Here is a 57671-nt window from a genome sequence, read left to right as displayed (position 1 = left end):
ACGCGTGCATGTCGTCGGTCACGAAGCGCGGGTGATGGCGCAACTGCGCGTGCTCGCCGTTCGGCCCGACCAGTTGCCAGACGTGATGCCGCGCCGGCCCCCAGTCGAGGCTCGGCGCGCCGATCAGCCCGGCCGGGTCCGACGGTGCGGCGCGCCCGTCCAGCCAGTGCGGCGCCGCCACCAGCCGCTGCGGGCTGTCGGCCAGCACACGCATCACGAGATCGCTGTCCTCCAGCGGCGGGAAGCGCACGCGCAGCGCCAGGTCGAAGCCTTCGCTCAACAGGTCGACGCGGCGATTCGTCGCCTCGAGGTGCACGTGCACCTGCGGATGAATCGCCATGAAACGGGCAACGAGTGCGCTCACGCGGTATTCGAGCAAGGCGGTCGGGCAGCTCACGCGCACGATGCCGCGCGGCTCCGCGTGCCGGCGCTCGATCACCTCGCGCGCGGCGTCGGCTTCGACCAGCACGGCGAGACAGCGCTCGTAGAATTCGCGCCCGGTTTCCGTGACCGTGAAATGGCGCGTCGTGCGCTGCAGCAACCGCACGTCGTACTGCGCTTCCAGCGCCGCGATGCGCCGGCTCAGCGTCGATTTCGGCACGTCCAGCGCGCGCCCGGCCTGCGTGAAGCCGCCGTGTTCGACCACCTTCACGAAATAGTAGAGGTCGTTCAGGTCATCCATGATTGTTCCACCCATAGAACACTGACGGCATTTTAAGGGACTGGAACACCCGTTATTGCACGCTTAGCATCGTGTTTCGACGTGGATCGGTGTCGTCGAGGCAAGCGGGATTTTTTCAGCCGGCTGCCTCGCTCGTCCGCACGATTCACTAAGCTTGGAGCAAACGCCTGCCGTGCAACCGGCGTCGGACGTTTGCGACGGCGCGAGCGTGCAGCCGCGGCGAGTGTCCCGACACCGCGGCCGCCGACCCGGACCCTCGGGATTTCCCTCACTTCCTGCTCTGTCTCTGGAGGCAACCATGGCAAGCGAACCGATTCGCGACCCCGCGAACGACCACCTGCTCACCCCGCAGAACGCCGCGTTCATCGTCATCGATTACCAGCCGGTCCAGGTGAACTCGATCGCGTCGATGGATCGCCAACTGCTGATCAACAACATCGTCGGCGCATCGAAGGCGGCGGTTGCGTACGACCTCCCGATCGTCCACTCGACCGTCAACGTGAAGACCGGGCTGAACAAGCCGCCGATCCCGCAACTGCGCGCGGCGCTCGAAGGCTATCCGACCTACGACCGCACGAGCATCAACTCGTGGGAGGACGTCGAGTTCCGTCAGGCCGTCGAGGCGACCGGCCGCAAGAAGCTGATCATGACCGCGCTGTGGACCGAAGCGTGCCTGACGTTCCCGGCGCTCGACGCGCTGAAGGCCGGCTACGAGGTGTACGTGGTCGTCGACGCGGTCGGCGGCACGTCGGTCGCCGCGCACGAAGCCGCGCTGCGCCGCATCGAGCAGGCCGGCGGCCAGATGATCAGCGTCGCGCAGCTGTTCTGCGAATTGCAGCGCGACTGGGCGCGCAGCGCCACCGTGCCCGCGTTCATGAACCTGTTCATCGAAACCGGCGGCACGGCCGGCATCCAGTTCTCGTACGACAAGAGCTGACCGGCCCGGCGCGCACGGCGGCCGGTGCCGTCCGGCCGCCGCGCGCCGGCCCCCGTGCGACCGGCGCGCGAGCCCCGCACCGCGGCCTTCCGGGCCGCGTTGTCGTATCCGTGATTCAATGTCGATCGAACCGGCGCCGCGCCATCCGGCGGCACGGCGATGTGAACCCTCATCGAACGACCTTCACTGGATCACCATGACGAACCCTACCGAAATCAAGGCGCTCGTTTTCGATGTCTTCGGAACGATCGTCGACTGGAGAAGCGGTGTCGCACGCGGTGCCGCCGCCTTCCTGGACCGCCACGCGCCGACGCTCGATCCCTTCGCGTTCGCCGATGCGTGGCGCGCCGAGTATTCGCCGTCGATGGAAGAAATCCGCAGCGGGCGCCGCCGCTACGTGCGGCTCGACGTGCTGCATCGCGAGAACCTCGTGCGCACGCTCGACCGCCTCGGGATCGACGACGTGCCCGATGCCGACATCGACGCGCTCAATCTCGCCTGGCACCGGCTCGATCCGTGGCCCGATGCCGTTGCCGGGCTGCACCGGCTGAAGCAGCGCTACATCATCGCGCCGCTGTCGAACGGCAACATCCGGCTGATGGTCGACGTCGCGAAACACGGCGGGCTGCCGTGGGACGCGATTCTCGGCGCCGAGGTTGCCCGCGCGTACAAGCCGTCGCCGGCGGTCTATACCGAAGCGGTCGAGATTCTCGGCCTCGCGCCGGCCGAGCTGTGCCTGGTGGCCGCGCACAACGGCGATCTTGCGGCCGCGCGCGGGCTCGGGCTGTCGACCGCGTTCGTGCTGCGGCCGACCGAGCACGGGCCCGGCCAGACGACCGACCTGCGAGCCGACGATGCGTGGGATTTCGACGTCAGGGATCTGAACGAGCTCGCGGATCGGCTCGGTTGCCCGGGTTGAAGGCCGGGGTCGGTGCGCGTCGCAGCGCACGACGGGCCGCGAGGCAGCGCCGGCGGAACGGCGAGTCGAGGCGAAACAGCAGCGGCCGCGTGTCGTCCATCCGCGCATGCAGGACATGCGGCCACACGTGCTCGGGCCGGCACTCGAACGTCCACCGCGAACGAATTTCCACGACCGTCTCCTCGCGGCTGTCGGTGCGGACATGACGGCACAGGCGTGCCGCGCCTCCGCTACTTCACCACCGCCCGCCACGCGGTGCGCGCATAGACGAGCAACAAGGGCAGCAGCGCCAGCGCGAACAGCATGCTCAGCGCGAGCACCCACACCGGCCATTGCTGCGGATTCCCGTGCGCCCAGTAGCGGTACGGCACGCTCAGGAATGCCATTTCCATCAGCAGCGCACCGAGCGGCACGAGCCCGTTCAGCACTGCCGCCATGCCGAAGCGGGCCGCGCCGTCGATCTTCTTCCCGGCCCCGTACGCCGCGATCAGGTAGACGAAATAGCCGATGATCGCGACCACCACCGCGCCGCCCGCCAGCAGGCCGATACTGCGCACGCTGCGCTCGTGCAACTGTTGCGCGCCCGGCGGCAACACGACATCGACCTTCTCGCCGAGGTCGGGCACGGCGCCCGAGCGAATGTTGCCCGGTAGCGTGATGCGTTCGCCATCCGGCATCACGGCTTCCAGGATCGACGTGTACTTGATGCACCGGTACGACGAGGTTCGCCCCGAACTGTCGCGGCGCTCGCAGGTGTCCCATTCGGACCGGTAGGACACGACGGTCGCTTCGTATGTCGGCGACACCGTCAGCACGTAGAGCTCGTCGCCGATCCAGTACGCGAACGGGAACAACAGCGACACCAGGCAAAAACACACGAGCCACCAGAACGCGACCGCGCCGCCCGAGCCGCGCTTGCCGCCCGTCTGGCGGCGCACCATGCGCGACGCGAGCCAGTAAGCGACCACGCCGAATACCACCACGCACACCACGAAAACCTTGCCCGCATGCGTCAAAGCCATCTGCCTTTCCCCCGATGGCCGGTCGAGGCGCCGCCGGCCGTTTTGTCATCCAGATCGATCGTCGCGTCGCCGTCGCGACATCCCCGTCGACCGCTATTCCTGCTCGCCGACGAATCGCAGCGTCCCCGATTCCCCCGACAGCAACGCGCGGTTCGCGTCCGCCGCCGCGCGCAGGTAATCCCACAGCGCGGTCACGCGCCGCAGCTTGCGCAGATCCTCGCGGCACGTCAGCCAGAAACACCGCGTGACGACCACGTCGTTCGGCAGCACCGGCACCAGCGCCGGCTGCGTGGCCGCCATGAAACACGGCAGGATCGCCAGGCCGCCGCCCTGCAGCGCCGCGAAAACCTGCGCGATCACGCTGGTCGTGCGCAAGCCGGCCGTCGCGCCGGGCACCGCGCGGTCCAGGTACAGCAGTTCGTTGCTGAACGCGAGATCGTCGACGTAGCTGATGAACGCGTGCTGCGCGAGATCGTCCGTACAGGTGATCGGCGCATGGTTCGCCAGATAGTCGCGGGTCGCATAGAGCCGCAACTGGTAGTCGCACAACTTCGTGACCACGTAAGGCCCGCGTTCGGGCCGCTCGAGCGTGATCGCGAGATCGGCCTCGCGTTTCGGCAGGTTGACGAAATGCGGCACCGGCAGCAAGTCGACCGTCACGTGCGGATGCGCGGCGCGGAACCGCGCGAGCTGCGGCGCGAGGAAAAAGCAGCCGAACCCTTCGGTCGACCCGATCCGCACGTGGCCCGACAGCGCCTCGCCGGTGTTCGCGACCTGGTCGCACGCGGACTGCACGGTCGTCTCCATCGCATCCGCATACGCGACGAGCCGCTGCCCTTCCGCCGTCAGCGTGAAGCCGCCGGAGCGCGACTTGTCGAACAGCAGCGTGCCCATCGCGGCCTCGAGCGCGCGGATGCGCCGTGCGACGGTCGTGTAGTCGACGCCGAGCCGCTTCGCGGCGCCGCTCGCGCGCTGCGTGCGCGCAACCTCGAGGAAAAAGCGCAGGTCGTCCCAGTTCAGGTTGCCGGAAACCGGCTCGGTGGCATGTCGCATCGGCGAAGGAAAAAGGCGGGCGTCTCCGGGCCGGCCGTCGATATGCATAAATGCACATCCAACCGGTTTCTTTATCGGTACATCATGAATCTGCGCATAACTATACTCGACCGTGACCTGCGGACCATGAACCGCGGCACCACCACGGAGACACCATGCAAACGCGATCCACCCTCGATGAGCATGCGACCATCGCGACGCCGGCGCCCGAACGCACCGCGAAGCACTACCTGCTGGCTGGCTGGGCCAGCATGGCCGGCACCACGATCGAGTGGTACGACTTCTTCCTCTACGGCACGGCCGCCGCGCTCGTGTTCAACCGCATCTTCTTCCCGTCGCTGGACCCGGTCGTCGGCACGCTCGCCGCGTTCGGCACGTTCGCGGTCGGCTTCATCGGGCGGCCGATGGGCGGCATCGTGTTCGGCCACTTCGGCGACCGCATCGGCCGCAAGTCGATGCTGATGATCACGCTGCTGCTGATGGGCGTGCCGAGCATGATCATCGGGCTGATCCCGTCGTACGACAGCATCGGCTACTGGGCCGCCGCGCTCTTGATCGCGATGCGTTTCCTGCAGGGCATGGCGGTGGGCGGCGAATGGGGCGGCGCGGTGCTGATGGCCGTCGAGCACGCGCCGAAGGGCCGCAAGGGGCTGTTCGGCAGCCTGCCGCAGACGGGCGTCGGGCTCGGGTTGATCCTGTCGTCGGTGGCGATGGCCGCGGTGGCCGCGCTGCCGGAAGCCGACATGCTGTCGTGGGGCTGGCGCGTGCCGTTCCTCGCGAGCATCGCGCTCGTCGGCCTCGGCTGGTTCATCCGCGCGAAGGTGCCGGAATCGCCCGACTTCGAGAAGGTCCGCAAGCAGGGCAAGGCCGAGAAATCGCCGGTGACGGCCGCGCTACGCCGCCATCCGCGCGAGGTGCTGACGATCGTCGGCGCGCGCGCCGCCGAGAACACCTGGTTCTACATGGTCGTCACGTTCGCGCTCGCTTACGCGACGCAGCAACTGCATCTGCCGAAGGCCGAGATGCTGCACGCGATCACGGCCGGCGCGGCGCTGTCGCTCGTCACGATGCCGCTGTGCGGGCATCTGAGCGACCGCATCGGCCAGCGCCGGATGTTCGCGATCGGCCTCGTGCTGATGTGCGCGTTCGCCGCGCCGTTCTTCATGATGCTCGGCACGCAGCAGACGTCGACCGCATGGTGGGCGATCGTGCTCGGCCTCGGCGTCGTGTTCCCGATCCTCTATGCGCCGGAATCGCTGCTGTTCGCGCAGCAGTTCCCGGCGGAAATCCGCTACAGCGGCATCTCGCTGTCCGTGCAGCTTGCCGGCGTGATCGGCGGCGGCTTCGCGCCGATGATCGCGACGTCGCTGCTCAAGGCCGGCGGCGGCCAGCCGCACTACGTGATCGCGTACCTCGTCGGCTTCGGCGTGTTCGCGCTCATGTGCACCGCGTTGATGCGACCGGCGCGCGCGTAGCGCACCGCCCGCCTTCATTCGATTTCAGTTCGACCTGCCGTCCGCCGTCGCCGCACGCGCGGCGGACGCAGGCCACCCTTTTGCTTCGCACCACCGTTTCCCGGAGAGAGTTCCATGAACGCCGCAGTTCCCCAGACCACCCTCGCCCTGCCCACCGCCAAGCTGCTGATCGACGGCGCGTTCGTCGATTCGCGCAGCGCCGAATGGGGCGACATCGTCAACCCCGCGACGCAGGAAGTCATCGGCCGCGTGCCGTACGCGACGCTCGACGAGGTCGATGCCGCGATCGCCTCCGCGCAGCGCGCGTTCCAGACCTGGAAGACGACGCCGATCGGCGCGCGGCTGCGCATCATGCTGAAGTTCCAGGATCTCGTGCGCCGCAATCTCGAACGCATCGCGCACACGCTGACGGCCGAGCAAGGCAAGACGCTGCCCGACGCGCAGGGCGACATCTTCCGCGGCCTCGAGGTGGTCGAGCACGCGTGCTCGATCGGCACGCTGCAGCAAGGCGAATTCGCGGAGAACGTCGCGGGCGGCGTCGATACCTACACGCTGCGCCAGCCCATCGGCGTCTGCGCGGGCATCACGCCGTTCAATTTCCCCGGGATGATTCCGCTGTGGATGTTCCCGATGGCGATCGTGTGCGGCAACACGTTCGTGCTGAAGCCGTCCGAGCAGGACCCGCTGTCGACGATGCAGCTCGTCGAACTCGCGATCGAGGCCGGCGTGCCGCCAGGCGTGCTGAACGTCGTGCACGGCGGCAAGACGGTGGTCGACCGCCTGTGCACGCACCCGGACATCAAGGCGATCTCGTTCGTCGGCTCGACGCGCGTCGGCACGCACGTGTACAACCTCGGCAGCCAGCACGGCAAGCGCGTGCAGTCGATGATGGGCGCGAAGAACCACGCGGTCGTGCTGCCCGATGCGCATCGCGAGCAGTCGATCAACGCACTCGTCGGCGCGGGCTTCGGCGCGGCCGGCCAGCGCTGCATGGCGACGTCGGTCGTCGTGCTGGTCGGCCAGGCGCGCGACTGGCTGCCCGATCTCGTCGAAAAGGCGAAGGCGTTGAAGGTCAATGCGGGCGCGGAAGCCGGCACCGACGTCGGCCCGGTCGTGTCGAAGGCGGCGAAGGCGCGCATCCTGTCGCTGATCGACGCCGGCGTGAAGGAAGGCGCGACGCTGCTGCTCGACGGCCGCGACGTGAAGGTGCCCGGCTACGAGCACGGCAACTTCGTCGGCCCGACGATCTTCTCCGGCGTGACGACCGACATGTCGATCTACCAGGAAGAAATCTTCGGGCCGGTGGTGGTCGTGATGGAAGCCGACACGCTCGACGACGCGATCGCGCTCGTCAACCGCAACCCGATGGGCAACGGCGTGGGCCTGTTCACGCAGAGCGGCGCGGCCGCGCGCAAGTTCCAGAGCGAGATCGACATCGGCCAGGTCGGCATCAACATCCCGATTCCGGTGCCGGTGCCCTACTTCAGTTTCACCGGTTCGCGCGGCTCGAAGCTCGGCGATCTCGGCCCGTACGGCAAGCAGGTCGTGCAGTTCTACACGCAGACCAAGACGGTCACCGCGCGCTGGTTCGACGACGACGCGACGGCCGGCGGCGTGAACACGACGATCGCGCTGCGTTGATGGCGAGCACGAGGAGCCTGCACATGGAAATCGCATTCATCGGACTCGGCAACATGGGCGGCCCGATGGCCGCCAACCTGCTCAAGGCCGGCCACGCGCTGACGGTGTTCGACCTCGACGCGCACGCGGTCGACGCCGCGGTGCGCGCCGGCGCGACGGCAGCGGCGTCGCCGCGTGAAGCCGCCGCGCGCGGCTCGTTGATCATCACGATGCTGCCGGCCGCGCAGCACGTGCGCGCCGTCTACCTCGGCGACGACGGCGTGCTGGCCGGCGCGCGCGCCGGCGCGACGCTGATCGACTGCAGCACGATCGATCCGGGCACCGTGCGCGCGGTGGCCGACGCCGCCGCGCAGCGCGACTTCCCGCTCGCCGATGCACCCGTGTCGGGCGGCACCGGCGGCGCGCAGGCCGGCACGCTGACCTTCATGGTCGGCGCGGACGCGCCGCTGTTCGAGCGCATCCGCCCGGTGCTGCTCGACATGGGCCGGAACGTCGTGCACTGCGGCGGCACCGGCACCGGCCAGATCGCGAAGATCTGCAACAACCTGCTGCTCGGCATCTCGATGATGGGCGTATCGGAAGCGATGGCGCTCGGCGCCGCGCTCGGCATCGAACCGGCCGTGCTGGCCGGCATCATCAACACGTCGACCGGCCGCTGCTGGAGTTCGGACGCGTACAACCCGTATCCGGGCGTGAGCGACACGGCGCCGGCCGCACGCGGCTATGCGGGCGGCTTCGCGGCGAACCTGATGCTGAAGGATCTCGGGCTCGCGACGGAAGCCGCGCGCAGCGCGCATCAGCCGGTCTGGATGGGCGCGCTCGCGCAGCAGCTGTATCAGTCGATGAGCCAGCAGGGGCTCGGCACGCTCGACTTCTCCGCGTGCGTGAAGCTGTACGAGGCGCAGCCGGCCTGACCTGCCCGGCCGACGCCGGACGTGCGTCGACCCGCGATGGGCCGGTACGGCATCGCGGGTCGGTTTGCCGGCGGGGGAAGAAAAACGCGGGCAGCGGCGTCATGCCGCCGGTCGGTCAACCGGTCGGTCAACCGCGCGGGTTCGACGCCGTCTCGAAGGTCGGATGGCACTCGAACGCGAGTTCGGAGCGGGCGTCGACGCGGCGGCCGCCGGTCAGCGATTCCTGCTTCACGCTTGCGCGCATCCCGCGCTGCGTGCAGTAGTTGGTGGCTTCGTTGACGGCCTTCTCGTGGGCGTCGGCCCACGTCGTCGACACGCCGATCGTGCGCGTCGTCACGGTGAATACGTTCGGGTTCGACGTCGCGGTCACGTCGGAAGCAGTCGAACACGCGGCGAGCAAGCATGCAGCAGCCGCAATGGTCAACCATCGCAGGGTTCGAAAAGAGACTGGAATGGACATGGAGGGCAGGCGCACGCCGGTCGACGTGCATTGAACAACATAGGCGACAGTATGCCTGCTCGATCGCCGGAGATCATGCCCCTTTCGGTGAACACATTGTTTCGAATGGTTAAACGATGGCCAAATCTGGCAAGAATTACAGCCGTCGCCGGCCATCGTTTTCGTTCGTCAGGTCATTTCGCCCGGCATGCCCGCCGGCGCGGCCGCTCACGCCGGCGCGACGGTCAATGTGCACCCGCCTGACGGATTCGAGCGGATGCTTCCGCGAGGTTACGCCACGCCGGCTGCCCCGGCGCGTAGCGCGCGCGGATGTACGCGGCAAGCTCGGCCATCTGCCGATCGTCGAAGGCATCGCCGAAGCCCGGCATGTAGCCGAGCCGGTCGGTGGCCGGCTGGTCGATCCCGTGGTGCAGCACGCGCAGCAGGTTGTCCGGCGTCGCCTGGCTGACGCTCGTGTTGAGCCCCATCAGCGGACGCACGCCGAAATGCCCGACACCGCCCGATTCCGCATGACAGACCGCGCACGCGGCGTCGAATGCGCGGCGGCCGTTCTCGAGACCGAGCGTCGCGACGGCGTCCGCGCCGCGCGCGTGGCCGGCGGCCGCGTCCGCGGCGACCGCCGCATCGACGGGCGGCGACAGCGACGCCAGATAGTACGCGATCGCCTGCACGTCGGACTCGGGCAGCGCCGCGAGCCCCGCGACGACGGGCGCCATCGGCCCGGCCGCGACGCCGTGCTGCGCCGAGAACCCGGTGCGCAGATAGTCGAACAGCGCGCCTTCGGTCCATGGCACCGGCGCGGCCGGCGACGCGACGAGCGGCGGCGCGACCCATCCTTCCGCTTCGCCGCCCGACAGGTAGGCGAGGCCGCCCTTCTCCGCGCCGAGCGCGTTGCGCGGCGTATGGCAGGCGCCGCAGTGTCCGGCGCCGTCGACCAGATACTTGCCGCGATTCCACATCGCCGAACGCGCCGGGTCCGGCGCAAACGGCCGCGCGTCGTGATACAGCCAGTTCCAGCCGGCCACGAGCCGCCGCTGGTCGAGCGGGAACGGCAGCTTCGTCTTCGGCGGCACGTGCTTCACCGGCGGCTGCGACATCAGGTACGCATAGAGCGCGAGCAGATCGGGCTCGCTCAGCTTCGCGAATGCGGTGTACGGAAACGCCGGATACAGGTGCGAACCGTCGCGCGAGATGCCTTCGCGCATCGCGCGGGCGAACGCCGGGTATGACCACGCACCGATGCCGGTGTCCGGATCGGGCGTGAGGTTCGTCGTGTAGATCGTGCCGAACGGCGTATCGAGCGCGAGGCCGCCCGCGTTGGTCGCGCCGCCGGGCGCCGTGTGGCATACCGCGCAATCGCCGGCGAGCGCGACCTGGCGGCCGCGTTCGAGCATCGCCGCGCTCCACGTCGCGCCGTCCGCGCCGCCGGGCGCCATCGACGCAACGGGCGCGATCGGCGCGGGGCCCGGCAGGATCGCGCACGCCAGCCCGATCAGCCCGCCGACCACCCCGCCCGCGCCGCCGCCGGCCAGCCAGCGGCGCCAGCGCGACGCGCGGCGCGGGGCTGCTTGCCGGCCGTCGCCGGCATCGACCGGCACCGGTTGCGCGAGCGCGGCGCGAATGTGCGCGGCATCGAACGGCGGTGCGCGAAACCGCACGCCCGTCGCGTCGTACAGCGCATTCGCGATCGCGGCAGCGGCCGGCGCGGCCGCCTGTTCGATCCGCCGCGCATCGTGTTCGGACAGGTCGCCGTGCGCGCGACGCGCGGCCGCGTCGACTGCAATCAGTTCGTGCGCGATCGCGTCGGCCCGCTCGCCGGCACCGGTCTCGTCGTGCGCGGGCCGCGCGGACAACCGTGCGCCCATCACGCGGGAAATCGCGGCCTCGATCTGCCACGCGGGCAGGCCGGCCAGCGACGCGTCGCCCGGCTCGCCGGTGCCCTGCCCGGCCACCACGCGCCGCACCGAGACGTCGCCCGTCGCGCAGTCCACGTCGAGATCGACGACCCACGCGGACCAGCGCGGATCGCGGTCATGGTCGGCATCGTCGCCAGATGCGGTTGCGTGCGCATCGACACGCTCGCCATCGAACGCGAAACCGCGCCCGCTGACACGCGACGCCGCGTTCGCCCCGGCCGCAGCCGGCACGCCCCAGGCGGCGCGTTCGCTGACCATCCGGATCGTTTCGCGCGGCCCCGCATCGCGCTCGGCATCGAGATGCTGCAACCGCAACGCGACCGGGTCGCGCCGCAACGCGCCCGCGAGTTCGTCGACGAAGGACTCGCGGGCAAACACGTGCGCGTGGCCGGGAATCGCGCCATCTTCATCGGCCAGTTCGATCGACGTCTGCGCGTGCCGGTAGACGAATGGCGATGCGGGGCCGCGACCGGCACGCTCGTCCACACCGCGAGCATCGTCCCCGCCCGCGCCGGCCGCCTGCGCGCGATAGCGCCAGGTCGTCATCCGGCCGTCGGGCGCGGTCCGTGTTTCGATATCGAACGATGCATGCGTGTACGCAGCGCCGATCGGCCACGCGTAGCGCGCGCGATGCGGGCGCGATGCGTCGGCGGCCGCGTCATCGGGCGGCGCCGGTTCCGTCACGCGCGCCGGCGCCACGGGCAAACCTGCGTCATGCTTCATCGCCGCCTCGCAGATAGCGTGCGGCGCGATGCACCGCGCGAATGATCTCCAGATGCGTGCCGCAACGGCACAGGTTGAAGCGCAGCGCATCCCGGATCGCCGCATCGTCGGGCGCGGGGTCGCGATCGAGCAGCGCCTTCGTGCTCATGATCATCCCGTTCAGGCAATAACCGCATTGCGCGGCCTGCTCGTCGATGAACGCGCGCTGGATCGGATGCGGCGCGTCGCACGACCCGAGCCCTTCCAGCGTCGTGACGTCGCGTCCGTGCGCGGCGGCGGCCGGCACGACGCACGAACGCGTGGCCTGCCCGTCGACGAGCACCGTGCACGCACCGCATTGCCCGAGCCCGCAGCCGTATTTCGGGCCGTTGAGCGCGCAGTCGTTGCGCAGGACCAGCAGCAGCGGCGTGTCGGGCATGGCGTCGGCGACGGTGTACGGCGTGCCGTTCACGCGAAACGCCAGCGGCCGCGGCGGAGAAGCGGGATGGGACATTGATCGATCCGGAATGCAGAATGCGGGCCGAGTCGGCCGGCGGCGGGCACGGCCGCCGGCTGGCGCTTGTCGGCGCGCGCCTGACATATAACACGCCGAAATGCGTGCGTTGCGGCGCATCGGCCCCGCACCGGCGAGGCGGCTGCACGGCGCCGGCCGGCGCGGGCGCCGCGCGTCAGGCCGCGGCCGCCACGTTGCTGCGCGACGGCGCTTCGAGCGGCACGTCGAATACGTCGTATCCGAACACCCACGACGGATCCTCGTTGGTGCGCAGCCACGTGTTGTTGTGCGACACGAGCTGCACCTTCGACGCGCGCGCCGCGCGGTTCGCCTCGTACAGCGCGAACGCACCCGCATGGTCGCCGATGCCGACCTCGTCGAGACAGCGCGCGAGCATCGCCGCATCCTCGATCGCCATCGCCGCGCCCTGCGCCATGTGCGGCTTCATCGGATGGCACGCGTCGCCGAGCAGCACGAGACGGCCGCGACTCCACAACGGCAGCGGATCGCGTTCCAGCAGCGGCCATTTGGTGATCGACGGCGAGACGTCGATCAAATGCTGGATGTCGGCGTGGAAACCGGCGAACGCCTCGCGCATCTCGTCGCGGCTGCTGTCGACCATCGACACGCCTTCCGGCCACTCGGCCTGCGGCACGCCGGTCACGTAGTAGTACTCGTCGCGCTTCTCGGTCACGTAGTAGACCATCATGTGGCGATCCTCCGACCACCACTTCACGCACATGTCGTACGGCTTGTTGCCGAGCAGCGCGGCCGGGAACACCGCGCGGTGCGCGACGTAACCGGTGTAGCGCGGCGGTTCCGCACCGAGCAGGTGCTCGCGGATCCGCGAATTCACGCCGTCCGCGCCGATCGCGATGTCGGCCGTCTCGACGCTGCCGTCGGCGAACGTCAGGCGCACGTCGCTGCCGGTGTCCTCCACCGCCGCGAGCTTCTTGCCGAAGCGGATCGTGCCGGGCGTCACCGCCTGCGTCATCAGCGCATGGAAATCGCCGCGATGCACGGTCAGGTAGCGCGCGCCGTAAGTCTTGCGCGCGTATTCGCCGAGCGGAATCTGCGACAGCACGTCGGCCGTGCGCCAGTCGCGGCTGTACCAGAAATCCGGATGCGAACCCATCGTTTCCAGCGCGTCCTCGCAGCCGATGCGCCGCATGATCTTCATCACGTTCGGGCCGAGATGGATCCCCGCGCCGAGGCGCGAGAACGCGGGCGCCTGCTCGTACAGCGCGACGTCGTAGCCGCCGCGCTGCAGCAGCGCAGCCGCGGCCGTGCCGCCGAGACCGGCGCCGATGATTGCGATACGGGGTTTGCTCATGCGGATCTCCTGATCGTGGGTGGCCCGTTGCCGAACACGGTGCGAGGACGGGCGGATTGAATGGCGTTTATGTAGCGTACACACTCAATTTATTCAGGACAAGCGGATTGTTGATCGACATCGACACATTCGGGAAAACACTAATAAATCGACAAAATACCGCGCGCAACAACAATCCAGCCGTGCCGAACGTCATTTTGATCCATTGCCATTTTCAAATGTACACACTAGACTTTGCCCAACATCCGGCGATCCCGCGCCAGCGTGCCGCCCCCTCCTTACCGACACGGAGCCTCCCGTCATGAGCAAGACCTACCGCATCGGCCAGATCGTGCCGAGTTCCAACACGACGATGGAAACGGAAATTCCCGCGATGCTGCGGCTGCGCGAAGCGATCCGCCCCGAGCGCTTTACGTATCACTCGAGCCGGATGCGGATGAAGAAGGTCGTCAAGGAAGAACTCGCGGCGATGGACGCCGAATCGGACCGCTGCGCGGTGGAACTGAGCGATGCGCGCGTCGACGTGCTCGGCTACGCGTGCCTCGTCGCGATCATGGCGATGGGGCACGGCTACCACCGCGTGTCGCAGGCGCGCCTCACGAAGCACACGGCCGACAACGGCGCGCAGGCGCCGGTGCTGACGAGCGCGGGTGCGCTGGTCGACGCGCTGAAGGTGATCGGCGCGAAGCGCATCGTCGTCGTCGCGCCGTACATGCTGCCGCTCACCGAGCTGGTGGTCGACTACATCCGCAACGAAGGCTTCGACGTGCTCGCGTACCGCGCGCTGGAAATCCCCGATAACCTCGACGTCGGCCGCCACGATCCGGCGCGCCTGCCCGACATCGTGAAGACGCTGCCGTACCAGGACGCCGACGCGATCGTGCTGTCCGCGTGCGTGCAGATGCCGTCGCTGGCCGCCGTCGCGAAGGTCGAGGCGATGACGGGCAAGCCGGTGATCACCGCCGCGATCGCGACCACCTACGCGATGCTGCGCGAACTCGATCTCGAACCGGTCGTGCCGGGCGCCGGCGCGCTGCTGTCGGGCGCGTACTGAGCGCCGCCGCTACTTCGGAGCATCTTCATGTCCTCGACTTTCCTGTACGGCGCGAACGTCCGCGCCAACGGCATCCGCCAGCACTATCTGCGCTACGGCGGCGCGACCGGCGCGCGCGCGTCGCGCCCGGCGATCGTGCTGATTCCCGGCATCACGAGCCCCGCGATCACGTGGGGCTTCGTCGGCGAAACCTTCGGCGCGGCGTTCGACACCTACGTGCTCGACGTGCGCGGCCGCGGGCTGTCGGACGCGTCGCCGTCGCTCGACTACAGTCTCGATGCGCAGGCGGACGACGTCGCGGCGCTCGTCGCCGCGCTCGATCTGCCGCGCACGAGCCTCGTCGGCCATTCGATGGGCGCGCGGATCGCCGCGCGCGCGGCCCGGCGCGGCATCCGCGGGCTCGCCTCCGTCGTGCTGGTCGATCCGCCCGTCTCGGGCCCGAACCGCCGCGACTACCCGGGCAAGCTGCCGTGGTACATCGACTCGATGGCGCTCGCGCGTGCCGGCACGGACGCCGAAGGCATGCGCGCGTTCTGCCCGACCTGGACCGATGCCGAGCTGCAGTTGCGCGCCGAATGGCTGCACACCTGCGACGAACGCGCGGTGCGCACGTCGTACGAAGGCTTCCACACCGACGATTTCCACGCGGATGCCGCGCAACTGGCCGTGCCGTCGCTGCTGATCACCGCCGAGCGCGGCGACGTGGTGCGCGACGACGACGTCGCCGAGCTGCAGCGCGCGACGCCGACGATGCGGCACGTGCGCGTGCCCGACGCCGGCCACATGATCCCGTGGGACAACGCGGCGGGCTTCTACGCGGCGTTCGGCGACTTCCTCGGCGCGCCGCTCGCGCCCTGAGCGCGGCGTCCGCCGCTTTCCTTCACGCCTTTACCGGAGCCGACGATGCCAGTCAGCGATACCCAACTGATCGACGCGTGGAAGCAGGTCCTCACGCTGTCGCGCCTCGAACCGGGCCAGACCGTCACGATCCTGACGAGCGCGGCCACCCATCCGCAGACGCTGTCGTGCGCGCTGATCGCGACGCAGTCGCTCGGCGCGATCGTCAACCGGCTCGACCTGCCGCCCGTCAACGGCGACAAGGCATTCAGCCGCGACCCGCTCGCCTACCTCGGCACGACGCCGCTGACCGGCAACCGCGCCGCGATCGCCGCGCTGCGCGAGAGCGACCTCGTGCTCGACCTGATGACGCTGCTGTTCTCGCCCGAGCAGCACGACATCCTGAAATCGGGCACGAAGATCCTGCTCGCGGTCGAGCCGCCCGAAGTGCTGGTGCGGATGGTGCCGACCCTGGCCGACCGCACGCGCGTGCTCGCCGCATCGAAGAAAATCGCCGCCGCGCGCGAGATGCGCGTGAGCTCGGCGGCCGGCACCGCGCTCGTGTGCCCGCTCGGCGAGTTCCCGCCGACCGCCGAATACGGCTTCGTCGACGCGCCGGGCCGCTGGGACCACTGGCCGAGCGGCTTCGCGCTGACCTATCCGAACGATCGCACCGCGCGCGGCACGATCGTGATCGATCGCGGCGACATCCTGCTGCCGCAGAAGCACTACGTGCGCGAGCCGATCGCGCTGACCGTCGAAGGCGGTTACGCGACGCGCATCGAAGGCGGCGTCGACGCCGACCTGCTGCGCGACTACATGGACACGTTCGCCGACCCCGAAGGCTATGCGATCTCGCATATCGGCTGGGGGCTGCAGCCGCGCGCGCGCTGGTCGACGCTCGGGCTGTACGACCGCGAGGCGACGATCGGGATGGACGCGCGCGCGTTCGAGGGCAACTTCCTGTTCTCGCTCGGCCCGAACAACGAAGGCGGCGGCAGCCGCACGACCACCTGCCATATCGACATCCCGCTGCGCCGCTGCACGGTCGAACTCGACGGCGAGACCGTCGTGCGCGAAGGCCGCGTGACCGACCAACCCGCCTGATACCGACGAGCCCGACACCATGAACGATCTTTCCCGTCACGCCGAAGCGAACGTGTATCGCCAGCAGGGTTTCGGCACGCCGCTGCCGCCGCACGGCAACCTCGGCCTGCTGATCGTCGACTTCGTGGTCGGCTTCGCCGATCCCGCGACCTTCGGCGGCGGCAACATCGCGCCGGCGATCGCGCGCACCACGCATGCGCTGGCGCTCGCGCGCGAACGCGGCTGGCCGGTCGCGCACAGCCGCATCGTGTATGCGGACGACGGCAGCGACGACAACGTGTTCTCGCTGAAGGTGCCCGGCATGGCGACGCTGACCGAGCATCATCCGAACAGCGCGATCGTGCCCGAACTCACGCCCGCGCCGGGCGAACTGGTCGTGCGCAAGACCGTGCCGTCCGCGTTCTTCGGCACGCAGCTCGCGCCGTGGCTCGCGCAGCGCGCGGTGCAGACGCTGCTCGTCGCGGGCGCCGTGACGAGCGGCTGCGTGCGCGCGAGCGTCGTCGACGCGATGTCGCACGGGTTCCGCCCGCTCGTGCTCGCCGATTGCGTCGGCGATCGCGCGATCGCGCCGCACGACGCGAACCTGTTCGACATGCAGCAGAAATATGCGGCCGTGATGCCGCTCGACGATGCGATCGCGGCGATCGACGCCGTGCAGGCCCGCGCACGCTGAGTCGCGACGCATCGCGGGCGGCGCGGGTGTGCCGCCCGCGATTGACGCTGCGCTTTTGGCGGCCTAGATTGACTTCACGCGCGCCGCCGCCCCGCACGCTGCCCGACGCCATCACCCGCCGGCCACGCCGCCCTCGACAGGACCTCTCCCCGTGAACCGCTCCGAACTGCTCGCGCGCACCGGCTGCCTGACCGTGATCCGGCCGCCCGCGCCGCCCGTGAAGCCGGCGCCCGGCCAGCCGGGCAGCCTGTCGTCCTACGTGCCGGCGCTGCCCGAAGTCTTCGTCGCGATTCTCGACGACGGCCGCATCCTCGCATTCAACGGACACGTCGATCTCGGCACCGGCATCCGCACGTCGCTCGCGCAGATCGTCGCCGAGGAACTCGACGTGCCGGCCGCGCGCGTGACGATGGTGCTCGGCGACACGGCCGCGACGCCGAACCAGGGCCCGACCATCGCGAGCGCGACGATCCAGATTGCCGCGACGCCGCTGCGCTGCGCGGCCGCGCAGGCCCGTCACGCGCTGCTCGCGCTCGCCGCCGAGCGGTTCGGCGTCGACACGGCGCGGCTGGACATCGACGACGGCACGATTTCCGCCGAGGGACACACGATCACGTTCGCCGCGCTCGTCGCCGCGCGGCGGATCGCGCTGACGCTCGACCTGAACGCCCGCACGAAGGACCCTGCTCGATACCGGATCGTCGGCCGCGCGTCGCCACGCGTCGACCTGCCCGCGAAGGCGACCGGCCAGCTCACGTTCGTGCACGACATGCGCGTGCCGGGCATGCTGCACGGCCGCGTCGTACGGCCGCCGTACGCGGGCCACGACAGCGGCCCGTTCGTCGGCACGTCGCTGCTGGACGTCGATCGCGCGTCGGTGGCCGACGTGCCGGGGCTCGTGGCCGTCGTCGTGCTCGGCGATTTCGTCGGCGTGGTCGCCGAGCGCGAGGAGCAGGCGATCCGCGCCGCGCGCCAGTTGCGCGTGACGTGGCGGCCGCTGCCGGCGCTGCCGCCGCTCGACGAACCGGCCGCCGCGATCGCCGCCGCGCCGGCCAGACGGCGCGTGCTGCTCGACGAAGGCGACGTCGGCGCCGCGCGAACGGAACCGGACACGCTCACGCTGTCGCGTACTTACGCGTGGCCGTTCCAGATGCACGGCTCGATCGGCCCGTCCTGTGCGCTCGCCGACTACCGCGCGCCCGGCGACGGGCGCATCACCGTGTGGTCCGGCACGCAGAATCCCGTGTCGCTGCGCTACGACCTCGCGACGCTCGTCGCGCGCGACGAAGCCGATGTCGACATCGTGCGGATGGAAGCGGCCGGCTGCTACGGCCGCAACGGCGCGGACGACGTGTGCGGCGACGCGCTGCTGCTGTCGCGCGCGGTCGGCCGCCCGGTGCGTGTGCAGTTGTCGCGCGCGGACGAACATCTGTGGGAACCGAAAGGCGCGGGCCAGTCGATGCAGGTGACGGGCACCGTCACGCGCGACGGCCGCCTGCTCGGCTATGACTTCACGACACGCTACCCGTCGAACGACGCGCCGCTGCTCGCGGCGCTGCTGACCGGCGCGATCGCGCCCGAACCGCGCGTGTTCGAGATGGGCGACCGCACGGCCGTGTCGCCGTATGCGAGCCCGCATCGGCGCTTCGTCTGCGAGGATCTCGCGCCGCTCGTGCGCGCATCGTGGCTGCGCGGCGTATCGGCCTTGCCGAATTCGTTCGCGCACGATGCATTCGTCGACGAATGCGCGGCGCTGACCGGCGTCGATCCGCTCGCGTTCCGGCTGCGCCATCTGCAGGATCTGCGCGCAACCGAACTGCTGCAGGCAGTGGCCGACCGCGCGGGCTGGACGCCGCGCGCGCCGCGCCCGACGAACGAACGCGACGCATCGCGGCTCGTGCATGGCCGCGGGATCGCGTATGCGCGCTACGTGCACAGCCGCTTCCCCGGTTTCGGCGCGGCATGGTCGGCGTGGATCGTCGACCTGAGCGTCGATCGCGTGTCGGGCGAGATTCGTATCGAGCGCGTGACGGTCGGTCAGGACACGGGCACGATGATCAACCCCGATGGCGTGCGCCACCAGATCCACGGCAACGTGATCCAGGTATTGAGTCGCACGCTGAAGGAACGCGTGCGGTTCGCGGACGGCAAGGTCGCGTCGCGCGAATGGGCGAGCTACCCGATCCTGACGTTCGCGGAAGTGCCGGACGTCGACGTCGTGCTGATGCCGCGGCAAGGCGAACCGCCGCTGGGTGCGGGCGAATCGGCATCGGTGCCGGGGCCGGCGGCGGTCGCGAACGCGCTGTTCGATGCCACCGGCGTACGGTTCTACGCCCCGCCGTTCACGCCGGAAACGGTGCGGGCCGCGCTGCGCGAAGCGGGCCGGCTGATGAGCGCGGAGGCGGCCCGCGCACCGGTCACCGCGGGCGCGACGTAGGGCGGCCCGCGCCGCGCGTCACCCGTCACGCGTCGCCGTCTTCTTCCATCATCTTGCGCAGCAGGAACTGCAGCGCGACCCGCTCGCCGGGATTGAGCGCGCCATACGTGCGTTCCGTCACCTGCCGCGCGAACGGCACCGTGCGGTCGATCAGCGCGAGGCCGGCCGCGGTTGCGCGCACGATCAGCTTGCGGCCGTCGTTCGGGTCGGGCAACACCTCGATCAGCGCGCGTGTCTTGAGCCGCTCGACGACGCCGCGAATCGTCGCCTGGTCGATCGCGGTCGCCTTGACGATGTCGTTCAGCGAACACGCCTGCCGCTCCTTGACCGCGCACAGCGTCACGAACTGCGCGGCCGTGAGATCCGAATCGGGAATCGCTTCCTGGAAAATCGAAACGTGCCGCTGATACGCGCGGCGCAGCAGATGCCCGACCTGGTCGTGAAAATCGTACGAATCCTTGGAAGACGCCATGAGAGTGCCGGCCCACGCCTGCATGCAAATGAAAGACAAGCAGTGTACACCCTCAAATCGGTGCGACCGGCGACCGGCCGGGCGCGTCATTGCGGTGCATCATGATTCGCGGCATCGCGTGCAAGTCGCGCGTGACGACCGCCCGATCGCGGCGATGCGTCCGACCATCGCATCGGTGCGCCGGCCGGGTCGAGCACCATCGCAGCGCCTGCCGGACATGCGCTCGCGTGCTGCGGCAGATCTTCGTGCACACACTTCAATTTTGAGTGCATACGCACGAATTTCGTGCATGCCTCCCGCGATGAACCGACCTTTTCAGCGCACGCTCCATATCGAGCAAAACCCCTTTTCAAACACGGCCTTTTCTCATGCAAACGCTTGCTTTCCGGCGGCCATATCCATGCCTGTGCGCTTCGGTATTTTCTAGTGTGTACGCTACGTATTTGACGTGATATACAGACTCCAGTGCGCAGCGGAACGTCCGCTCGCGTCGATCGAGCCACCCATTCATCCGTCACACTCGAACAGGGGCAGTCCCATGTCTACCGCACACCCGAGCGCCGCCGTTTCCCCCGACGACGCGCTGCACGGCACTCTCTATCGCAAGGTCACGCTGCGCCTCATCACCCTCTTCTGCCTGTGTTACTTCGCGGCCTATCTCGACCGCATCAACATCGGGCTCGCGAAGCTCCAGATGCTCGACGCGCTGAAGTTCAGCGACACCGTGTACGGCCTCGGCGCCGGCCTGTTCTTCGCCGGCTACATCCTGTTCGAAGTCCCGAGCAATCTGGTGCTGCAACGCGTCGGCGCGAAGCTGTGGATCGCGCGGATCATGATCACGTGGGGTCTGCTGTCGGGTGCGACGATGTTCGTGCACACGCCGATGCAGTTCTATATCGTGCGCTTCCTGCTCGGCGCCGCCGAAGCCGGCTTCCTGCCGGGCGTGCTGCTGTACCTGACGCAGTGGTATCCCGATGCGCGCCGCGCGCGGATCGTCGCGCTGTTCATGGTCGGCCTGCCGCTGTCGAGCATGATCGGCAGTCCGATCTCCGGCTGGATCATGCGGGCGTTCGACGGCGCGCACGGGCTCGGCGGCTGGCAGTGGCTGTTCCTGCTCGAGGCGCTGCCGTCGGTGCTGCTCGGCTTCGCGGTGCTGCGCTGGCTGCCCAACGGCATCGAATCCGCGCAATGGCTGAACGCCGACGAGAAGCGGGTGCTGCGCGCGAATCTCGACGCCGATCCGTCCGGCAACAAGAGCCACGCGCTCGGCAAGGCGTTCTCCGATCCGAAGGTGTGGGCGCTCGGCCTGATCGACCTGTGCGTGCTGCTCGGCCTGTATGCGGTGAGTTTCTGGCTGCCGACGATCCTGCGCGACACCGGCGTGAAGGACGCGTATCACATCGGCTGGCTGATGGTGATCCCGAACGCCGCCGCCGTGCTCGCCACGCTGTACTGCGGCGCGAGCTCCGACCGCGCGCGAGAGCGCCGCTGGCATATCGTCGTACCGTTCATGGTGTCGGCCGTCGCGCTGGCGATCGCGGCTTCGTCGTCGCACGGCACGCTCGGCACGGTGCTGCTGTTCTCGCTGATCAACGCCGGCGCGGCCGCCGCGATGCCGGTCGTGTGGGCGCTGCCGTCGACGTTCCTGAAGGGCTCGGCCGCCGCCGGCGGCATCGCGTTCGCATGCTCGATCGCGAACCTCGGCGGCTTCGGCAGCACCTATTTCATCGGCTGGCTGCGCGATACGTTCCATTCGCAAAGCGCGGGCTTGTATGGTTTTGCCGCATGCATGCTGGTCGGCTGCGCACTCGCGCTCGCCTACCCGGCCCGGCTCGTGAACCGCTGACGCCTCGCGCCGCGCGCGCGACGCTCCCTTTTTACAACCGCGCCGCTCGCGCGGTCCGCCCGCACGCTCCCCACGTCCTCCCGCGCACGCCGCCATCCCGGCGCGTGCGCGCTGCCTGCCCCACGCCACCGTCGTTCGCCGGTTTTTGCGCCGCACAGGCACGTCGATTGCGTCATCCCCGCGCCCGCCATCCGGCGGACAGCATCTTCCTTCCAACCGGCGCTGCGCTCCGCGCGGTTCTCTGCGCGGCGGTCCCGCATCGCAATGCAGGTTTCCTGAACGAGAGGACGACATGAAATCAATACGAACGATAGTGGCCCTGTGCTCGGTCATTTCCATGCTCACGGCATGCGGCGGCGGCGACGACGCCGGGACCGTACTCGGCATCTCGAAGCCGCAGGCGCGCTTCATCAACGCGGTGCCGGCCGGCCCGAACCTCGATTACTACCTGAATGCGAAGGTCGATCAGTCAGGTGTCGCCTACAAGGGCGTGACGCGCTATCACGACATCGATTCGGGCACGCAGACCGCGAGCTACGACGTGTCGGGCACGACCTCGACCGTCGCGTCTCAATCGTTCAGCGCGGCGAACGGTCACCATTACACGACGATCGCGCTGCCGAGCACGACGTCGCTGATCTCCGTCATCGACGACCCGTACGACAAGGGGCTGCTGTCGGACAAGGCGCGCGTGCGCAGCTTCAACGCATCGCCGAACGCGCAGAACGTCGACGTGTACGTCGTCGCGCCGGGCACCGACATCACGACCGTCAGCCCGACGATGGCGGGCGCGGCCTACCAGAACGCCGTCCCGGCCACGACACAGGATTCGGTCTACCTGAACGGCGGCACCTACCAGGTGGTCGTCACGACGGCCGGCAGCAAGTCGCCGATCCTCAAGACCGCACCGGTCAACATCGGCAACAACGCCGACTGGCTGCTGCTGACGATCCCGTCGGGCGGGGTCGGCGACGTGACGCCGAACGACATTCACGTGCTCGTCGCCCAGGGCAACGACGCCGATACGTCCGCGCAGGAACTCGGGCCGCAGTAAGGGCCGAAAACGATCGCGGCGGCCGGTGCGCTCGCATCGGCCGCCGCGTGTCGGTCAGCGGTATCAGTCGTCGGACCGTTCGAGACAGATCACGTGCTCGGCGCGTGTGCCGTCGCCGTGCTCGATATCGACGTCGCCGACATGGCGCACACGCCAGCCCGGCCGCGTCGCGATCTGCGGCATGTTGCCGGACGGCCGGCTCTCGATCCCGCCGAGCCCTTCGTCGGGCGTGTCGATCGCCTCGTCGAGCGACGCGTTCGAATAGATCACGTTGTCCTGCAACTCCGACGCGCCGGTGCGCGCCTCCATGCCCTTGCCGTCGACGTCGACCGTGTTGTCGGTCATCGCCATGTTCGCGTTGTCGAGCGTGACGATCCGGCCGGCGGCCCGGCGCACCGGATCGCCGCTGTCGACCGCATGCGCGTCGACGTCGATCGCCGGCAGGCCGGTCGGCATCTTCCCGGCGACCGCTTCCGGCGTCAGCGGACGCCGCGCCACCTGCGCGGCCTGGGTCGCCGCGTCGGGCATGTCGCCGGCCGCCGGTGTCTTCACCGGGCTTTTCTCGATCTGTTCCCGCTGCTTTTCCGGGGTAGGGTTCGATTCCGCGTTCTGCATCGCACCTCCTTGCCCGGCCGGCGGACGCCGGCGTCACGCCGTCGCCGCCGGGCCGGAAATCGCTACAACGGTCCTTGCAAATCTTTCATGCGCACGGCCGCGCACGCACGCCGTCCGGCGCGCGTGCGCGCCGGCACCGCACCCGCGCGGCGGACGACGCGCCGCCGCGCCGCCCGCCCGACTACCGGCGCGCGTCAGCCGCCGCTCGCGCCGGCCGGCGCGGAGGCCGCGCCCGGCATGCTCGCGCCGGCGTCGCCGGGGGTGCCGGCCGCCCCGCTGCTCGGCGTGCCCGATGGCGCCGTGGACGGCGCGACCGACATGCCGCTGGCTGCGCCCGAGTCGGAACTGGTCGCGCCGTTGTCGCCCTTCTTCTGGCAGCCTGCGCCTGCCGCGAGGCCCGCGATCAGGATGCCGGCGAAGACGGCTCGCGATACGTGACGAAGTGAATATCGCTGCATGACACCTCCGCTGATGTCGATGTGGATGGAACCCGCTGACTCGCAATTTGCGTGCCGTTCCCCGCCGCCGCGGCCGCCCGCGTTCCATTCGTTTTCCAAATGACCCCCAGCCGAATATTTAATTTCCCATCGTCCGGCCCGCCGCCCATACTCGCGAACAAATCCGAGACATAACGTCCACGGCGGCCGACCGCGCTGCGTACCCACGCAGCCGGTGTCGCGCCCCGCACATGGAAGGAGACAACGGCGTGCAACTGGAAGCCATCCACCGCACGGGCCTCGGGCTCGGCGCGGACGACGCATCGCATCGAACCGACACGGCCGCGCGCGATCCCGCGCTGAGCCCGCGGCTGCACAACCCCGATCTCGCGCCGACCCGGGCCGAGGGCCGGACATGGGGCCGCTACAGCATCTTTGCGCTGTGGACCAACGACGTGCACAACATCGCGAACTACTCGTTCGCGATCGGGCTGTTCGCGCTCGGCCTGTCGGGCTGGCAGATGCTCGCGTCGCTCGCGATCGGCGCGGTGCTCGTGTACTGCTTCATGAACCTGACCGGCTACATGGGCCAGAAGACCGGCGTGCCGTTCCCGGTGATCAGCCGGATGAGCTTCGGCATCTACGGCGCGCTGCTGCCCGCGATGATCCGCGCGGTGATCGCGATCGCATGGTTCGGCATCCAGACCTATCTCGCATCCGTCGTGCTGCGCGTGCTGCTCACCGCGATCTGGCCGGGCCTCGCCGCGTTCGACCAGAATGCGATCTTCGGGCTGTCGACGCTCGGCTGGATCACGTTCGTCGCGATCTGGCTGGTGCAGATCGGTATCCTCACGTACGGGATGGAAATGGTCCGCAAGTACGAGGGGCTCGCCGGCCCGGTGATCCTCGTCACGACGCTGTCGCTCGCCGCGTGGATGTTCAGCCGCACCGGCGGCCAGCTCGCGATGTCGATCGGCAAGCCGATGACCGGCCTGAAAATGTGGACGGAAATCTTCGCGGGCGGCTCGCTGTGGCTCGCGATCTACGGCACGCTGGTGCTCAACTTCTGCGACTTCGCCCGTTCGTCGCCGAGCGCGAAGACGGTGCGCGTCGGCAACTTCTGGGGCCTGCCGGTCAACATCCTCGTGTTCGCGACGATCAGCTTCGTGCTCGCCGGCGCGCAGTTCAAGCTGAACGGCCACATCATTCACAGCCCGACGGAAATCATCGCGACGGTGCCGAACAAGCTGTTCCTCGTGCTCGGCTGCCTCGCCTTCCTGATCGTGACGGTGGCCGTGAACATCATGGCGAACTTCGTCGCGCCGGCCTTCGTGCTGACGAGCCTCGCGCCGCACCGCCTGTCGTTCCGCCGTGCGGGCATGATCAGCGCGACGATCGCCGTGCTGATCCTGCCGTGGAACCTGTACAACAGCCCGATCGTGATCGTCTATTTCCTGTCCGGCCTCGGTGCGCTGCTCGGCCCGCTGTACGGAATCATCACGGTCGACTACTGGCTGGTGCGCAAGCAGCGCGTGAACGTGCCCGATCTCTACACCGAAGCGCCGACCGGCACCTACTTCTACACGCGCGGCGTGAACCGCAAGGCGCTCGCGGCGCTCGTGCCGTCCGCGCTGATCTCGATCACGCTCGCCGTCGTACCGGCCTTCAGCGCGATGACGCCGTTCTCGTGGCTGCTCGGCGCCGCGATCGCGGGCAGCGTGTACTGGCTGCTGGCCGATCGCACACGGCACTACGAAGAACGTTCGGGCGAGCACATCGCGGTCGCCTGCGCGCAACACTGATACACACGCATACGGAGTCAGCAATGAGGATCCTGGTAGTCAACGTCAACACGACCGAGTCGATCACCGATGCGATCGCCGCGCAGGCGCAGGCCGCCGCGTCGCCCGGCACGGAGATCGTCGGGCTGACGCCGCGCTTCGGCGCGGAGTCGATCGAAGGCAACTTCGAGAGCTACCTCGCGGCGATCGCCGTGATGGATCGCGTGTTGAGCTACGACGAGCCGTACGACGCGGTGATCCAGGCCGGCTACGGCGAGCACGGCCGCGAAGGGCTGCAGGAACTGCTGACGGTGCCCGTCGTCGACATCACCGAAGCGGCCGCGAGCGTCGCGATGCTGCTCGGCCATCGCTACTCGGTCGTCACGACGCTCGACCGCACGGTGCCGCTGATCGAGGATCGCCTGAAGCTCGCCGGGCTCGATGCGCGCTGCGCGTCGGTGCGCGCGAGCGGCCTCGCGGTGCTCGAACTCGAGGCGCACCCGGCTCGCGCGATCGAATCGATCGTCGGCCAGGCGCAACGCGCGGTGAAGGACGATCACGCGGAAGTGATCTGCCTCGGCTGCGGCGGGATGGCCGGCCTCGACCGGCAGATCGAGGAATGCACGGGCGTGCCGGTGGTCGATGGCGTGTCGGCCGCGGTCGCGCTCGCCGAGTCGCTGGTGCGCCTGAAGCTGAAGACGTCGAAGGTCCGCACGTATGCGCCGCCGCGCCCGAAGCGGATTGTCGGCTGGCCCGGAACCTTCGCAAAATGACGGGCCCCCGGCCGGTGGCCGCATCGTGCGGCCGCCTCGTATCGCCGGGAGGCGGATCGGCATGCCGGACCCGCTAGACCCGACCGCGCTGCGCCGTAGCGCGTCCGACGCCACGGGCGCGCTCGACGTGCTCGATGCACGGCTGATGCGCATCCTGCTCGTGCTGCTGACCGAGCGCACCGTGTCGCGCGCGGCCGTGCGCCTGAACATGTCGCAGCCGGCGACGAGCGCCGCGCTCAAGCGCCTGCGCACGCTGCTCGGCGATCCGCTGCTGGTGCGCAGCCGCTACGGGATGGTGCCGACCGAGTTCGGCGCGCGCTTGATCGAGCCGCTGCGCAACGCGCTGCGCGTGATCGACTTCATCCGCATCCAGCAGCCGACGTTCGACGCGCGCACGTCGGTGCGCACCTACCGGATCGGCTGCCCCGACTACCTGAACGTGCTGTTCGTGCCGAAACTCGTCGCGCTGTTTCGCGAGCGCGCGCCGAACGCGCAACTGGTGTTTCATCCGCTCGGCGACGGGTTCGACGACGAACGCGCGCTGGCGGACGGCGAACTCGACGTCGTGATCGACAACCGGCCCGCACGCCAGTCGCGCTTCCGGCAGGACGACCTGTTCGACGACCGCGTCGTGTGCCTGATGCGCGCGACGCATCCGCTCGCGCGATGCGGCGCGATGACGGCCGCCGGGTTCGCGGCGGCGCCGCAGCTGTGCCCGACGCCGTCGTGGCTCGAAGCGTCGGGCGCGATCGACCGGCAGCTCGAACGCGTGGGCCTGCAGCGGCGCATCGTCGTCACGCTGCCGCACTTCGAACTGGCCGCGCACGCACTGGTGCGCGCCGACCTGATCCTCACCACCACGTACCGGCTCGCGCGGCACTACGCGAAGCTGCTGCCGCTCGCCGCGGTCGCGCTGCCGGCCGAGCCGCCGGATATCGTGTACCGGATGACGTGGAACGAATCGGGGCCGTGCGCGGAAGGCGTTCGCTGGCTGCGCGGGCTGATCGCCGAGGCGACGCGCGCATGGCTCGACGCCGAGGCGAGGCTGCCGGCGGTCGCGGCGGTCGCCGCCGTATCCGCTTCCGGGCCCGATGCGGACACCGCGAAAACCGCGCCGGCCGCCGCCGAGCCGCCCGAACCCACCCGGCGCACGCGCCGCAGACCGGCCCCGCATTGTCATGCGTCGCATCCGGCGCGCGTCGCGCACGCGGCACGCATCCACCGCACCGCGACGAAGTCGCACTGACCGGCACCGCACCCGGGCCGGAATGATCCGCTCGGCCGCCGCATGTCAGACCGGTCCTGTTTACCCGCGCCGTGCCGAATCGTCGGGATGACGCGTCGAACCCGTGTCGGTGGACGTCGCATCGCGAACGCCGGTGGCCGCTCGATCGAATCACCGGCAGCGACACGATCGCCCCGAACGTCGACAAACAGCAGGATCGTGCGCAATGTTGCGCATGCTTCACATCGTTTCACATCACGCGTCTTCGCGCATCGGTTGCGTCAGCAACTTGTATGCAACGACGGCCGCAACCAGCGCCAGCACGCCGCTCACCGTGAGCGCATCGGCGAACCCGCTCGCGAACGCGACGGGCGCCGCCCGCGCGAAGGTGCCGGCAGCGGCCGGCGGCACGCGGCCGAGCGCCTGCGCCAGATCGCCGGCCAGCAGGCTCGACATGAACGACTCATCGGCGAATACGCGCAGGCCAGGCGTCGCGGACAGCAGGCGGTCGAGCCGCGCATGCGTGCTCGCCGCCAGCACCGCGCCGAGCACGCCGACGGCCGTGACGATCGCCGAGAAGCGCGTCGTCGTGCTGATGCCCGACGCCATGCCGGTGCGATGCGGCGGCACGCACGCCATGATCGCCTTCTGCGTGTCGCCGTTCATGATGCCCGCGCCGCACCCCGTCACGAACATGCCGAGCGCGACGAGCCGGTAGTCGCCACTCGCCGTCAGCGCCGCGGTCGCGAGGTTGCCGGCGCCGATCAGCGCGAGCCCGCCCGCCAGCACGCCGCCGGACGACACGCGCGCGGCCAGCGCCGCGCCGAGCGACGGACCGGCGATCATCGCGAACGCGAACGGCAGCATCCCGAGCCCCGCGTCGATCGCCGACATCCCGAACGCGTTTTGCAGGTACAGCGGCAGGAACGTCATCATCACCTGCGCGCACGCCGCGTAACCGAACATCGCGAGCACGGCGCCGACGAAGCGCGGCTGGCCAAACAGCGCGAGATCGATCATCGGCCGCGCTTGCCAGCGCTCCGCGCCGACGAACGCCGCCAGCAGCGCGGCCGCGAGCGCGAGCCGGCCAAGCGTCGCGCCCGACAGCCAGCCGTGCGACGGCGCACCGATCAGCGCCGCGATCGCGCAGGCGAGCGCCGCGCCGAACAGCAGGCTGCCGGCCGCATCCACGCGCTTCGCATGCGGATCGTTCGATTCGTCGATCGCGACGCGCGCACCGGCCGCCAGCAGCAGGCAGACGGGCAGGTTCAGCAGGAACACCCAGCGCCACCCGATCCATTGCGTGATCGCGCCGCCGACGAGCGGCGCGATGGCCGTCGCGATTCCCATGCACATGCCCCAGATCGCCCACGCACGGGCCCGTTCGCGGCCGTCCGGGAAACGGTTCGCGATCACCGCGAGCGCCGCGGTCAGCAGCAGCGCGGCGCCGCCGCCCTTCACCGCACGCGCGGCGATCAGCCAGCCGGCCGACGGCGCGATGCCGCAGCCGAGCGACGCGACAAGGAACAGCGCGAGCCCCGTGAAGAGCATCCGCTTGCGTCCGAAGCGGTCGGCGAGCCCGCCGGCCGGCAGCAGACACGCGGCGAACGCGGTCATGTACGCGCTCACGACCCATTCGATATCGGCGAAGCTCGCGTGAAAGCTGCGCGCGATGCTCGGCAGCGAGACGGCCACCACGTTGGTGTCGAGCACGATCAGCGAGCAGGTCGCGGATGCGACGGCGAGCGTCGCGGCGGCAGGCAGGCGGGTGCCCGTGCGCGGGACGGCAGCCGCGCTCGTGCGCGACGCCGGTGAAGACTGGGACATCCGGCACTCCGGAACAGGATGAGCGAGCCGTATGCTAGGCTTGTCCCGTATTGCCTGTCATTGACATTTCAATGCTGTTTTATTGACGAAAATTGCAACCATGGACCGGCTCGAATTCCGTCACGTGCGGGCGTTCCTGAGCGTCGCGCAACATCTGCATTTCGCGCGCGCGGCGGAGGCGCTCGACATGGCGCCGCCCGCGCTCACGCGGCAGATCCAGGAAGCCGAGCGGGTGCTCGGCGTGCGGCTGTTTCACCGGTCGCGCCGGGCGGTCACGCTGAGCGCCGCCGGCGAGGCCTATCTCGCGGAAGCGCGCGCCGCGGTCGAGCATCTGCAACGCGGCCGCGAACTCGCCGCGCTGGCCGAACGCGGCGAACTCGGCCGGATCGAGATCGGCTATGTGTCGTCGGCCGTGTATTCGGGCACGCTGCAGCGCACCGTCGGCGCATTTCGCACCGCTCACCCGCGCATCGAGCTGAACCTGCGCGAAGTGCCGATGGACGACGTCGCGAACCAGCTCGACGCCGGCCGGCTCGACCTCGCGTACGTGCGCCCGCCGCTCGCGCTGCCCGGCGGCCTGCGGATCGTCACGCTGCAGCGCGACGTGTTCGTCGCGGCCGTGCCCGCCGATTCGCGCTACGCGGCGATGGCCGCCGTGCGCGCGGCGGACCTCGCCGACGCGCGCTTCGCGGTGCCCGAACAGGCGCTCGGCACGCTCGAAGTCGCGCGCCGCGGCCGCTTCGCGCCGGTCGTCGCCGCGCGGCCGGGCGGCCTGCTCGCGGTGCTCGCGTGCGTGTCGGTGAACGGCTGGGTCGCGGTGATTCCCGACGCGCTCGCCGGTTGCGTGTCGCTGCCGGGCGTCGTGTACCTGCCGATCGCCGGCAAGCCGATCATGTCGGAACTCGCGCTCGCGCACCGGCGGTTCGAAAAGGCGCCTGCGGTGCGGGCATTCCTGCGCACGATGCCGCCGGCCGCGTAAAGCGCCCGCGCAAGCGTCCCGGGCGTCCGGGTCGACGCCGGCCGCACCGGCGCCCGCCGCGCGAATATGCATTTCACGATTCGATGTTTGTCGGCCGGAAACCGATTCCGTAACCTGCCCGGCAGCCGCGCGGCCCGCGCGCGGATCACCGAGGACACACCGCCGATGCCCCACGCTTCCGCCCCAGCGCGCCGCCGCGCGCTGCAGCGCCTTGCCGCCCTCGCCGCCGCGCCGCTCGCGGGCGGCCTTGCCCTGCCCGCCCGCGCGGCCGGCGCCGATCTGTCGGGCGTCACGCTCGTCCTCGGCGACCAGGCCGGCGGCCTGCGCGCGCTCGCCGAAGCGGCGCGTGTGCTCGACGGCACGCCGTACCGGTTCCGCTGGGCCAACTTCCAGGGCGCCGCGCCGCTGTTCGAAGCGCAGCGCGCGGGCGCGATCGATCTCGCGCCGGCCGGCGACCTGCCGGTCCTGACGGCCGCGCTCGGCGATCCGTCGTTGCGGATCGTCGCGACGCGCGTCGGTTCGCCGGCGTCGCTCGGCATCGTCGTGCAGCCCGACTCGCCGGTTCGCGCCGTGGCCGACCTGAAAGGGCAAACCGTGGTCGTATCGTCGGCGCGCGGCAGCATCTCGCAATACCAGCTGTATGGCGCGCTGCGCGAACACGGGCTCGCGCCACGCGACGTCGACGTGCGCTTCGTGCTGCCGGTCGACGCGTTCGCCGCGTTCGAGGCGAAGCGGATCGGCATCTGGGCCACGTTCGATCCGTACTACGGGCATGCGGTGCGCCGCGGCGCGCGCATCGTCCGCGACGGCAGCGGCATCAATTCGGGGCTCGCGTTCCTGACGTCGCCGGTCGAGACACTCGACGATCGCGGCAAGCGCGCGGCGCTTGCGGACGTGCTCGCGCGGCTCGCCCGCGCGGGCCAGTGGGCGCTCGCGCACCCGGCCGACTACGCGAGCGTCTATGCGTCGCTCACGCGCCTGCCGCCCGATGCGGCCACCGACATCGCGCGCCGGGCCGCGCTCGCGCAGCGCAGCCTCAGCGGCGCCGACATCGACGTGTTGCAGCGCGTCGCCGATCGCGCGGCGGCGGACGCGATCCTGCCGCGCCGTGTCGACGTTGCATCGATCGCCATCCGGCAGGTGTCCGCGTGAGCGATGCGGCGCGAGGATGCGCTCAGCGCGGCCGCGCCATATCGAGATCCGGCACGTCGTCGCCGAACGTCGACGCGACGAGCGTGCGCATTGCGGCGATCAGCAGTGTCGGCCCCGACTGGTTGAACGTGCAGCGCTCGCCCGCGGCCGGCACCGCGCGGTGCAGCACGGCACGCCACGCACCTCGCCCGCCGTCGCGCTCGAACCCGGCAAACGGCAGCCGCTCGACGATCGGACCGCCGTCCGCCCAGGACGATGACGGCGCGAACGGTGTCGGGACGCCGCCCGGTTCGCGGATCACCGTGCAATGCGACGTGTCGACGCGGGGGGCGACGAGGTCTTCCGCCGTCGCTACCCAGTAATCGAGCGGCGCGCCTGTCAGGTCCTGCACTTGCATGACCGCCTCCGTATGACGTTGTGTTGAACGACATCGTAGCCGTTGTCCGCACAGCCGCAAGGACTGCTCCCATGCGCGACAGGGTTTCGTCCGCTGTCGCGCCGCGATAAGCATAGTTCAAATCGTTTCTTGTCGGCCCCAGGCACGTCATCGAGAATGCTTCGACGGACCGCCCCCGGCACCTCCGCCCAAAACGTACTCCTGACCGATCGATTCCATGCTTCCACTGCGCCTGCTGCGATCGCTGCTGATCGCGTCCCTCGTTGCATTGCCGGCCGCCGCCGCGCACGCCGACAAGCCCACCACCCTGCGTATCGGCGTCGCCCAGCAAGGCGCCGGCGATCCCCCCACCTTCGGCGGATCGAGCGCCGCCACCGTGCAGTTGCAACAGCTCGTCGAGAAGGAATTCGCCGCCGACGGCATCAAGGTGCAATGGCTGTTCTTCAAGGGCGCGGGCCCGGCCGTCAACGAGGCGATCGCCAACAAGGCGCTCGACTTCGCGTACCAGGGCGACCTGCCCGCCGTGCTCGCGCGCTCGAACGGGATCAAGACGCGCCTGCTGCTCGCCGCGAGCGTGCGCTCGAGCATCAAGATCGCGGTGCCGCCCGACTCGACGATCCGCTCGATCAAGGACCTGAAGGACCGCCGCGTGTCGATCTTCCGCGGCACCAACCTGCAGCTCGTCGCCGACAACGCGCTCGCGAAGAACGGCCTCGGCGAACGTGACCTGCGCGTGATCAACCTCGACGCCGCCAGTTCGCTCGCCGCGCTCGCGTCGAAAGGCATCGACGCGTCGGTGGGCGACTACGCGCTATACAAGTTGCGCGATGCGGGCCTCGCGAAGATCATCTACGAATCGCAGAACGACGGCCCGCAGCTGACGCGCCAGACCCACCTGCTCGTGCTCGACGATTTCGACCGCGCGCATCCGGACATCGTGCAGCGCGTCGTCACCGTGTTCGTGAAGGGTGCGCAATGGTCGTCCGACGAGGCGCACCGCGATGCGCTGTTCAAGCTGTGGGCAAAAAGCGGCGTGCCGTATTCGTCGTGGCAGGACGACTACGCGAACCAGCGCCTGAAGGACCGCCTGTCCCCGCTGATCGACCCGTTCGTCATCGCGCGCTACAAGGCCGTCGCGCAGGATGCGCTGAACCTGAAGCTGATCCGCCAGCCGGTCGACGTCGACGGCTGGTTCGAGCCGAAATATCTCGACAATGCCTTGCGCACGCTGAAGCTCGAACACTACTGGCAACGTTACGACGCGGCCGGCAAGCCCCTCTCCTGACCCGGACCGCCCCGATGAGCGACACCGCGTTTCCCGTCCCGTCGTCCGAATCGCCCGCGCTCGCCGTGCCGCCGCGCCGCGCGGCGGCGCTGCGACGACTCGCGTGGCAGCTCGCACCGTGGGCGCTGCCCGCGCTGCTGTTCGCGCTATGGAGCGTCGGCAGCGCGCGCGGCTGGATCGCGCCGCAGATCCTGCCGCCGCCCGAACGCGTGGTCGACACGCTGGCCGACCTCGCATCGAGCGGCGATCTCGCGCGCCACACGCTGATCAGCCTGCAGCGCGTGCTCGTCGGCTTCGCGGCCGGCACGCTGCTCGGCGTGTCGATCGGCGTCGCGCTCGGACTGTCGCGCACGCTGGAAGCCTACGTGCTGCCGAGCTTCAACGCGCTCGTGCAGATTCCGGTGCTCGGCTGGCTGCCGTTCCTGCTGCTGCTCGTCGGCGTCGGCGAACCGCTGAAATACCTGCTGATCGCGCATGCGGCGCTCGTCCCCGTCACGCTGAGCACGTTGCAGGGGTTTCGCCAGACGCCGCCCGCGCTCGACGAAGTCGCGCGCGGGTTCGGCTACACGCGCCGGCAACGCATCCTCCACGTCGTGCTGCCGGCCGCGATTCCGACGCTCGCGACCGGCGTGCGGCTCGCGTTCACGAAATCGTGGCTCGCGCTCGTCGTGGTCGAACTCGTCGCGTCGTCCGAAGGGCTCGGCTACCTGATCGTGTACGGGCGGCAACTGTTCCAGCTCGATCTCGTGATGGCGGCCGTGGTCGTGGTCGGCGCGGTCGGCCTGCTGATCAACCGGGCGCTCGACGCACTCGAAGCGCGCCTGCGCCGCGGCGTGCCGTCCGCGTTTCGCGGTTGAACCGGTCCGCCCGCCCAATCGAAGGAGAGTCGCCCGTGCCCCACGCCGCCACGCCGTCAACGACACCGCCCGCCACGCCCGCCCGCCGCCTGCATGCACCCGACTGGCGCGGCTTCGTCCTGCCGCTCGCCGCATTGGCGTGCTGGTGGGCCGTCGCTTCCGCCCATCTCGTGAAAAGCGGCCTGCTCGTCGGTCCCGCCGACGTGCTGCACACCGCGTGGGCGCAGGCCGCGAGCGGCGCGCTCGGCCGTGCATTGTCGGCATCGCTCGCGCGCGAGGCGTGCGGGTTCGCGATCGGCGCGACGGGCGGGCTGTTGCTCGGCGCCGCGCTCGGGCTGTCGCGCATCGCCGCGCGAATGGTCGGCCCGAGCTTCGACACGTTCAAGCAGATCTCGCTGTTCGCGTGGATTCCGCTGATTTCGGTGTGGTTCGGGCTCGGCGACGTCGCGAAGGTCGTGTTCCTGTCGCTCGCCGCGCTGCTGCCCGTCGCCGCCCATACCTGCGACGGCATTCACGCAGTGCCGCGCGCGTATGTCGATGTCGCTCGCGCACTGCGCTACTCGCGGCTCCAGCTGATCCGCCACGTGATCCTGCCGGCCGCGCTGCCGTCGATCTTCACCGGCCTGTATCTCGGCCTGATCTATTCGTGGCTCGCGACGCTCGGCGCCGAGTACCTGCTCGTCGCCGGCAGCGGGATCGGCAACACGCTGATCGACGGCAGCGAGCAGTTCCGGATGGATCTCGTGCTGTTCGGGATCATCGTCGTCGGCGTGACCGGCTGGGCGCTGAACGCGACCGCCCGCGCAATCGAACGCAAGGTGCTGGCCCGGCGCGACGACCTGCCCCGTTGAGCGTCCTTTTTCTTCCTGTCGCCCTCTTCCCCGGACCGCCATGACGACCCTCGCCTCCGATTCGCTCGACATCCTCCATGTCAGCAAGCACTACACGCAGCGCGGCACGACGCTCGCCGTGCTCGACGACGTCTCGCTGCACGTGCGCGCCGGCGAATTCGTCACGATCGTCGGCGCCAGCGGCTGCGGCAAGTCGACGCTGCTGCGGCTCGTCGCCGGACTCGATACCGATTACACGGGCGAAATCCGTGCCGGCGACGAACGCGTGCGCGACACGTCGCTGCAGCGCGGCATCGTGTTCCAGGATCACCGGCTGTTCCCGTGGCTGACCGTCGAACAGAACATCGGCGCCGCACTGCGCAACGCACCGCTGGACCCGGCCGCGAAACGGCGCGCGGTCGCGGAACACATCGCGCTCGTCGGGCTGAACGGCTTCGAGCACGCGTTTCCGAACCAGTTGTCGGGCGGGATGGCGCAGCGCGTCGCGATCGCGCGCGGCCTCGTGAACCGGCCGCGCGTGCTGCTGCTCGACGAGCCGTTCGGCGCGCTCGACGCGCAGACGCGCGCGAAGATGCAGAACGAACTGCTGCGCATCTGGGAACAGGAACGCATCACGATGATGCTGGTCACGCACGACGTCGACGAAGCGGTCTATCTCGGCGACCGCGTCGTCACGATGGCGCCGCGTCCGGGCCGCATCGCGCGCATCGTCAACGTCGCGCTGCCGCGCCCGCGCCGGCGCGATTCATTGGAATTCGCGCGCTTGCGCGACACCGTGCTCGCCGATTTCGACGACGGCGAGCCGCCGGGCGACGACGCGTCGGGCGGCACCCGCATCGACGCGGCGCGCCCGCACCGGATCGGCGAATGGAGGCTCGCGTGGTAGCGACGCGACGCGCGCGCCTTGTTCAGCAGGACGACACATATCGTTCATCGCAGCGCGCACGCTAAGGTTGTGACGATTCATCGGTTCCGGTTCCGCGCGGTCCCTGCTTGAATGGAGATTCGACCGACCCCGACTCCAGGAGACTCCCGATGTCCGAAGTCCAGCACGCCGCTCCGTCGTTTTCGCCCGCTTCGCATGCCGCACCGCGCCCGGCCGCCGTCCCGCTCCAGCTTCGCCAGGTCGCCGGCCGGATCGGCGCCGAAATCGCCGACGTGCGGCTGTCGGCCACGCTCGACGATGCGACGTTCGACGCGATCCAGGCCGCGCTGCTGCGCCACAAGGTGCTGTTCTTCCGTGGCCAGCACCATCTCGACGACACCGCACAGGAAGCATTCGCCCGCCGCTTCGGCGACACGGTCGCGCACCCGACCGTGCCGTCCGTCGACGGCAGCGCGGCCCTGCTCGAACTCGATTCCGCGCACGGCGCACGCGCCAATTCGTGGCACACCGACGTGACCTTCGTCGACGCGTACCCGAAGATCTCGATCCTGCGCGCGGTCGTGATTCCGCCATTCGGCGGCGATACCGTCTGGGCCAACACGGCCGCCGCGTACGCGCATCTGCCCGACCCGCTGCGTGCGCTCGCCGACACGCTGTGGGCGCTGCATACGAACGCGTACGACTATGCGTCGACGCACGTGCATGCCGACGATGCGCAACTGAAGCGCTACCGCGAAGTGTTCACGTCGACCGTCTACGAAACCGAGCACCCGGTCGTGCGCGTGCATCCGGAAACCGGCGAGCGCACGCTCGTGCTCGGCCACTTCGTGCAGCGGCTCAAGGGGCTGTCGGCGCAGGATTCCGCGCATCTGCTGCAGGTGTTCCACGAGCACGTGACGCGCCTCGAAAACACCGTGCGCTGGAACTGGCGGGAAGGCGACGTCGCGATCTGGGACAACCGCGCGACCCAGCACTACGCGATCAACGACTACGGCGATGCGCGCCGCGTCGTGCGCCGCGCGACCGTTCACGGCGACGTGCCGGTCGGCATCGACGGACGCCGGAGCGTCCTGCTGAAGGGGCCGGGCGCCACGCTGCAATAACGTCCACGTCCCGCGGCGGCGCCCTTTCCCGCGCCGCCGCGCCATTTCCCTGGAGGACACCCGCGATGAACCGCACGCCACCTGACCGACGCCTGCACGCGCAACGATGTCGTCCGTCTCTCCCGTTCACAACCGCCAGGAGCGTCGCATGAGCGCCCTACTCGAACCCGCCGCCCAGCCGGTCGACGTGATCCCGCTGTCCGCCCATATCGGCGCGGAAATCCGCGGCGTCGACCTCACGCAACCGTTGACCACGCCGCAGATCGCGGCGATCCGCGCCGCGCTGCTGAAGTGGCGCGTCATCTTCTTCCGCGAACAATTCCTCACGCACGAGCAGCATGTCGCGTTCTCCGCGCAATTTGGCGAGCCGACGGTCGGCCACCCGGTGTTCGGGCACGTCGACGGCCATCCGGCCGTCTATTCGATCGCGAAGCATCGCAAGGCGACGCGTTTCGAAGGCGAACCGGTGCGCCGGCCCTGGACCGGCTGGCACACCGACGTGACGGCCGCCGTGAACCCGCCGTGGGCGTCGATCCTGCGCGGCGTGACGATCCCGCCGTACGGCGGCGACACGCACTGGACCAACCTCGTGCGCGCGTACGAAACGCTGTCCGCGCCGCTGCGCGGCTTCGTCGATACCCTGCGCGGCATCCATCGCTTCACGCCGCCGCCCGGCGCGCGCGCGACCGGCGCATTCGACGACGCCGTCGAGCGCCGCCCGCTCGTGACCGAGCATCCGCTCGTGCGCGTGCATCCGGAAACCGGCGAACGCGCGCTGTACGTGAGCCCGAGCTTCCTGAAATCGATCGTCGGGCTGACGCCGCGCGAGAGCCAGGCGCTGCTCGAACTGCTGTGGGAGCACGTGACGCGGCCGGAATTCACGATCCGCTTCAAATGGGAGCCGCGCAGCATCGCGTTCTGGGACAACCGTGCGACCGCCCATCTCGCGCCCGTCGACATCTTCGATCTCGACTTCGATCGCCAGCTGTATCGCACGACACTGATCGGCGACGTGCCGGTCGGCCCCGACGGCCGGCCGTCGGTCGCACTCGAAGGCACGCCGGTCGAGGCCGCGGCCGCCGTCGCACTCAACTGACGCGGCGAACGCCGGCGCGTACGAACGCGCCGGCCCCCACTTCCGTCAATCGAGCCACACGCCGTCGAACCGGTGCCCGCCGAGCGGCGAGAACGTCAGCCCGTGTACGCGCTTGGAGATCGGCAGCGACACGATCGACGTCGCGATCGGCGTGAACGGCACCTGGTCCTTGAACACCACCTGCGCCTGCTCGTACAGCGCCGTGCGTTTCGCGACATCCGCGTTCGAACGCGCCGCCGTCACGAGCTGCTCGAAGTCCTTGTTGCACCACTTCGCGAGATTGCTGCCGTGCACCGCGTCGCAGCCGAGCAGCGTGCCGAGCCAGTTGTCGGGGTCGCCGTTGTCGCCCGACCAGCCGTACAGGATCGCGTCGTGCTGACCGTCGTGCTTCGCGCGGCGGTTGTACTCGCCCCATTCGTAGCTGACGATCTTCGCGCGCACGCCGATCTTCGCCCAGTCCTGCTGGATCAGTTGCGCCATCAGTTGCGCATTCGGGTTGTACGGGCGCTGCACGGGCATCGCCCACAGCGTCAGGTCGAAGCCGTTCGGAAAGCCGGCCTGCGCGAGCAGCGCCTTCGCGGCGCCCGGATCGCGCGGCGCGTCCTTCAGGCGCGGGTTGTACGACCATTGCGCGGGCGGCATCGGGTTCGTCGCGACCGTCGCGTCGCCGTTGAACACGGTCTTGATGATCGCCGTCTTGTCGATCGCGATGTCGAGCGCGCGCCGCACGTCGACGCGATCGAGCGGCGGATGCTGCGTGTTGTACGCGACGAACCCGACGTTGAAGCCCGTCCCCGAAAACAGCGTCAGCCTCGGGTCGCGCCGCACCGTCTCGAGATCGGCCGGCCGTGGAAACACCGACACCTGGCATTCGCCGGCCACGAGCTTCTGCAAGCGCGCGGCGGGATCGGGCGTGATCGCGAACACGAGGCGCGCGAGCTTCACGTCGTCCGGTTTCCAGTAGTCGGGATTCGCGTCGTAGCGGATCAGCGCATCCTTCTGGTACGTGCGCAGCAGGAACGGCCCCGTGCCGACCGGGAACTGGTTGATGTCGGACTCGCGATGGCGCGCGGCGAGCTGCCCCGCATATTCGGCCGACAGCACCGACGCGAACGCCATCGCGAGATTGCGCACGAACACGACGTCGGGCGACTTCAGCACGAAGCGCACCGTATAGTCGTCGACCTTCTCGATGCGCTCGATGTTGCGGTCGAAGCCGAGATCGCTGAAATACGGGAAGCTGACCGGATAGGCCTTGCGGAACGGATCGTCCGGGTCGAGCATCCGGCGGAACGTGAACACGACGTCGTCGGCCTGGAACGGTCGCGTCGGCGTGAACCACGCGGTGGTCTGGAACTTCACGCCGCGCCGCAGATGAAACGTGATCGTGCGCTGGTCGGGCGACACGTCCCAGCTCGTCGCCAGCGACGGCACGAGGTCGAGCGTGCCGCGCTTGAACTGCACGAGCCCGTTGTAGATCGTGTACGTGCTCGCATCGAAATCGGTGCTCGTCGTGTGCTGGCCGGGATCGAAGCCGGCCGGGCTGCCTTCGGAGCAGTACACGAGCGTCTTGCCGGCGGGTGCGGCGAGCGCGTGCGTCGCGGCGCCGGCCAGCAGCAACGACGCGGCGACGCCGCGAAGCACGGCGCCGGCATGCGGTACGCCGCGCGTACGGCGCGCGGCTGACGAAACGAAAGGATTCTTCATGGTGGCGGATGGAAGCAAGGGCTGTCATGCGAATGACGACCGCCGATCTTCGCGCGCCTCCCGCCGATCGCTTACCAATTAATTCCGCGTTGCTTATCGTCGCCGATGCATCCCGCTGCCGCTGCATCGAAAAGTCCATGCGAGCGGCGCATCCGTGCCGAACACCGCGGGCCGCCCGGGCACGCGCGACGAAACCGTCGAAACCGTCGCGACCGTTCGCGCGCCACCGCATGGCCTTCCGGCCCCCTGCAGGTTCTCCGGAATGGGTGCATCGTATCGGTTGGCCGACGCCGACACCCGCGCGCGGGAATCCGCCCCGTGCGCACGTGCCGGCACGGCGCGTCCGTGCGCGCCGCCCTTTCTGGAGGAACCACGATGCCGCTCAGCCCCGATACGCCCTCTCGTCCGGTGAAATCGCCGGGCCCCGATCATCCGATCCTGATCGAACCGCACTCGTCCCGCGTGATCGTGAAGGTGGCCGACAAGGTCGTCGCCGATACGCGCCACGCGCTGGTGCTGCGCGAGGCCAGCTATCCGGCGGTGCTGTACATTCCGCGCGAGGATGCCGACATGTCGCTGCTGCAACGTACCGACCACGCGACGTACTGCCCGTACAAGGGCGATTGCGCGTACTACTCGATCCCCGCCGGCGGCGAACGCTCGATCAATGCCGTGTGGACGTACGAGCATCCGAATCCGGCCGTCGAATCGATTCGCGGGCACCTCGCGTTCTACCCGGATCGCGTCGATTCGATCGAGGAACGCCTGCTCGTCAGCGAGTGAAAACGGTCGCGCCCGGCTCCACCGCGGGCCGGTATCGTGCGCCCGCTGATTTGCATATCAGCATTCGTTGGTTGGCCGCGGGCCCGCGCGGCCGTATCGTCCTGAATCCGGCGCGGGCCGGCCCGTTGCGTGCGTCGCCCGCATCCGGCCCGGTCCTGCGCCGGCCGCGCCGCCCCCGCGCGCGGTCCGTGAACCCGCACGCAGGACATTCCGATGAACGACACCCCGCACGCAGACCTTGAAACGAACCCGGCGAACCCGCGCCGCCGCCAGTGGCTGCACGGCGCGGCCGCCGGGCTGGCCGGGCTCGCGCTCGGCCCGCTCGCGGCCGTGCCCGTGCGGGCCGAGGCCAGCGGCACGCGGCTGCGCATCGGCTTCCAGAAATACGGCAACTTCGTCGTGCTCAAGGCACGCGGCACGCTCGAGAAGCGTCTCGCGAACCAGGGCGTCACCGTGCAATGGCTCGAATTCCCGGCCGGCCCGCAACTGCTCGAAGGGCTGAACGCCGGCGCGATCGACGTCGGCACGGTCGGCGAAACCCCGCCGATCTTCGCGCAGGCCGCCGGCGTCGATTTCGTCTACATCGGCAACGAGCCGCCCGCGCCGCAGGGCGAGGCGATCGTCGTGCTGCCCGATTCGCCGATCCGCACCGTCGCGCAACTGCGCGGCAAGAAGGTCGCGTTCAACAAGGGCTCGAACGTCCACTACCTGCTGGTGAAGGCGCTCGAGCATGCGGGCCTCGCGTACGCCGACATCCAGCCGATCTACCTGACGCCGGCCGACGCGCGCGCCGCGTTCGTGCAGCGCAGCGTCGATGCGTGGGTGATCTGGGATCCGTATCTGGCCGCCGCCGAACGGCAGCTCGGCGCGCGCGTGGTCGCGAACGGCGACGCTCTCGTGCGCAACACGCAGTACTACCTCGCGGCGCGCAAGTACGCGGCCGCGCATCCGCAGGTGCTGCGCGCGCTGCTCGACGAAGTCGACGCGGTCGATCGCTGGGCACGCGATCACGTGCCCGAGGTGGCCGCGCAACTGTCGCCGCTCGTCGGCCTCGACGCACCGACGCTCGAAGTCGCGCTCAAGCGCGCCGGCTACGGCGTGCAGCCGATCACGGACGCGACGGTCGCGTACCAGCAGAACATTGCCGACGCGTTCAGCACGCTGAAGCTGATCCCGGGCAAGCTGTCGGTGGCAAGCGCACGCTGACGCGTCACGATGCAGGCGTCGCGCCGATGCGCCGCCATTCGTCGTAGTCGGTGACGAGGCCCGCGTCGTCGGTTCCGATATCGGCCGCATACGTGCCGCTCTCGTAGCGATACACGTGCGGCGCCGTGCGCGCATAGCGCTGCTCGCCGCGTACGATGTCGAAACCGGGGAAACGCAGCCACGCGGTGCGAATCTCGGCCGACTCGCCGACGGCGAGCGCCAGCCGCCGGATCGGCAGCGTATTGGTCGACGGACTGAAGCCGAGATCGATGTCGGTTGCGCCCGCAAGCATCGGCGCCTCGACGCCGTCGATCGTCCACTGCCCGGCATCGCAAGCGATGTCCCATTGCCGTGGCGGCGCCGTGCCGGTCCACCGCGTCACGCGCGCCGAACGGGTGAGCCAGTCGGCGCCGCATGCGATCGCGTAGTCGATCCGGAACGGCGTGCCGTCGAGCGCGCCCGTCACCGCCCCCGACAGCGCGATGCCCGTTTTCGACTCGTCGAGCCGGCACCATTCGGCCGCCTGCCACGTCTGCACGATCTGCCATGCGACGCAGTGCGTGCGTCGGGCGTCATTCAGTTGCGTCATGTCGGGCCTCCTGTCGTGTCGCGCGGAAGAAGGCCGATTTTCGCTCACCGTGCGGATGAACGCACGCGGCTTCGGCGGTGCCACGGGCGCACCGGCCGATAGTCAGTATCGGCCCGACACACTCCGTCGCCCCTTCGCCGCTTTGGTACCATCCGTCGATCGGTAAAAATCGAACCGGAAGACACGAGGCGCGACTTCATGGATTTGTTGGCGACGATGCGCATCTACGTGAGGGTCGTGGAGCGCGGCACGATGTCCGGCGCGGCGCGGGATCTCGACATGGGCCAACCGGCCGTCAGCGAGCGCATCGAGAAGCTCGAAAAGCACCTCGGCACGCGACTGCTGATGCGCAGTGCCCGCACCCTCGCGTGCACGGAGGAAGGCCGAATTTTCTACGAACGCAGCAAGGCGCTGCTCGAAGCGGCCGAACTGGCCGTTGCGTCGGTATCGAAGACGGAGCATGCGCTCGACGGCACGATCCGGCTCGCGGCGCCGCAATGTTTCGGCGAGGTCGTGCTGCCGGGCGTGCTGATGCAGATCCGCACCGCGTACCCGAAGCTGCACATCGACCTCGTGCTGAACGACGATATCGTCGATCCGGTCACCGAGGGCGTCGACATTTCGATCCGGGTCGGCCAGCTCGGCGACGGCGGGTTCGTCGCGTACGCGCTCGGCGCGGTGGGCCGCGTGCTCGTCGCCGCGCCGTCGTATCTCCGCCAGCACGGCCCGATCGACACGAAGGCCGATCTCGCGAACCATCCGTTCATCCGCGTGAAAGGCGTGTTCGCGAACGAACAGGTACCGCTGCAGCGCGACGGCGGCGCAGTCGAATACGCGCGCATCCGCACCGTCATGACCGCCAGCCACTGGCGCCCGATGTTCGATACGATCACGGCGGGCGGCGGCATCGGCGTGGTCCAGCACCCGGCTTGCACCGATGCGCTCGCGCATGGCCGGCTCGTCCGCCTCCTGCCGTATTACGACGTTCCCGACTTCGCGCTCAATGCGCTGGTGCACGCGCAGCGCCCGCTGCCGCCACGCGTGCGCGCCGTCGTCGACCTGCTGAAGAAGGAAGTTCCGCTGCTGCTGACGAAGCATCGCCGGTAGTCGCCGCCCTGCGCCGCCATCACGCCTGCAGCGACTTCCCCGGCTCCTTCACGTGCGCATCGACTTCCATCTGGTAAAAGCGCGCGCTGACGAAGCCGAACAGCGTCCAGCCGAGGAACACGCACAGGCCGCCGAGCATCAGCGCCTGCTCGCCCGAACTGAACAGCGCATAGAAGCTGTACGCGGTCGCGACCATCGCGACCACGTTCGTCACGAGCGCCTTGCCCGGCGGTACCTTCGCGACCTTCTGGATCGTGATCAGCGCGGCCATCGACATCACGTAAGGTACGAGGTTCGTGACGACCGCGAGATCGACGATCTTCTGGAACTGGCTGCTCAGCTCCGGGCTGATCGTCATCAGCGCGAGCGCGACCTGTGCGACCAGCAGGATCACCATGCCCACGATCGGCGTGCCCGTGCGCGTGGCACGTGCGAACACCGGCAGGAAGTAGCCGACGTCCGCCGAGCTCTTGAACACCTGCGCGACCGTAAACTGCCAGCCGAGCAGCGAGCCGATGCACGCGATCACCATCAGCGCGGTGACGATCGTGCCGACGGTCGGCGTGAACATCGTCGCGAATGCGATGCCGAACGGCGCGTTCGACTTCGCGAGGATCGCGTTGGGCACGATCCCCGCGATCACGTTGGTCGACACGATGTAGAAGATCGCCGACGCGATCGTGCCGCCGAGCACGGCGATCGGCACGTTGCGCTCCGGATTCTCCACGGCGTCCGAGTTCGCGCACGCCGATTCGAGCCCGAGGAACGCCCACAGCGTCACCGCGATCGAGCTGCCGACGGCCGCCCCGAACGGCATGTCGTGCGGATTCCACGCGGCGCCCCAGGTCGCGCCGCTGAACCAGAACCAGCCGATCAGCGACACGACGACCACCGGAATGATCACGCCCCACACGGTCACCGCGCCGATCCGGCCGGTGATGCGCGAGCCGCCGAAATTCGCGACCGTCGTCAGCACGAGCAGGAAGATCGTCCACAGGCCCGTCTGCAGCGGCGACAGCGTCGCGTCGAACAGCACGGTGCCGTAGCCGACCGCCGTGACGCCGATCGCGACGTTGGCGATCACGAGCGACAGCCCGTACGTATAGTTCGCCATGTAGTTGCCGGCCTTGCCGAACGCGTACTCCGCGTAGCCGCCCATCCCGCCCGGCTTGCGGCTCAGCATCCCGCAGCGCGCGAACGCATAGGCCAGCGCGAGCGAGCCGCCGGCCGTGACGATCCACGACAGCAGCGAGATCGTGCCGACCTGCGCGAGCTTCGACGGCAGCAGGATGATGCCGGAGCCCATCATGTTGACCGCCGTGAGAATGGTGAGCTGCCAGACGTTCATCCGGTGTTTCTGCGCGGCCGCCGGGGCCGCGCCGGACACGCGTGCTGCATTTTCCATGGTGTCGATCCTTCGATGTGAGGCCGCCGCGCGGCCGGTCGCTCGTTCGCCCGGTCGGGCGTCAGGCCGTCAGGCAGTACACGCGGTACGTACCGTCCTCGACCTCCACGCCATGCGTGTCGTGCGCGAACCCCGGGAACCGCCGGTCGTACGCTTCGAGCGCCTTCAGGTAGCCGAGCACCGGACCGCCAGCCGGCCCCGCGTTCTCGCCCGGCATCAGGAGCGGAATGCCCGGCGGATACGGCACGACGCCGGTGGCCACGGTACGCCCGGCCAGCTCGTCGAGCGTCACCTGCTCGATGCGACCCTGCACGAGATGCTCGTACGCGCGCACCGGGCTCATCTCCGGCTTCGGCAGGATCGAGAACGCCTCCGACATCAGCCGCGTCGTGCCGAGCTGCTCCATCGCCGCGAACATCGTGTCGGCCAGGTCCTTCAGCCCCATGCCCGCATAGCGCGAGCCATGCTCCTTCGCGAGCGACGGAATCGCCAGGTCGAGCGGCAGGTTCGCGTCGTAGTCGCGCTTGAAATCGCACAGCGCGCTGACGAGCGAACCCCACTTGCCCTTCGTGATGCCGATCGAGAACAGGAACAGGATCGTGAAATCGGTCGTCTTCTCGACCACGATGCCGCGCGCATCGAGATACGCGGTGACGACGCTCGCCGGGATGCCGACCGGCATCAGGCCGCCGGCCGGCGCGACGCCCGGCGTGACGATCGACACCTTGATCGGGTCGAGCATGCAATAGCCGTCCTCGATGTTGCCGAAGCCATGCCATTGCGCGCCCGGGCGCAGCACCCAGCACGCCGGATCGCTCGCGAGCAGTTCGGGCGGCGCATCGTGGAACGGCAGCGTGCGGCCCGTGCGCGCCTCGAGCACGGTGTCGGGCTGCCAGCATTCGAAGAACCAGTCGCCCTTCGCGCCGAATTCGCCGTTCATCCGCGCGATCATCTGCCGGAACGCGACGGCCTCTTCGATCGACTCGCGCGTCAGCGCGGCGCCGCCGGGGCCGTCCATCATCGCGGCCGCGACGTCGTTCGACGCGATGATCGCGTAGTTCGGCGACGTCGACGCATGCATCATGAACGTTTCGTTGAACTGGCCATGCGGAATCGGGCTGCGGCCGTCGCGCACGTGGATGTAGGACGCCTGCGACAGCGCGGTCAGCAGCTTGTGCGTCGACTGCGTCGCGAACACCGTCGGCCGGTCCGCATGATGGTCGCGCGGGTCGCCGTGCATCGCATGGCGGTCGCGATAGATCGGGTTGAAACGCGCGTAGCCGTACCACGCCTCGTCGAAGTGCAGCCGGTCGACGCTCGCGCCGAGCAGCTCCTCGACGCGCGTCACGTTGTAGCAGAGGCCGTCGTACGTCGAGTTCGTGACGATCGCGTGCTTCGGCTGGCGATCGGCCAGCCCGGCCGCGAGCGGGTTCGATGCGATCGCCTCGCGGATCGCCGTCTGCGTGAGGCGCTCCGAGGCGATCGGTCCGATGATCCCGTAGCGGTTGCGCGTCGGCACGAGGTACGTCGGGATCGCGCCCGACATCGTCATCGCGTGTTCGGCCGACTTGTGGCAATTGCGGTCGCACAGCGCGATCTGGTCGCGGCTCACGCTCGCCATCAGGATGATGCGGTTCGACGTCGACGAGCCGTTCGTCACGTGATACGTGCGATGCGCGCCGAACACGCGCGCCGCGTAGCGTTCGCTTTCGCCGATCGGGCCCGAGTGGTCGAGCAGCGAGCCGAGCTCGCCCACCGAGATCGACAGGTCCGAGCGGAACAGCGATTCGCCGAAATATTCGAAGAACGCGCGGCCGACCGGCGATTTCAGGAAGCCGGTGCCGCCCGTGTGGCCGGGCGTATGCCACGAGTATTCGTACACGCGCGAGAACTTCGCGAGCGCGCCGAACATCGGCGGCAGAACGGTCGAGCGATAGCGTTCGATCGCCGCGTGAATGCGCCCGCCGATGAAGTCGGCCGTATCCTCGAGCAGCCACACGAAATCGTCGACCTTGCCCATCACCGCGGCCGGTACCGACGACGCGACGCTGCGGTCGGCCAGCAGGAAGATCGGCACGCTGCCGTTGCGATGCCGGATCGCGTCGACCACGGCCTCGGACGGCCCGTGGCCGTCCACGCCGAGATCCCAGTCGAGCAGCACGCACTGGATCGACGGATCGGAGCGGAGCAGCACGATGGCATCGTCGGCGGACGTCGCCGTCAGCACGTCGATACCGCGTTGCGCGAGCTCCGCGCTCAGCGTGCGGACCGCACGCCCGGTCGCGGTTTCCTGCGCGATCTCGTCGTCGACCAGTAGCGCACGCATGCCGAGACGGCGGATGCCGCCGACAGAAGTATTCATGATGTTGCCCTCGCTGTTGCGTTGCTTCGATTGGTATTGTTCGTCTCACGAGCACGCGGACAGCAGGCCACGGGCAGCGGCATGAGACGCTCGCCATTCCGGCTTGATTCGCCGTCCAATTCGGAGCCGACTATGCCATGGATGCCTTTCGATGAAAAGCTGACGATTCGGTGAAGCCATCGACGCGTTTCAAATCGGATTTCATCATTGGATCATTTTTATGTGCGCCGCAGCACGCCAATTTCCGATTATTTGATCATGCTCATGCCGCAATGGCATTTCGATCCGGTCCGATTGAGTTCGTATGTTTTTGTTGCTACGATCGGCTGCGCCGGGCACGGCCCGATCGCGGCTGTGCCGCGCCGCACAAGGGTCCTGATGCAGTGCGCAATCGGCAATCGGCATTCGCGGGACCGTTTTCAATCGGCTGTAGCGCGTATCGGTTCGCGATTGCGTCCTGGCGCGAATACGGCTCCCGTTTCAGGTCATTTACCGGAGAGTTCGCGTGAGCCTGTTGAAAATCGCAGTCGAGCCGGCGCTGATCGGCGCCTTCCTCACCACGCACGAACAGGTCGACGTATTCCAGACCGATTTCACGAATATCGCGGCAATCGTCGTCGGAATCGATTCCGCGGAAAAGGTACTGAAAACCGTCGAAAGAACCGGTTTCGCGATTCCGTTCTTCGTCGCGGTCGAGCCCGACCAGGAAGTGCCGCCGTCGGTCCTGCCGAGCGCGAGCGGCGTGATCCAGCTTCGGCACGGCGGCCGCCATTACTACGGCCGGCAGATTTCCGCCGCCGCCGACATCTACAGCGAGAACCTGCTGCCGCCGTTCTTCAAGGTCATGCGCGAATACGTGCAGCGCGGCTACGTCGAATTCGACTGCCCGGGCCACCAGGGCGGCCAGTTCTTCTCGAATCATCCGCTCGGCCGGATGTTCTTCGATTTCTTCGGCGAAACGCTGTTTCGCGCGGACCTCTGCAACGCGGACGTGCGGCTCGGCGACCTGCTGATCCACGAAGGGCCCGCGCTGGAAGCGCAGCGCAACGCCGCGCGCATCTACAACGCGGACAAGACATACTTCGTGCTGAACGGCACGTCGACGTCGAACAAGGTCGTCACGAGCGCGCTGCTCGCGCCCGACGATCTCGTGCTGTTCGATCGCAACAACCACAAGTCGGTGCACCTCGGCGCGCTCGTGCTGTCCGGCGCGCGGCCGGTCTACCTCGAGACCGCGCGCAACGCGTGGGGCCTCATCGGCGGCGTCGACAGCGCGGCGCTCGGCGAGGCGCGCATTCGCGACGCGATCCGCGACGTCGCGCCCGAGCGCGCCGACCTGCCGCGCCCGTTCCGGCTCGCGGTGATCCAGCTGGGCACCTACGACGGCACGATCTACAACGCGCGCGAAATCGTCGACCGGATCGGCCATCTGTGCGACTACATCCTGTTCGATTCGGCGTGGGTCGGCTACGAACAGTTCATCCCGATGATGCAGGACTGCTCGCCGCTGATGCTGACGCTCGGCCCCGACGATCCCGGCATCTTCGTCACGCAATCGGTGCACAAGCAGCAGGCCGGCTTCTCGCAGACGTCGCAGATCCACAAGAAGGACAGCCACATCGAGGGCCAGAAGCGCTTCTGCGATCACCGGCGCTTCAACAACGCGTACATGATCCACGCGTCGACGAGCCCGTTCTACCCGATGTTCGCGGCGCTCGACGTCAACGCGCAGATGCACGCGGGCCCGGCCGGCAAGCGCCTGTGGCGCGACTGCGTCGCGCACGGCGTCGACGCGCGCAAGCTGCTGCTGAAAACCTGCCGCCAGATCCGCCCGTTCGTCCCGCAGCAGGTCGACGGCCGCCCGTGGGCCGACCATCCGACCGAGCAGATCGTCGACGACCTGCGCTTCTTCCGCTTCCATCCGGCCGACACGTGGCACGGCTTCGATGGCTATGCGGACAACCAGTATTTCGTCGATCCGTGCAAGCTGCTGCTGACGACGCCCGGCATCGATCGCGACACGCACGAATACGCGGCGTTCGGCGCGCCGGCGCCGATTCTCGCGCGCTACCTGCGCGAGCACGGCGTCGTGCCCGAGAAGGCCGACCTGTACACGATCCTGTTCCTGCTCACGCCATCGGAGAGTTTCGGCAAGCTGCAGCATCTGGTCGCGCACCTCGCGCAGTTCGAGCGCCATCTCGACCAGGACACGCCGCTGCGCGAAGCGATTCCGTCGCTGTGCGAAGCGTATCCGGAGCTGTACGGCACGATGCGCCTGCGGCAGCTGTGCCAGCGCATGCACGACTTCTACCGCAGCCACGACATGAAGCATCTGCAGAAACAGATGTTCCGGCGCGCGCAGTTCCCGAAGCAGGCGATGCTGCCGCAGGCCGCGAATGCCGAGCTGATCCGCAACAACGTCGAACTCGTGACGCTCGACCGCATCGAAGGCCGGATCGCGACCGAAGGCGCGCTGCCCTACCCGCCGGGCATCTTCTGCGTGGTGCCGGGCGAAGTGTGGGGCGGCCCGGCGCTCGACTACTTCCGCGCGCTCGAAGCCGGGATCAACGCGCTGCCGGGCTTCGAGCCGGAAATCCAGGGCGTGTACCTGCAGACGAAGCCGGACGGCACCAAGCAGGCATCGGCGTACGTGGTCGCGGCCGGCGCGGACGCGTCGCGCATGTAGGTCCGGTGGGCGGCTGCACGCCGCCCGCCGTCTGTTCCGGAGACGACCGCCCGGCGCCGCGACGGCCGCGCACCGGCACTTGCGCATGGTCCGACCGTGCGGTACCGCCCTCCTTTCCGGGATAACCGAAGCCTCGCCTCGAAACCCATCCGTCGATTCGATCCGATGCGGCCCCGCCCCTGCCCGGCGCCGTCGCATCGCGCGTACAGGAGGGGTTTGCGTTGGACGTTCGCGTGTATCTGCTGGCCGCCGCCGTGTTCCTGGCCGGCGTTGCCGAAAACATCTGCGTCGGTATCCTGCCGGCGATCTCCGCCGGCCTTCACGTGTCGATCGCCGCTGCCGGACAGCTCACCACGATATTCTCCGCCGTGTTCGCGCTCGCCGCGCTCGTGGCCGCCTCGTTCGTCGCACGGGTCGAACGGCGCACCGTGCTGCTCGCGGCGCTCGGCGCGTTCGCGGCCGCGAACCTGGGCGCCGCCGCGAGCCCCCGCTATGCGAGCCTGTTTGCCGCGCGCGTGCTGATGGCCGCGAGCTGCGCGACGCTGATCCTCGTCGCGACGCGCTTCGCGGCCGAACTCGCGCCGGCGTCGCAACGCGGCCGCGCGATCGGCATCGTGTTCATGGGGATCAGCGCGTCGCTCGTGCTCGGCGTGCCGATCGGGATGCGCATCACCGAATGGGCCGGCTGGCGCGCGATGTTCGTGTCGATCGCGATGCCGGCGCTGCCGCTCGGAATCTGGCTCGCCCGCCGGCTGCCGCGCATGGCGCCTGCCGCGGCCCGCGCCTCCGGCGTGCCGTCGTATCGCGCCGTGCTGGCGCGGCCGCGGCTGCTCGCCGCGCAATGCGTATCGATCGCGATGATCGGCGGGCATTTCACGCTGTTCGCGTATCTCACGCCATATCTGCAGGCCGTGCTGTCGCCCGGCGCGGCCGCGCTCGAAGGGCTGTACGTCGCGTTCGGGATGGCCGGCGTGACCGGCGCGTGGCTCGGCGGGCTCTTCTCGGATCGGCTCGGCGCTTCGCGCGCGCTGTGCGCATGCCCGGCCGTGTTTCTCGTCGCGATGGCCGTGCTACCGGCGGCCGGTGCGTCGCCGCTCGCATTCGTGCCGGCAATGATGCTGTGGGGCGGCATCAGCTGGTCGATCTCGCCGATCGTGCAGAACTATCTGATCCACACCGCGCCGTCGCTGGCCGACGCGAGCGTCGGCATCAACGTGTCGGCGATGCATGCGGGCGTCGCGCTCGGGTCGGCGTTCGGCGGCGTACTGGTCGGACGCAATGCACTGCTCGTTACACCGTGGGCCGGCTGCGTGCTGGTGGCCGTCGCGCTGGCATGCGCATGGGTCGCGGCACGGCCCGCGCGGCAAACCGTGCGCGCGTCGTGAATCGTGCCGGGCGATGTGCTGCACCGCCCACCGTCTCACCACGCCTGCCGGTAAATCTCCAGCGCGTCTGCTTCAGTCACCTCGCGCGGATTGTTCACGAGCAGGCGCGTCTGCAACATCGCGTCCGACGCCATCCTCGGCAGATCGGCCTCGCCGATGCCGACTTCGCGCAGCGTGCGCGGAATGCCCGTCGCGACGATCAGCCGGTCGATCTCGGCGATCAGCGCATGCGTTTTCGCCTCGTCACTGCCGGTGGCCGACGGCGCGACGATGGCTGCCAGTTCCGCATACAGCGGCGCGGCGGCCGGCGCATTGAAGCGCAGCACGTGCGGCAGCACCAGCGCGTTCGACAGCCCGTGCGGCACGTGGAAGATCCCGCCGACCGGATAGGCCAGCGCGTGCACGGCCGCGACCGGCGCATTCGCGAACGCCTGCCCCGCGAACATCGCGCCGACCAGCATCGCTTCGCGCGCGTGCCGGTTCCGGCCGTCGTCGCACGCGGCAAGCAGGTTGCGCGACAGCAGCGTCAGCGCGTGCGTGGCCAGCATGTCGGAGACCGGATTCTTCAGCCGTGCGGACGTATACGCCTCGATCGCATGCACCATCGCGTCGATGCCGGTGGCGGCCGTCGCCGCGCGCGGCAGGCCGAGCGTGAGTTCCGCGTCGAGGATCGCGACGTCCGCGAACAGATGCGGCGACACGACGCCCATCTTGCGCGCCTCGCCGACCGTGACGATCGACACCGCCGTGACCTCGGAACCGGTGCCGGCCGTGGTCGGCATCTGCACGAGCGGCAGCCGCGCGCTCGCGACCTTGTCGACGCCGTACATGTCGGCCAGCGCCTGCTGACCCGGCGCGAGCACCGCGATCAGCTTCGCGACGTCCATCGACGAGCCGCCGCCCAGGCCGAGCACGATCTCGGCATCGGCCGCGACGGCCCGCTCGGTCGCGTCCAGCACCACGTGCTCGGGCGGATCGGCGATCACGTCGTCGATCACGGTGACCTGCCAGCCGTGCGCGGCGAGGCTCTCCAGCGCGGGCGCGAGCACGCCGCTGCGATGCAGGAACGCATCGGTGACGACGCACAGCCGCGCGAGCGCCGGAAAGCGTTCGCGCAACAGCGCGCCGAGCCGGCGCGCGGCGCCGAATTCGACGATCTGCGTCGGCACGGTACGGAATTGAAACGGATTCATCGGGTACCTCCCGGTGGCGTCGCCGTGCCGGTGTCCGGCTGCACCATGTAGCGCGACACGTCGCGGCGATCGAGCAACGGCATGATCGCCCCGATTCCGATCCGCTGAAAATGCGGCGTTTCCCGATGTGCGTCGAGGCCGTCCGCATCGCGGTAGCGCTCGAGGATCACGATGTGGTCGGGGTGCTCCGGCGACCGGAAATACGCGTAGTCGAGGTTCTTGGGCTCGGCGCGCGTGGCCGGCGCGAGTTCCGCGAGCAGTTCGACCACGCGGTCGCCGTTGCCGGGTTTTGCGAAGTAATGCGCGATCACCTGCAGATAGGGTTCGTTCATGCTGGGCTCCAGGTTCGACACAAGCCCGTCACGCCGACGGGTCGAAATTCCACCACGCGCTGTCGCTCGTCGATACCGCGACCGCGCCGTGCCGCCGCGCGCTGCGCACGTCGTCCGCGTTGCCGACGAATCCGGACGCGACGATCGGCGGCAGCGCCTGCCGGTCGGCTTCGCTCAGGTGCGCGAGCATCGGCGCCGGCATCAGCTGCACCAGGTTCGGATCGCTCTGCTCGATCGCCTTCACGCTGCGCGGCCACGTCGAACGGTCGGTCACGAACACCTTCTGCATCGTGATCAGCCCCGCGCGGTTCGCGCGCTGGATCGTCGCGACGCGCGTCGACACGACGCTCGCGACACCGATATCGGCCAGATACTCGACGCCGCCCTTGTCCTGGGACAGCCCGTCGCAACTGTCGATGTTGACGATCACGAACTTGCCGGCCCGGGCGAGCGCCGCGACCACCGCCTGCAAGCGCCGCAGGTCGACGTTCGCGACGATGCCGACCTCGGCCGCGCTGTCGACGAAGCTGTCGGCCTGCTCGACACCGTACAGCGTGGCGATGACGGGATGACGGGCGAGACGCGCGCCCAGCGACTTGTCCATGACGTTTACCGGTCGACGTGCGGGCCGGTCTCGTCGCCGAGACCGAGCTTGCCGGGGTTGAGGATATGCTTCGGGTCGAGCGCGCGCTTCACCGCCCGCAGCACCGGAAACGCGGTGCCCAGCGAATCGCGCATGTACGGCGCACGCAACAGCCCGACACCGTGGTGATGGCTCAACGCCGCATTGTATTGGATCAGCACCGCGTTCGCCGCGTCCCACGCCGCGCGATACCACGCGGCCCGCTCGGCCACCGCGACGTCGCCGCGCAGCGAGAAATACAGGCACGCGCCGTCCGCGTACGCATGCGACTGGTGCGCGGACCCGGCCAGCGTGCCCGGCACCGCCTGCAACGCGGCCACCACGTCGCGATAGATCGCCGCGAGGTCGCGCCAGCGGCCGCACATTTCCAGCGTGTCGGCGACGAAGCCCGGGCTGCGCTTGAAGCCTTCCGCGCTCTTGCCGGTCAGGTAGCGGGTGTCGAGCCACTTCTCGAAGATCGCGTCGCCATCGAGCTTGTGCCCGCTCGCGTCGCCGACGCGCGCGCCGATCGCCATCGCCGCATCGACCATCTCCGGCGCGCCCTCGTCGGCGATCAGCAACACGTTCGTATCGGGCAGGCCGAACTGCACGCCGCTCTCGAGCGCGTCGTAGAGCCGAAGCGCCGCCGGATTCGCGCCGCGCTGCAGGATCTCGCGGCACGCGTCGAGGCCGGCCGCGAACGTGTCGAAACCGTACGCGAGCGCACGGCCGTAGTCCGGCAGCCGATGCAGTTTCAGGCGCGCACGCACGATGATGCCGAGCGTGCCTTCGCTGCCGATGAACAACTGCTGCAGATCCGGGCCGACCGCCGCGCGCGAATACCCGCCCAGCGTGACGAGGCTGCCGTCCGCGAGCACCACGTCCATGCCGAACACCATGTCCTCGATCTTGCCGTAGCGCGTCGACAGTTGCCCCGCGCCGCGGCACGCGATCCAGCCGCCCACCGTGCTGATCCCGAACGACGACGGCCAGTGCCCCATCGTCAGCCCGTGCTCGCGCTGCAGCGTGGCCTCGAATACGTCGCCGAACATGCCGGCTTCGACGTCGACGATCTGGCTCTCGGCGTCGACGCCGACCAGCCGGTTCAACCCGCACACGTCGAGCACGATGCCGCCGCGCACCGGCAGCGCCGCACCCGTCACGTTGCTGCGGCCGGCCGACGCCGTGACCGGCAGCGTCGCCGCGTGTGCGATGCGCATCACGGCCTGCACCTGCTCGACCGTCGACACGCGCACGACGACCGCGTGCGGCGTCGCGGGCCGGCCGCCCGTCTCCGCGACCATCGACGCGGCCCACCAGTCGCGCGTCCACGCGACGACGTCGGCCGGCTGCACGAGCACCTCGTCGGCCACCGCGCGCAGCGCGTCGACCTGCTGCGGCGATACCGTGACCGGCGCCCGCTGCATGCCGGCCTCGACAGGCGCGCCGCCTGTCGCGGGCAGGTTCAGTGCGTAGGGCGGCGGCGTATGCGCGCCGACGACGTAGTTGCCGCGGTTGTAGCCGCGCTTGATGGCTTCCTTGCTGATCATCCGTTTTCTCCGATGAGGATGGCTTTTTCGAGTGCGACGGCGGCGACGTAGTCGCGCACCTGGCTGGCGACGGCCGCGTCGGACAAGCCGAGCTCCGCCTGAAGGATGGCGCCGACGCGCGGCGCGGCGCGTGCCGACGCGTCGCGCGCCATCAGCCGCGCGCGGGTGCGGCGCGACAGCACGTCGTCGACGCTGCGCGCGAATTCGTGGCGTACCGCATAGAGCACTTCCGCTTCGCTGTACGGCAGCCCTTCGACGATCGGCGCGAGCAGCGACGGCGTCGCATCGGCGAGGTCGCCGACGAAGCGCGCCTCGGTGCCGTAGCGTTCGCCGAGATGCGCGGCGAGCCCGCCCGATGCGACGATCGCCTGCGGGTCGTAGCCGGCCGCCCCGAGCAGGTACGCCGATTTCGTGCGGCAGCGCGTGCGGCGGCCGAGCAGCTTGCCGACCGTATCGATGGTCTGCTCGGCCATGTGCCGCGACGTCGTCAGCTTGCCGCCGACGATCGTCACGAGGCCGTCCGGCGCGACATGGATCTCGTGATTGCGTTTCATCTCGATCGTCTTGCCGCCGGGCGGCCCGACGAGCGGCCGGCATCCGGCGATGCTGCCGACCACGTCGTCCGCGCTCAGGTCGACTTTCAACGCGGAGCGCGCGCCTTCCAGCAGGAAATCGAGTTCCTGCCGCGTGCAGTGCACGTCGTCGAGATCGCCGTCGTAGTCCTCGTCGGTCGTGCCGAGATACGACACGTTGCCCCAGCGCGTGATCGTCGCGCGGCGGTTGCGGCCCGGCACGGGGATCGTCACCGTGCAGTCGTTGCGGATCTTCAGCCACGGAATCGCGACGTGCACGCCCTTCGCAGGCCGCACTTGCAATCCAGATGCGTCGCCCTTGCGTGCCCCGGTCCAGTCGCGCAGCCACACGCCGGTCGCCATCACCACCACGCGTGCCCGCACGCGCCGCTCGCGGCCGTCGGCGTGCACGATCGCGCCGTCGACCTTGCCGTGGCCGTCGCGCGTCAGTTCCACCACGCGTGCATGATTCGCCACCGCCGCGCCATGGAAGGCGGCCGTGCGCACGAGGTTCAGCGTCAGGCGCGCATCGTCGACGCGCGCGTCGAAGTACAGGAAGCCGCCCGTCAGGTAGGTTTCGTTGAAGGTCGGGCAATGCGACAACACCTCGGCCTTGGTCAGCTTCTGGTGCAGGATGCCCTCGCGCCAGCCGCCGGCGATGTCGTAGGTCCACAGCAGGCTTTCGAAGGCTTTCGCGAGACGCCGGTCGAACACGCCTTCGCGCTCCATCACCGGGAACAGGAACGGCAGCCGCTGCACGAGATGGCGCGCGTTGCGCCGCAACCGCTGCCGCTCGAGCAGCGAATGGCGCACGAGCCCGAGATTGCCCTGCTCGATGTAGCGCAGTCCGCCGTGCACCATCTTCGACGATTTCGACGACGTGCCCGACGCGAAATCGCTCTTCTCGACGAGCGCGACGCGCAGCCCGCGCAGGCTCGCGTCGAACGCCGCGTAAGCGCCCGTCACGCCGCCGCCGACGATCAGTACGTCGAACGTATCCGTCTCGAGTCGCGCCAGATGCTCGTCGCGGTTCACGCGTAGCGGCTCCGTGGCCGTCATGCCGGCCCGGTCCGTGCGGGGTTTTCTGGATGGCAAAAACATCATGCTGGTCGTTCTCCGTGCTTACGCATGAGCAAAATCGGCCGCGTGCGCGAGCTCGGACGCGATCCGCGCATGCCAGGCCGCGCGCCGCCGCTGCCGGCTGTCCGCATCGATCGACGGTTCGAAGACGGCGTCGGTGACGAGCGTCGCACGGGCCGCCTCGAGCGATTCCCACAGCAACCCCGACGCGCCCGCGAGAAACGCCGCGCCGCGCAGGCTCGCGCGATCGCCGTCGCGCATCCGGCGCACCGGCACGCCGCTCACGTCGGCCTGGATCTGCAGCAGCGTGTCGCTGCCCGCGAGGCCGCCGCCGACGATCAGCTCGGACACGCCGGCCCGCGCGACCGCCTCGTTCGCCTCCATGCACGACGCGACCGAATGCGCGATGCCTTCGAGTACCGCATGCGCGACCTCGGCCTGGGTCGTCGCGATCGAGATGCCGGACAGCAGCGCACGCGCGTTCGGCTCCATCCTCGGCACGCGCAGGCCGGTGAGCGCCGGCACGAAGGTCACGCCGCGCGCCGACCCCACGGTGCCAGCCAGCGCGCTGATCTGCGCGGGGTCGTCGAACCAGCGCAACTTTTCGCAGACCCAGCGCAACGCCGAGCCGGTCGTCGCGACGAAGGTTTCGAGCGAGTAATGCGACACGCCGCCGTGCCGCCGCGCGGTCATCGCCAGCGTGCCGTCGTGCGCGTGGCCGGGTTGCGCATGCGATCCGGCGTCGGGGCGCGCCGTCCCCGTCAGCAGGTCGACGAAGCT

Annotated in this window: 50 protein-coding genes (2 of these 50 cut by a window edge); 28 read left to right on the top strand and 22 right to left on the bottom strand. The window is 69.2% G+C overall.

From position 1 onward, the window contains the following. Positions 1-682: the 5' portion of a LysR substrate-binding domain-containing protein gene (locus KU887_RS17290; RefSeq protein WP_006483763.1), read on the bottom strand. The gene continues 212 nt to the left of window position 1, outside the view; the window shows 682 of its 894 coding nt (coding positions 1-682); its start codon is at positions 680-682; the stop codon falls past the left edge of the window. A gap of 298 nt (positions 683-980) precedes the next feature. Between KU887_RS17290 and KU887_RS17285 the strand changes: the two genes are divergently transcribed. Together KU887_RS17285 and KU887_RS17280 are read left to right on the top strand one after the other, a co-directional pair. Continuing rightward, positions 981-1619, top strand: a complete 639-nt coding sequence (locus tag KU887_RS17285) for a hydrolase (RefSeq protein WP_006483761.1) — start codon at positions 981-983, stop codon at positions 1617-1619. A 196-nt stretch (positions 1620-1815) separates the two neighbouring features. Beyond that, a complete protein-coding gene (locus KU887_RS17280) occupies positions 1816-2538 on the top strand; it encodes a haloacid dehalogenase type II (RefSeq protein ID WP_080323732.1) in 723 nt (240 codons plus the stop codon). A 230-nt stretch (positions 2539-2768) separates the two neighbouring features. Here the strand turns inward: KU887_RS17280 and KU887_RS17275 are convergent, their stop codons facing one another. Together KU887_RS17275 and KU887_RS17270 are read right to left on the bottom strand one after the other, a co-directional pair. Next, positions 2769-3560 carry a hypothetical protein gene (locus KU887_RS17275; RefSeq protein ID WP_012493252.1) on the bottom strand — a complete coding sequence of 264 codons (792 nt, stop codon included), beginning with the start codon at positions 3558-3560 and terminating at the stop codon, positions 2769-2771. Between the two features lie 93 nt (positions 3561-3653). Beyond that, on the bottom strand, positions 3654-4613 hold the full coding sequence (locus KU887_RS17270) for a LysR family transcriptional regulator (protein ID WP_012493251.1): 960 nt from the start codon (positions 4611-4613) through the stop codon (positions 3654-3656). A 155-nt stretch (positions 4614-4768) separates the two neighbouring features. Between KU887_RS17270 and KU887_RS17265 the strand changes: the two genes are divergently transcribed. The 3 genes from KU887_RS17265 to mmsB all read left to right on the top strand — a co-directional run bounded on the left by KU887_RS17265 (position 4769) and on the right by mmsB (position 8643). Further along, positions 4769-6088 (top strand): MFS transporter, encoded by a 1320-nt coding sequence (locus KU887_RS17265; protein WP_006485292.1) that lies wholly within the window; start codon positions 4769-4771, stop codon positions 6086-6088. 114 nt (positions 6089-6202) lie between these two features. Then, complete coding sequence (locus tag KU887_RS17260) at positions 6203-7729, top strand: CoA-acylating methylmalonate-semialdehyde dehydrogenase (protein WP_060263541.1); 1527 nt, start codon at positions 6203-6205, stop codon at positions 7727-7729. 23 nt (positions 7730-7752) lie between these two features. After that, positions 7753-8643, top strand: a complete 891-nt coding sequence (mmsB, locus tag KU887_RS17255) for a 3-hydroxyisobutyrate dehydrogenase (RefSeq protein WP_012493250.1) — start codon at positions 7753-7755, stop codon at positions 8641-8643. Positions 8644-8770: 127 nt separating this feature from the next. On the opposite strand, the gene KU887_RS17250 is transcribed toward mmsB, so the two are convergent. From KU887_RS17250 to KU887_RS17235, 4 genes are all read right to left on the bottom strand, one after another. After that, positions 8771-9103 (bottom strand): hypothetical protein, encoded by a 333-nt coding sequence (locus KU887_RS17250; protein ID WP_034178297.1) that lies wholly within the window; start codon positions 9101-9103, stop codon positions 8771-8773. A gap of 224 nt (positions 9104-9327) precedes the next feature. Continuing rightward, complete coding sequence (locus tag KU887_RS17245; protein ID WP_258256880.1) at positions 9328-11742, bottom strand: cytochrome c; 2415 nt, start codon at positions 11740-11742, stop codon at positions 9328-9330. Further along, positions 11732-12235 (bottom strand): (2Fe-2S)-binding protein, encoded by a 504-nt coding sequence (locus tag KU887_RS17240; RefSeq protein ID WP_060263539.1) that lies wholly within the window; start codon positions 12233-12235, stop codon positions 11732-11734. Before KU887_RS17240 ends, KU887_RS17245 begins: the two co-directional genes overlap by 11 nt. Before the next feature lie 175 nt (positions 12236-12410). After that, complete coding sequence (locus tag KU887_RS17235; RefSeq protein ID WP_006483550.1) at positions 12411-13568, bottom strand: FAD-dependent monooxygenase; 1158 nt, start codon at positions 13566-13568, stop codon at positions 12411-12413. Positions 13569-13869: 301 nt separating this feature from the next. On the opposite strand from KU887_RS17235, the gene KU887_RS17230 reads away from it, so the two are divergent. The 5 genes from KU887_RS17230 (at position 13870) to KU887_RS17210 (ending at position 19676) form a co-directional block, all read left to right on the top strand. Continuing rightward, positions 13870-14622 carry an Asp/Glu racemase gene (locus KU887_RS17230; RefSeq protein WP_058902943.1) on the top strand — a complete coding sequence of 251 codons (753 nt, stop codon included), beginning with the start codon at positions 13870-13872 and terminating at the stop codon, positions 14620-14622. 27 nt (positions 14623-14649) lie between these two features. Then, complete coding sequence (locus tag KU887_RS17225; protein WP_006495203.1) at positions 14650-15480, top strand: alpha/beta fold hydrolase; 831 nt, start codon at positions 14650-14652, stop codon at positions 15478-15480. 45 nt (positions 15481-15525) lie between these two features. Then, entirely contained in the window at positions 15526-16566 is a 1041-nt protein-coding gene (locus KU887_RS17220; protein ID WP_194132079.1) for a 2,5-dihydroxypyridine 5,6-dioxygenase, read from the top strand. 19 nt (positions 16567-16585) lie between these two features. After that, positions 16586-17239: an isochorismatase family protein gene (locus KU887_RS17215; RefSeq protein WP_006483545.1), complete on the top strand. Its 654-nt coding sequence runs from the start codon at positions 16586-16588 to the stop codon at positions 17237-17239. Positions 17240-17390: 151 nt separating this feature from the next. After that, positions 17391-19676: a molybdopterin cofactor-binding domain-containing protein gene (locus KU887_RS17210; RefSeq protein ID WP_258256878.1), complete on the top strand. Its 2286-nt coding sequence runs from the start codon at positions 17391-17393 to the stop codon at positions 19674-19676. A 25-nt stretch (positions 19677-19701) separates the two neighbouring features. On the opposite strand, the gene KU887_RS17205 is transcribed toward KU887_RS17210, so the two are convergent. Then, complete coding sequence (locus tag KU887_RS17205; RefSeq protein ID WP_006491051.1) at positions 19702-20148, bottom strand: MarR family winged helix-turn-helix transcriptional regulator; 447 nt, start codon at positions 20146-20148, stop codon at positions 19702-19704. A 538-nt stretch (positions 20149-20686) separates the two neighbouring features. On the opposite strand from KU887_RS17205, the gene KU887_RS17200 reads away from it, so the two are divergent. Then, on the top strand, positions 20687-21994 hold the full coding sequence (locus KU887_RS17200) for an MFS transporter (protein WP_006491056.1): 1308 nt from the start codon (positions 20687-20689) through the stop codon (positions 21992-21994). Between the two features lie 292 nt (positions 21995-22286). Further along, positions 22287-23048 (top strand): DUF4397 domain-containing protein, encoded by a 762-nt coding sequence (locus KU887_RS17195; RefSeq protein WP_006491053.1) that lies wholly within the window; start codon positions 22287-22289, stop codon positions 23046-23048. A gap of 63 nt (positions 23049-23111) precedes the next feature. On the opposite strand, the gene KU887_RS17190 is transcribed toward KU887_RS17195, so the two are convergent. Both KU887_RS17190 and KU887_RS17185 read right to left on the bottom strand, forming a co-directional pair. Further along, positions 23112-23663: a DUF3005 domain-containing protein gene (locus KU887_RS17190; protein WP_006495208.1), complete on the bottom strand. Its 552-nt coding sequence runs from the start codon at positions 23661-23663 to the stop codon at positions 23112-23114. A 194-nt stretch (positions 23664-23857) separates the two neighbouring features. Beyond that, a complete protein-coding gene (locus KU887_RS17185) occupies positions 23858-24121 on the bottom strand; it encodes a hypothetical protein (protein ID WP_049017396.1) in 264 nt (87 codons plus the stop codon). Between the two features lie 230 nt (positions 24122-24351). On the opposite strand from KU887_RS17185, the gene KU887_RS17180 reads away from it, so the two are divergent. The 3 genes from KU887_RS17180 to KU887_RS17170 all read left to right on the top strand — a co-directional run bounded on the left by KU887_RS17180 (position 24352) and on the right by KU887_RS17170 (position 27900). Continuing rightward, positions 24352-25902: an NCS1 family nucleobase:cation symporter-1 gene (locus tag KU887_RS17180; RefSeq protein ID WP_309138180.1), complete on the top strand. Its 1551-nt coding sequence runs from the start codon at positions 24352-24354 to the stop codon at positions 25900-25902. A 23-nt stretch (positions 25903-25925) separates the two neighbouring features. After that, complete coding sequence (locus KU887_RS17175; protein WP_006488622.1) at positions 25926-26654, top strand: aspartate/glutamate racemase family protein; 729 nt, start codon at positions 25926-25928, stop codon at positions 26652-26654. A gap of 61 nt (positions 26655-26715) precedes the next feature. Beyond that, on the top strand, positions 26716-27900 hold the full coding sequence (locus KU887_RS17170; RefSeq protein ID WP_258256870.1) for a LysR family transcriptional regulator: 1185 nt from the start codon (positions 26716-26718) through the stop codon (positions 27898-27900). A 234-nt stretch (positions 27901-28134) separates the two neighbouring features. Here the strand turns inward: KU887_RS17170 and KU887_RS17165 are convergent, their stop codons facing one another. Then, on the bottom strand, positions 28135-29706 hold the full coding sequence (locus KU887_RS17165) for an MFS transporter (RefSeq protein WP_258256868.1): 1572 nt from the start codon (positions 29704-29706) through the stop codon (positions 28135-28137). Positions 29707-29806: 100 nt separating this feature from the next. Between KU887_RS17165 and KU887_RS17160 the strand changes: the two genes are divergently transcribed. Both KU887_RS17160 and KU887_RS17155 read left to right on the top strand, forming a co-directional pair. After that, positions 29807-30685 carry a LysR family transcriptional regulator gene (locus KU887_RS17160; protein ID WP_258256866.1) on the top strand — a complete coding sequence of 293 codons (879 nt, stop codon included), beginning with the start codon at positions 29807-29809 and terminating at the stop codon, positions 30683-30685. Between the two features lie 165 nt (positions 30686-30850). Further along, positions 30851-31837 (top strand): ABC transporter substrate-binding protein, encoded by a 987-nt coding sequence (locus tag KU887_RS17155; RefSeq protein ID WP_058902935.1) that lies wholly within the window; start codon positions 30851-30853, stop codon positions 31835-31837. A 22-nt stretch (positions 31838-31859) separates the two neighbouring features. Here the strand turns inward: KU887_RS17155 and KU887_RS17150 are convergent, their stop codons facing one another. Beyond that, positions 31860-32234, bottom strand: a complete 375-nt coding sequence (locus tag KU887_RS17150; RefSeq protein WP_258256864.1) for a DUF2591 domain-containing protein — start codon at positions 32232-32234, stop codon at positions 31860-31862. Between the two features lie 217 nt (positions 32235-32451). Here KU887_RS17150 and KU887_RS17145 point away from each other — a divergent pair, with 217 nt between their 5' ends. From KU887_RS17145 to KU887_RS17120, 6 genes are all read left to right on the top strand, one after another. Then, the gene (locus KU887_RS17145; protein WP_258256863.1) at positions 32452-33519 is read left to right on the top strand and encodes an ABC transporter substrate-binding protein; all 1068 of its coding nucleotides are present in this window, start codon (positions 32452-32454) and stop codon (positions 33517-33519) included. Between the two features lie 14 nt (positions 33520-33533). Further along, positions 33534-34376, top strand: coding sequence for an ABC transporter permease (locus KU887_RS17140; protein ID WP_258256861.1), 843 nt, complete (start codon positions 33534-33536; stop codon positions 34374-34376). A 35-nt stretch (positions 34377-34411) separates the two neighbouring features. Further along, positions 34412-35227: an ABC transporter permease gene (locus KU887_RS17135; RefSeq protein ID WP_258256860.1), complete on the top strand. Its 816-nt coding sequence runs from the start codon at positions 34412-34414 to the stop codon at positions 35225-35227. Positions 35228-35267: 40 nt separating this feature from the next. Continuing rightward, positions 35268-36113, top strand: a complete 846-nt coding sequence (locus tag KU887_RS17130; protein WP_006495911.1) for an ABC transporter ATP-binding protein — start codon at positions 35268-35270, stop codon at positions 36111-36113. 149 nt (positions 36114-36262) lie between these two features. Next, positions 36263-37216: a TauD/TfdA family dioxygenase gene (locus tag KU887_RS17125; protein ID WP_006486182.1), complete on the top strand. Its 954-nt coding sequence runs from the start codon at positions 36263-36265 to the stop codon at positions 37214-37216. A 148-nt stretch (positions 37217-37364) separates the two neighbouring features. Then, entirely contained in the window at positions 37365-38312 is a 948-nt protein-coding gene (locus tag KU887_RS17120) for a TauD/TfdA family dioxygenase (protein ID WP_048986941.1), read from the top strand. Between the two features lie 45 nt (positions 38313-38357). Here the strand turns inward: KU887_RS17120 and KU887_RS17115 are convergent, their stop codons facing one another. Continuing rightward, a complete protein-coding gene (locus tag KU887_RS17115) occupies positions 38358-40019 on the bottom strand; it encodes an ABC transporter substrate-binding protein (RefSeq protein ID WP_006486177.1) in 1662 nt (553 codons plus the stop codon). Positions 40020-40394: 375 nt separating this feature from the next. Between KU887_RS17115 and KU887_RS17110 the strand changes: the two genes are divergently transcribed. Together KU887_RS17110 and KU887_RS17105 are read left to right on the top strand one after the other, a co-directional pair. Then, the gene (locus tag KU887_RS17110; RefSeq protein WP_006486183.1) at positions 40395-40802 is read left to right on the top strand and encodes a DUF427 domain-containing protein; all 408 of its coding nucleotides are present in this window, start codon (positions 40395-40397) and stop codon (positions 40800-40802) included. A gap of 213 nt (positions 40803-41015) precedes the next feature. Next, a complete protein-coding gene (locus tag KU887_RS17105; protein WP_058902926.1) occupies positions 41016-42008 on the top strand; it encodes a sulfonate ABC transporter substrate-binding protein in 993 nt (330 codons plus the stop codon). 4 nt (positions 42009-42012) lie between these two features. On the opposite strand, the gene KU887_RS17100 is transcribed toward KU887_RS17105, so the two are convergent. After that, positions 42013-42597 carry a putative glycolipid-binding domain-containing protein gene (locus KU887_RS17100; RefSeq protein WP_258256858.1) on the bottom strand — a complete coding sequence of 195 codons (585 nt, stop codon included), beginning with the start codon at positions 42595-42597 and terminating at the stop codon, positions 42013-42015. Positions 42598-42795: 198 nt separating this feature from the next. Here KU887_RS17100 and KU887_RS17095 point away from each other — a divergent pair, with 198 nt between their 5' ends. Further along, positions 42796-43704 carry a LysR family transcriptional regulator gene (locus tag KU887_RS17095; protein ID WP_060263525.1) on the top strand — a complete coding sequence of 303 codons (909 nt, stop codon included), beginning with the start codon at positions 42796-42798 and terminating at the stop codon, positions 43702-43704. Positions 43705-43723: 19 nt separating this feature from the next. Here the strand turns inward: KU887_RS17095 and potE are convergent, their stop codons facing one another. Continuing rightward, complete coding sequence (potE, locus tag KU887_RS17090; RefSeq protein ID WP_006488914.1) at positions 43724-45109, bottom strand: putrescine-ornithine antiporter; 1386 nt, start codon at positions 45107-45109, stop codon at positions 43724-43726. A 61-nt stretch (positions 45110-45170) separates the two neighbouring features. Next, the gene (locus KU887_RS17085; protein WP_006495918.1) at positions 45171-47471 is read right to left on the bottom strand and encodes an Orn/Lys/Arg decarboxylase N-terminal domain-containing protein; all 2301 of its coding nucleotides are present in this window, start codon (positions 47469-47471) and stop codon (positions 45171-45173) included. A 505-nt stretch (positions 47472-47976) separates the two neighbouring features. Between KU887_RS17085 and KU887_RS17080 the strand changes: the two genes are divergently transcribed. Both KU887_RS17080 and KU887_RS17075 read left to right on the top strand, forming a co-directional pair. Next, entirely contained in the window at positions 47977-50157 is a 2181-nt protein-coding gene (locus KU887_RS17080) for an ornithine decarboxylase (RefSeq protein WP_212267198.1), read from the top strand. Between the two features lie 221 nt (positions 50158-50378). Then, the gene (locus tag KU887_RS17075) at positions 50379-51542 is read left to right on the top strand and encodes an MFS transporter (protein ID WP_258256857.1); all 1164 of its coding nucleotides are present in this window, start codon (positions 50379-50381) and stop codon (positions 51540-51542) included. A gap of 35 nt (positions 51543-51577) precedes the next feature. Here KU887_RS17075 and KU887_RS17070 read toward each other — a convergent pair whose 3' ends face one another. The 6 genes in view from KU887_RS17070 to KU887_RS17045 are tightly spaced (at most 28 nt apart) and all read right to left on the bottom strand, a layout consistent with a single transcriptional unit that may run on beyond the window. Further along, the gene (locus KU887_RS17070; protein WP_006495922.1) at positions 51578-52735 is read right to left on the bottom strand and encodes an iron-containing alcohol dehydrogenase; all 1158 of its coding nucleotides are present in this window, start codon (positions 52733-52735) and stop codon (positions 51578-51580) included. Then, positions 52732-53067, bottom strand: coding sequence for a putative quinol monooxygenase (locus KU887_RS17065; protein WP_034202541.1), 336 nt, complete (start codon positions 53065-53067; stop codon positions 52732-52734). Before KU887_RS17065 ends, KU887_RS17070 begins: the two co-directional genes overlap by 4 nt. Before the next feature lie 28 nt (positions 53068-53095). Then, complete coding sequence (locus KU887_RS17060; RefSeq protein ID WP_006488888.1) at positions 53096-53671, bottom strand: glycerol-3-phosphate responsive antiterminator; 576 nt, start codon at positions 53669-53671, stop codon at positions 53096-53098. 5 nt (positions 53672-53676) lie between these two features. Then, entirely contained in the window at positions 53677-55239 is a 1563-nt protein-coding gene (locus KU887_RS17055) for an FAD-binding oxidoreductase (RefSeq protein ID WP_258256854.1), read from the bottom strand. Next, positions 55236-56915 carry a glycerol-3-phosphate dehydrogenase/oxidase gene (locus tag KU887_RS17050; protein ID WP_006492899.1) on the bottom strand — a complete coding sequence of 560 codons (1680 nt, stop codon included), beginning with the start codon at positions 56913-56915 and terminating at the stop codon, positions 55236-55238. The genes KU887_RS17055 and KU887_RS17050 overlap by 4 nt, the downstream gene beginning before the upstream one ends. Positions 56916-56933: 18 nt before the next feature. Further along, positions 56934-57671 carry the 3' portion of an FGGY family carbohydrate kinase gene (locus tag KU887_RS17045; RefSeq protein WP_258256853.1) on the bottom strand. It continues 804 nt past the right edge of the window, so only the last 738 of its 1542 coding nucleotides appear in the window; its start codon lies off the right edge, out of view — the gene reads right to left on this strand; the stop codon is at positions 56934-56936.

Origin of the sequence: Burkholderia sp. EMB26, assembly GCF_024730645.1 — a bacterium.
In the GTDB taxonomy this organism is placed as follows: Bacteria; Pseudomonadota; Gammaproteobacteria; order Burkholderiales; family Burkholderiaceae; genus Burkholderia; species Burkholderia cenocepacia.
This window is presented reverse-complemented; position numbering and strand designations above follow the sequence as displayed.

Excerpts from the sequence above, each read along its gene's own strand:
- KU887_RS17285 (WP_006483761.1), top strand. The coding sequence starts at position 981 with ATGGCAAGCGAACCGATTCGCGACCCCGCGAACGACCACCTGCTCACC.
- KU887_RS17280 (WP_080323732.1), top strand. The coding sequence starts at position 1,816 with ATGACGAACCCTACCGAAATCAAGGCGCTCGTTTTCGATGTCTTCGGA.
- KU887_RS17275 (WP_012493252.1), bottom strand. The coding sequence starts at position 3,560 with ATGGCTTTGACGCATGCGGGCAAGGTTTTCGTGGTGTGCGTGGTGGTA.
- KU887_RS17270 (WP_012493251.1), bottom strand. The coding sequence starts at position 4,613 with ATGCGACATGCCACCGAGCCGGTTTCCGGCAACCTGAACTGGGACGAC.
- KU887_RS17265 (WP_006485292.1), top strand. The coding sequence starts at position 4,769 with ATGCAAACGCGATCCACCCTCGATGAGCATGCGACCATCGCGACGCCG.
- KU887_RS17260 (WP_060263541.1), top strand. The coding sequence starts at position 6,203 with ATGAACGCCGCAGTTCCCCAGACCACCCTCGCCCTGCCCACCGCCAAG.
- mmsB (WP_012493250.1), top strand. The coding sequence starts at position 7,753 with ATGGAAATCGCATTCATCGGACTCGGCAACATGGGCGGCCCGATGGCC.
- KU887_RS17250 (WP_034178297.1), bottom strand. The coding sequence starts at position 9,103 with ATGTCCATTCCAGTCTCTTTTCGAACCCTGCGATGGTTGACCATTGCG.
- KU887_RS17245 (WP_258256880.1), bottom strand. The coding sequence starts at position 11,742 with ATGAAGCATGACGCAGGTTTGCCCGTGGCGCCGGCGCGCGTGACGGAA.
- KU887_RS17240 (WP_060263539.1), bottom strand. The coding sequence starts at position 12,235 with ATGTCCCATCCCGCTTCTCCGCCGCGGCCGCTGGCGTTTCGCGTGAAC.
- KU887_RS17235 (WP_006483550.1), bottom strand. The coding sequence starts at position 13,568 with ATGAGCAAACCCCGTATCGCAATCATCGGCGCCGGTCTCGGCGGCACG.
- KU887_RS17230 (WP_058902943.1), top strand. The coding sequence starts at position 13,870 with ATGAGCAAGACCTACCGCATCGGCCAGATCGTGCCGAGTTCCAACACG.
- KU887_RS17225 (WP_006495203.1), top strand. The coding sequence starts at position 14,650 with ATGTCCTCGACTTTCCTGTACGGCGCGAACGTCCGCGCCAACGGCATC.
- KU887_RS17220 (WP_194132079.1), top strand. The coding sequence starts at position 15,526 with ATGCCAGTCAGCGATACCCAACTGATCGACGCGTGGAAGCAGGTCCTC.
- KU887_RS17215 (WP_006483545.1), top strand. The coding sequence starts at position 16,586 with ATGAACGATCTTTCCCGTCACGCCGAAGCGAACGTGTATCGCCAGCAG.
- KU887_RS17205 (WP_006491051.1), bottom strand. The coding sequence starts at position 20,148 with ATGGCGTCTTCCAAGGATTCGTACGATTTTCACGACCAGGTCGGGCAT.
- KU887_RS17200 (WP_006491056.1), top strand. The coding sequence starts at position 20,687 with ATGTCTACCGCACACCCGAGCGCCGCCGTTTCCCCCGACGACGCGCTG.
- KU887_RS17195 (WP_006491053.1), top strand. The coding sequence starts at position 22,287 with ATGAAATCAATACGAACGATAGTGGCCCTGTGCTCGGTCATTTCCATG.
- KU887_RS17190 (WP_006495208.1), bottom strand. The coding sequence starts at position 23,663 with ATGCAGAACGCGGAATCGAACCCTACCCCGGAAAAGCAGCGGGAACAG.
- KU887_RS17185 (WP_049017396.1), bottom strand. The coding sequence starts at position 24,121 with ATGCAGCGATATTCACTTCGTCACGTATCGCGAGCCGTCTTCGCCGGC.
- KU887_RS17180 (WP_309138180.1), top strand. The coding sequence starts at position 24,352 with ATGGAAGGAGACAACGGCGTGCAACTGGAAGCCATCCACCGCACGGGC.
- KU887_RS17175 (WP_006488622.1), top strand. The coding sequence starts at position 25,926 with ATGAGGATCCTGGTAGTCAACGTCAACACGACCGAGTCGATCACCGAT.
- KU887_RS17170 (WP_258256870.1), top strand. The coding sequence starts at position 26,716 with ATGCCGGACCCGCTAGACCCGACCGCGCTGCGCCGTAGCGCGTCCGAC.
- KU887_RS17165 (WP_258256868.1), bottom strand. The coding sequence starts at position 29,706 with ATGTCCCAGTCTTCACCGGCGTCGCGCACGAGCGCGGCTGCCGTCCCG.
- KU887_RS17160 (WP_258256866.1), top strand. The coding sequence starts at position 29,807 with ATGGACCGGCTCGAATTCCGTCACGTGCGGGCGTTCCTGAGCGTCGCG.
- KU887_RS17155 (WP_058902935.1), top strand. The coding sequence starts at position 30,851 with ATGCCCCACGCTTCCGCCCCAGCGCGCCGCCGCGCGCTGCAGCGCCTT.
- KU887_RS17150 (WP_258256864.1), bottom strand. The coding sequence starts at position 32,234 with ATGCAAGTGCAGGACCTGACAGGCGCGCCGCTCGATTACTGGGTAGCG.
- KU887_RS17145 (WP_258256863.1), top strand. The coding sequence starts at position 32,452 with ATGCTTCCACTGCGCCTGCTGCGATCGCTGCTGATCGCGTCCCTCGTT.
- KU887_RS17140 (WP_258256861.1), top strand. The coding sequence starts at position 33,534 with ATGAGCGACACCGCGTTTCCCGTCCCGTCGTCCGAATCGCCCGCGCTC.
- KU887_RS17130 (WP_006495911.1), top strand. The coding sequence starts at position 35,268 with ATGACGACCCTCGCCTCCGATTCGCTCGACATCCTCCATGTCAGCAAG.
- KU887_RS17125 (WP_006486182.1), top strand. The coding sequence starts at position 36,263 with ATGTCCGAAGTCCAGCACGCCGCTCCGTCGTTTTCGCCCGCTTCGCAT.
- KU887_RS17120 (WP_048986941.1), top strand. The coding sequence starts at position 37,365 with ATGAGCGCCCTACTCGAACCCGCCGCCCAGCCGGTCGACGTGATCCCG.
- KU887_RS17115 (WP_006486177.1), bottom strand. The coding sequence starts at position 40,019 with ATGAAGAATCCTTTCGTTTCGTCAGCCGCGCGCCGTACGCGCGGCGTA.
- KU887_RS17110 (WP_006486183.1), top strand. The coding sequence starts at position 40,395 with ATGCCGCTCAGCCCCGATACGCCCTCTCGTCCGGTGAAATCGCCGGGC.
- KU887_RS17105 (WP_058902926.1), top strand. The coding sequence starts at position 41,016 with ATGAACGACACCCCGCACGCAGACCTTGAAACGAACCCGGCGAACCCG.
- KU887_RS17100 (WP_258256858.1), bottom strand. The coding sequence starts at position 42,597 with ATGACGCAACTGAATGACGCCCGACGCACGCACTGCGTCGCATGGCAG.
- KU887_RS17095 (WP_060263525.1), top strand. The coding sequence starts at position 42,796 with ATGGATTTGTTGGCGACGATGCGCATCTACGTGAGGGTCGTGGAGCGC.
- potE (WP_006488914.1), bottom strand. The coding sequence starts at position 45,109 with ATGGAAAATGCAGCACGCGTGTCCGGCGCGGCCCCGGCGGCCGCGCAG.
- KU887_RS17085 (WP_006495918.1), bottom strand. The coding sequence starts at position 47,471 with ATGAATACTTCTGTCGGCGGCATCCGCCGTCTCGGCATGCGTGCGCTA.
- KU887_RS17070 (WP_006495922.1), bottom strand. The coding sequence starts at position 52,735 with ATGAATCCGTTTCAATTCCGTACCGTGCCGACGCAGATCGTCGAATTC.
- KU887_RS17065 (WP_034202541.1), bottom strand. The coding sequence starts at position 53,067 with ATGAACGAACCCTATCTGCAGGTGATCGCGCATTACTTCGCAAAACCC.
- KU887_RS17060 (WP_006488888.1), bottom strand. The coding sequence starts at position 53,671 with ATGGACAAGTCGCTGGGCGCGCGTCTCGCCCGTCATCCCGTCATCGCC.
- KU887_RS17055 (WP_258256854.1), bottom strand. The coding sequence starts at position 55,239 with ATGATCAGCAAGGAAGCCATCAAGCGCGGCTACAACCGCGGCAACTAC.
- KU887_RS17050 (WP_006492899.1), bottom strand. The coding sequence starts at position 56,915 with ATGATGTTTTTGCCATCCAGAAAACCCCGCACGGACCGGGCCGGCATG.